At 37.4% G+C, this 57,671-nt stretch carries 58 protein-coding genes (2 of these 58 only partly in view); 23 read left to right on the top strand and 35 right to left on the bottom strand.

Annotation, left to right across the window (positions count from 1 at the left end; genetic code table 11):
- Positions 1-702 carry the final stretch of an aspartate ammonia-lyase gene (locus J663_RS12400; RefSeq protein WP_032013041.1) on the top strand. The gene continues 717 nt to the left of window position 1, outside the view, so 702 of the gene's 1,419 nt are visible here — the last part of the coding sequence; the start codon falls outside the window, past its left edge; the stop codon is at positions 700-702.
- Between the two features lie 55 nt (positions 703-757).
- Here the strand turns inward: J663_RS12400 and J663_RS12395 are convergent, their stop codons facing one another.
- A complete protein-coding gene (locus J663_RS12395; RefSeq protein WP_033850003.1) occupies positions 758-2,968 on the bottom strand; it encodes a TonB-dependent siderophore receptor in 2,211 nt (736 codons plus the stop codon).
- Between the two features lie 514 nt (positions 2,969-3,482).
- Between J663_RS12395 and J663_RS12390 the strand changes: the two genes are divergently transcribed.
- Positions 3,483-4,769 (top strand): MFS transporter, encoded by a 1,287-nt coding sequence (locus J663_RS12390; RefSeq protein ID WP_033850002.1) that lies wholly within the window; start codon positions 3,483-3,485, stop codon positions 4,767-4,769.
- A gap of 183 nt (positions 4,770-4,952) precedes the next feature.
- On the top strand, positions 4,953-6,302 hold the full coding sequence (gene chrA / locus J663_RS12385) for a chromate efflux transporter (protein ID WP_017399575.1): 1,350 nt from the start codon (positions 4,953-4,955) through the stop codon (positions 6,300-6,302).
- 83 nt (positions 6,303-6,385) lie between these two features.
- On the opposite strand, the gene J663_RS12380 is transcribed toward chrA, so the two are convergent.
- A complete protein-coding gene (locus J663_RS12380; RefSeq protein ID WP_033849999.1) occupies positions 6,386-6,994 on the bottom strand; it encodes an FMN-dependent NADH-azoreductase in 609 nt (202 codons plus the stop codon).
- 95 nt (positions 6,995-7,089) lie between these two features.
- Between J663_RS12380 and J663_RS18970 the strand changes: the two genes are divergently transcribed.
- A complete protein-coding gene (locus tag J663_RS18970; protein WP_005069321.1) occupies positions 7,090-7,485 on the top strand; it encodes a winged helix-turn-helix transcriptional regulator in 396 nt (131 codons plus the stop codon).
- Here J663_RS18970 and J663_RS12370 read toward each other — a convergent pair.
- On the bottom strand, positions 7,482-8,336 hold the full coding sequence (locus J663_RS12370) for a helix-turn-helix domain-containing protein (protein ID WP_033849997.1): 855 nt from the start codon (positions 8,334-8,336) through the stop codon (positions 7,482-7,484). The two genes, J663_RS18970 and J663_RS12370, sit on opposite strands and share 4 nt — an antisense overlap.
- A 166-nt stretch (positions 8,337-8,502) precedes the next feature.
- Here J663_RS12370 and J663_RS12365 point away from each other — a divergent pair, with 166 nt between their 5' ends.
- Positions 8,503-9,420, top strand: a complete 918-nt coding sequence (locus tag J663_RS12365; protein ID WP_014206677.1) for a DMT family transporter — start codon at positions 8,503-8,505, stop codon at positions 9,418-9,420.
- Positions 9,421-9,452: 32 nt separating this feature from the next.
- Here the strand turns inward: J663_RS12365 and J663_RS12360 are convergent, their stop codons facing one another.
- The 4 genes from J663_RS12360 to J663_RS12345 all read right to left on the bottom strand — a co-directional run bounded on the left by J663_RS12360 (position 9,453) and on the right by J663_RS12345 (position 13,893).
- On the bottom strand, positions 9,453-10,457 hold the full coding sequence (locus tag J663_RS12360) for a homoserine dehydrogenase (protein WP_033849995.1): 1,005 nt from the start codon (positions 10,455-10,457) through the stop codon (positions 9,453-9,455).
- A gap of 109 nt (positions 10,458-10,566) precedes the next feature.
- On the bottom strand, positions 10,567-11,358 hold the full coding sequence (locus tag J663_RS12355; RefSeq protein ID WP_033849994.1) for a sulfite exporter TauE/SafE family protein: 792 nt from the start codon (positions 11,356-11,358) through the stop codon (positions 10,567-10,569).
- A gap of 174 nt (positions 11,359-11,532) precedes the next feature.
- The gene (locus tag J663_RS12350; protein WP_033849992.1) at positions 11,533-13,188 is read right to left on the bottom strand and encodes a bifunctional protein tyrosine phosphatase family protein/NAD(P)/FAD-dependent oxidoreductase; all 1,656 of its coding nucleotides are present in this window, start codon (positions 13,186-13,188) and stop codon (positions 11,533-11,535) included.
- Between the two features lie 9 nt (positions 13,189-13,197).
- Complete coding sequence (locus J663_RS12345) at positions 13,198-13,893, bottom strand: MBL fold metallo-hydrolase (protein ID WP_033849991.1); 696 nt, start codon at positions 13,891-13,893, stop codon at positions 13,198-13,200.
- Between the two features lie 191 nt (positions 13,894-14,084).
- Between J663_RS12345 and J663_RS12340 the strand changes: the two genes are divergently transcribed.
- Together J663_RS12340 and J663_RS12335 are read left to right on the top strand one after the other, a co-directional pair.
- The gene (locus J663_RS12340) at positions 14,085-15,356 is read left to right on the top strand and encodes a sigma-54 interaction domain-containing protein (protein ID WP_033849990.1); all 1,272 of its coding nucleotides are present in this window, start codon (positions 14,085-14,087) and stop codon (positions 15,354-15,356) included.
- 69 nt (positions 15,357-15,425) lie between these two features.
- Positions 15,426-16,337 carry a bestrophin family protein gene (locus J663_RS12335; protein ID WP_033849987.1) on the top strand — a complete coding sequence of 304 codons (912 nt, stop codon included), beginning with the start codon at positions 15,426-15,428 and terminating at the stop codon, positions 16,335-16,337.
- A gap of 47 nt (positions 16,338-16,384) precedes the next feature.
- On the opposite strand, the gene J663_RS12330 is transcribed toward J663_RS12335, so the two are convergent.
- The 6 genes from J663_RS12330 to J663_RS12305 are packed head-to-tail and all read right to left on the bottom strand — an operon-like array spanning position 16,385 to position 23,234.
- Positions 16,385-17,443: a 2,3-butanediol dehydrogenase gene (locus J663_RS12330; RefSeq protein ID WP_033849986.1), complete on the bottom strand. Its 1,059-nt coding sequence runs from the start codon at positions 17,441-17,443 to the stop codon at positions 16,385-16,387.
- Positions 17,444-17,472: 29 nt separating this feature from the next.
- Complete coding sequence (locus tag J663_RS12325; protein ID WP_033849984.1) at positions 17,473-18,258, bottom strand: acetoin reductase; 786 nt, start codon at positions 18,256-18,258, stop codon at positions 17,473-17,475.
- A 26-nt stretch (positions 18,259-18,284) separates the two neighbouring features.
- Positions 18,285-19,688: a dihydrolipoyl dehydrogenase gene (gene lpdA, locus J663_RS12320; protein ID WP_033849982.1), complete on the bottom strand. Its 1,404-nt coding sequence runs from the start codon at positions 19,686-19,688 to the stop codon at positions 18,285-18,287.
- A 10-nt stretch (positions 19,689-19,698) separates the two neighbouring features.
- Positions 19,699-21,237, bottom strand: a complete 1,539-nt coding sequence (locus tag J663_RS12315; protein ID WP_033849980.1) for a 2-oxo acid dehydrogenase subunit E2 — start codon at positions 21,235-21,237, stop codon at positions 19,699-19,701.
- A 1-nt stretch (position 21,238) separates the two neighbouring features.
- Positions 21,239-22,258 (bottom strand): alpha-ketoacid dehydrogenase subunit beta, encoded by a 1,020-nt coding sequence (locus J663_RS12310; protein WP_001133051.1) that lies wholly within the window; start codon positions 22,256-22,258, stop codon positions 21,239-21,241.
- 13 nt (positions 22,259-22,271) lie between these two features.
- Positions 22,272-23,234, bottom strand: a complete 963-nt coding sequence (locus J663_RS12305) for a thiamine pyrophosphate-dependent dehydrogenase E1 component subunit alpha (protein ID WP_001177517.1) — start codon at positions 23,232-23,234, stop codon at positions 22,272-22,274.
- 362 nt (positions 23,235-23,596) lie between these two features.
- Here J663_RS12305 and lipA point away from each other — a divergent pair, with 362 nt between their 5' ends.
- Positions 23,597-24,583 carry a lipoyl synthase gene (gene lipA, locus J663_RS12300; RefSeq protein ID WP_032057480.1) on the top strand — a complete coding sequence of 329 codons (987 nt, stop codon included), beginning with the start codon at positions 23,597-23,599 and terminating at the stop codon, positions 24,581-24,583.
- A gap of 156 nt (positions 24,584-24,739) precedes the next feature.
- Positions 24,740-25,879: a hypothetical protein gene (locus J663_RS12295; RefSeq protein WP_033849977.1), complete on the top strand. Its 1,140-nt coding sequence runs from the start codon at positions 24,740-24,742 to the stop codon at positions 25,877-25,879.
- Between the two features lie 48 nt (positions 25,880-25,927).
- On the opposite strand, the gene J663_RS12290 is transcribed toward J663_RS12295, so the two are convergent.
- Complete coding sequence (locus J663_RS12290) at positions 25,928-26,680, bottom strand: TenA family transcriptional regulator (protein ID WP_033849975.1); 753 nt, start codon at positions 26,678-26,680, stop codon at positions 25,928-25,930.
- 320 nt (positions 26,681-27,000) lie between these two features.
- On the opposite strand from J663_RS12290, the gene J663_RS12285 reads away from it, so the two are divergent.
- A complete protein-coding gene (locus J663_RS12285) occupies positions 27,001-28,230 on the top strand; it encodes a GGDEF domain-containing protein (RefSeq protein ID WP_033849974.1) in 1,230 nt (409 codons plus the stop codon).
- Between the two features lie 241 nt (positions 28,231-28,471).
- Here the strand turns inward: J663_RS12285 and J663_RS12280 are convergent, their stop codons facing one another.
- From J663_RS12280 to J663_RS12245, 8 genes are all read right to left on the bottom strand, one after another.
- Positions 28,472-29,188 (bottom strand): hypothetical protein, encoded by a 717-nt coding sequence (locus J663_RS12280; protein WP_017401713.1) that lies wholly within the window; start codon positions 29,186-29,188, stop codon positions 28,472-28,474.
- 330 nt (positions 29,189-29,518) lie between these two features.
- A complete protein-coding gene (gene aroC / locus J663_RS12275) occupies positions 29,519-30,610 on the bottom strand; it encodes a chorismate synthase (protein WP_002113712.1) in 1,092 nt (363 codons plus the stop codon).
- 12 nt (positions 30,611-30,622) lie between these two features.
- Positions 30,623-31,630, bottom strand: coding sequence for a 50S ribosomal protein L3 N(5)-glutamine methyltransferase (gene prmB, locus J663_RS12270; protein ID WP_002113580.1), 1,008 nt, complete (start codon positions 31,628-31,630; stop codon positions 30,623-30,625).
- Between the two features lie 236 nt (positions 31,631-31,866).
- On the bottom strand, positions 31,867-33,072 hold the full coding sequence (gene trpB, locus J663_RS12265; RefSeq protein ID WP_033849972.1) for a tryptophan synthase subunit beta: 1,206 nt from the start codon (positions 33,070-33,072) through the stop codon (positions 31,867-31,869).
- A gap of 36 nt (positions 33,073-33,108) precedes the next feature.
- The gene (locus J663_RS12260; RefSeq protein ID WP_002113937.1) at positions 33,109-34,296 is read right to left on the bottom strand and encodes a vWA domain-containing protein; all 1,188 of its coding nucleotides are present in this window, start codon (positions 34,294-34,296) and stop codon (positions 33,109-33,111) included.
- Between the two features lie 15 nt (positions 34,297-34,311).
- A complete protein-coding gene (locus J663_RS12255) occupies positions 34,312-35,163 on the bottom strand; it encodes an AAA family ATPase (RefSeq protein ID WP_002113662.1) in 852 nt (283 codons plus the stop codon).
- 29 nt (positions 35,164-35,192) lie between these two features.
- Positions 35,193-35,579 carry a hypothetical protein gene (locus J663_RS12250; protein ID WP_002113949.1) on the bottom strand — a complete coding sequence of 129 codons (387 nt, stop codon included), beginning with the start codon at positions 35,577-35,579 and terminating at the stop codon, positions 35,193-35,195.
- Positions 35,572-35,877 carry a YcgL domain-containing protein gene (locus J663_RS12245; protein WP_005069366.1) on the bottom strand — a complete coding sequence of 102 codons (306 nt, stop codon included), beginning with the start codon at positions 35,875-35,877 and terminating at the stop codon, positions 35,572-35,574. The genes J663_RS12250 and J663_RS12245 overlap by 8 nt, the downstream gene beginning before the upstream one ends.
- Before the next feature lie 464 nt (positions 35,878-36,341).
- Between J663_RS12245 and J663_RS18965 the strand changes: the two genes are divergently transcribed.
- Positions 36,342-36,506, top strand: a complete 165-nt coding sequence (locus J663_RS18965; RefSeq protein ID WP_002113596.1) for a hypothetical protein — start codon at positions 36,342-36,344, stop codon at positions 36,504-36,506.
- A gap of 71 nt (positions 36,507-36,577) precedes the next feature.
- On the opposite strand, the gene J663_RS12235 is transcribed toward J663_RS18965, so the two are convergent.
- From J663_RS12235 to J663_RS12225, 3 genes are all read right to left on the bottom strand, one after another.
- Complete coding sequence (locus tag J663_RS12235) at positions 36,578-36,913, bottom strand: hypothetical protein (RefSeq protein WP_005076147.1); 336 nt, start codon at positions 36,911-36,913, stop codon at positions 36,578-36,580.
- A 178-nt stretch (positions 36,914-37,091) separates the two neighbouring features.
- The gene (locus tag J663_RS12230; RefSeq protein WP_014206661.1) at positions 37,092-37,358 is read right to left on the bottom strand and encodes a hypothetical protein; all 267 of its coding nucleotides are present in this window, start codon (positions 37,356-37,358) and stop codon (positions 37,092-37,094) included.
- Between the two features lie 97 nt (positions 37,359-37,455).
- Positions 37,456-38,307, bottom strand: a complete 852-nt coding sequence (locus tag J663_RS12225; protein ID WP_033849969.1) for a LysR family transcriptional regulator — start codon at positions 38,305-38,307, stop codon at positions 37,456-37,458.
- Between the two features lie 118 nt (positions 38,308-38,425).
- Here J663_RS12225 and J663_RS12220 point away from each other — a divergent pair, with 118 nt between their 5' ends.
- Positions 38,426-39,100 (top strand): FMN-dependent NADH-azoreductase, encoded by a 675-nt coding sequence (locus J663_RS12220; RefSeq protein WP_081404728.1) that lies wholly within the window; start codon positions 38,426-38,428, stop codon positions 39,098-39,100.
- A gap of 465 nt (positions 39,101-39,565) precedes the next feature.
- On the opposite strand, the gene J663_RS12215 is transcribed toward J663_RS12220, so the two are convergent.
- From J663_RS12215 to J663_RS12195, 5 genes are all read right to left on the bottom strand, one after another.
- The gene (locus J663_RS12215; protein ID WP_033849966.1) at positions 39,566-40,690 is read right to left on the bottom strand and encodes a ribonuclease D; all 1,125 of its coding nucleotides are present in this window, start codon (positions 40,688-40,690) and stop codon (positions 39,566-39,568) included.
- 332 nt (positions 40,691-41,022) lie between these two features.
- Positions 41,023-41,619, bottom strand: a complete 597-nt coding sequence (gene recR, locus J663_RS12210) for a recombination mediator RecR (protein ID WP_002113756.1) — start codon at positions 41,617-41,619, stop codon at positions 41,023-41,025.
- 9 nt (positions 41,620-41,628) lie between these two features.
- Positions 41,629-41,958 (bottom strand): YbaB/EbfC family nucleoid-associated protein, encoded by a 330-nt coding sequence (locus J663_RS12205; RefSeq protein ID WP_002113538.1) that lies wholly within the window; start codon positions 41,956-41,958, stop codon positions 41,629-41,631.
- A 264-nt stretch (positions 41,959-42,222) separates the two neighbouring features.
- The gene (locus tag J663_RS12200; RefSeq protein ID WP_032057492.1) at positions 42,223-42,459 is read right to left on the bottom strand and encodes a hypothetical protein; all 237 of its coding nucleotides are present in this window, start codon (positions 42,457-42,459) and stop codon (positions 42,223-42,225) included.
- Between the two features lie 167 nt (positions 42,460-42,626).
- Complete coding sequence (locus J663_RS12195) at positions 42,627-43,814, bottom strand: O-succinylhomoserine sulfhydrylase (RefSeq protein WP_033849962.1); 1,188 nt, start codon at positions 43,812-43,814, stop codon at positions 42,627-42,629.
- Between the two features lie 136 nt (positions 43,815-43,950).
- Between J663_RS12195 and J663_RS12190 the strand changes: the two genes are divergently transcribed.
- The gene (locus tag J663_RS12190) at positions 43,951-45,036 is read left to right on the top strand and encodes an alpha/beta fold hydrolase (RefSeq protein WP_033849960.1); all 1,086 of its coding nucleotides are present in this window, start codon (positions 43,951-43,953) and stop codon (positions 45,034-45,036) included.
- A 113-nt stretch (positions 45,037-45,149) separates the two neighbouring features.
- On the opposite strand, the gene J663_RS12185 is transcribed toward J663_RS12190, so the two are convergent.
- The gene (locus J663_RS12185) at positions 45,150-45,614 is read right to left on the bottom strand and encodes a hypothetical protein (RefSeq protein ID WP_033849959.1); all 465 of its coding nucleotides are present in this window, start codon (positions 45,612-45,614) and stop codon (positions 45,150-45,152) included.
- 854 nt (positions 45,615-46,468) lie between these two features.
- Between J663_RS12185 and J663_RS12180 the strand changes: the two genes are divergently transcribed.
- The 3 genes from J663_RS12180 to J663_RS12170 all read left to right on the top strand — a co-directional run bounded on the left by J663_RS12180 (position 46,469) and on the right by J663_RS12170 (position 48,532).
- Positions 46,469-46,738, top strand: a complete 270-nt coding sequence (locus tag J663_RS12180) for a YARHG domain-containing protein (protein WP_014206654.1) — start codon at positions 46,469-46,471, stop codon at positions 46,736-46,738.
- A gap of 17 nt (positions 46,739-46,755) precedes the next feature.
- Positions 46,756-47,169, top strand: coding sequence for an HIT family protein (locus J663_RS12175; RefSeq protein WP_033849957.1), 414 nt, complete (start codon positions 46,756-46,758; stop codon positions 47,167-47,169).
- 256 nt (positions 47,170-47,425) lie between these two features.
- On the top strand, positions 47,426-48,532 hold the full coding sequence (locus J663_RS12170; RefSeq protein WP_033849955.1) for a porin: 1,107 nt from the start codon (positions 47,426-47,428) through the stop codon (positions 48,530-48,532).
- A gap of 109 nt (positions 48,533-48,641) precedes the next feature.
- On the opposite strand, the gene J663_RS12165 is transcribed toward J663_RS12170, so the two are convergent.
- On the bottom strand, positions 48,642-49,232 hold the full coding sequence (locus tag J663_RS12165) for a YidB family protein (protein WP_033849954.1): 591 nt from the start codon (positions 49,230-49,232) through the stop codon (positions 48,642-48,644).
- Positions 49,233-49,331: 99 nt separating this feature from the next.
- Positions 49,332-49,793 (bottom strand): DUF6231 family protein, encoded by a 462-nt coding sequence (locus tag J663_RS12160; protein ID WP_017386883.1) that lies wholly within the window; start codon positions 49,791-49,793, stop codon positions 49,332-49,334.
- 39 nt (positions 49,794-49,832) lie between these two features.
- Here J663_RS12160 and J663_RS12155 point away from each other — a divergent pair, with 39 nt between their 5' ends.
- A complete protein-coding gene (locus J663_RS12155) occupies positions 49,833-50,702 on the top strand; it encodes a DUF2797 domain-containing protein (protein ID WP_002049907.1) in 870 nt (289 codons plus the stop codon).
- 36 nt (positions 50,703-50,738) lie between these two features.
- On the opposite strand, the gene lpxB is transcribed toward J663_RS12155, so the two are convergent.
- Positions 50,739-51,914, bottom strand: a complete 1,176-nt coding sequence (lpxB, locus tag J663_RS12150; protein ID WP_033850163.1) for a lipid-A-disaccharide synthase — start codon at positions 51,912-51,914, stop codon at positions 50,739-50,741.
- A gap of 220 nt (positions 51,915-52,134) precedes the next feature.
- Here lpxB and J663_RS12145 point away from each other — a divergent pair, with 220 nt between their 5' ends.
- The 4 genes from J663_RS12145 (at position 52,135) to J663_RS12130 (ending at position 56,427) form a co-directional block, all read left to right on the top strand.
- Positions 52,135-54,234, top strand: a complete 2,100-nt coding sequence (locus tag J663_RS12145) for a TonB-dependent siderophore receptor (protein ID WP_033849952.1) — start codon at positions 52,135-52,137, stop codon at positions 54,232-54,234.
- Positions 54,235-54,300: 66 nt separating this feature from the next.
- On the top strand, positions 54,301-54,600 hold the full coding sequence (locus J663_RS19590; protein WP_033849950.1) for a hypothetical protein: 300 nt from the start codon (positions 54,301-54,303) through the stop codon (positions 54,598-54,600).
- Complete coding sequence (locus tag J663_RS12135) at positions 54,593-56,149, top strand: PepSY-associated TM helix domain-containing protein (protein WP_033849948.1); 1,557 nt, start codon at positions 54,593-54,595, stop codon at positions 56,147-56,149. The genes J663_RS19590 and J663_RS12135 overlap by 8 nt, the downstream gene beginning before the upstream one ends.
- A complete protein-coding gene (locus J663_RS12130) occupies positions 56,146-56,427 on the top strand; it encodes a hypothetical protein (protein WP_033849947.1) in 282 nt (93 codons plus the stop codon). The genes J663_RS12135 and J663_RS12130 overlap by 4 nt, the downstream gene beginning before the upstream one ends.
- Here the strand turns inward: J663_RS12130 and J663_RS18960 are convergent.
- Entirely contained in the window at positions 56,402-56,518 is a 117-nt protein-coding gene (locus tag J663_RS18960) for a hypothetical protein (protein WP_081404726.1), read from the bottom strand. The two genes, J663_RS12130 and J663_RS18960, sit on opposite strands and share 26 nt — an antisense overlap.
- Positions 56,519-56,579: 61 nt before the next feature.
- Between J663_RS18960 and J663_RS12125 the strand changes: the two genes are divergently transcribed.
- Positions 56,580-57,467, top strand: a complete 888-nt coding sequence (locus tag J663_RS12125) for a sulfite exporter TauE/SafE family protein (protein ID WP_033849945.1) — start codon at positions 56,580-56,582, stop codon at positions 57,465-57,467.
- A gap of 96 nt (positions 57,468-57,563) precedes the next feature.
- Positions 57,564-57,671 carry the 5' portion of a 3-deoxy-7-phosphoheptulonate synthase gene (locus J663_RS12120; protein WP_081404725.1) on the top strand. The gene runs 1,002 nt beyond the window's last position, so the window shows 108 of its 1,110 coding nt (coding positions 1-108); its start codon is at positions 57,564-57,566; the stop codon falls past the right edge of the window.

Below are 57,671 nucleotides of genomic sequence, written 5' to 3'. Positions count from 1 at the left end.
ACGGGAATTACTACTGAATATAGTTACCGTGAACTTGCGATTCAAGCGCTTGCAAAAATTTCTGGTAAGAAAATTAAGTCTGCTCCTGATCTAATCGAAGCAACTTCAGATATGGGTGACTTTGTTCTTTTATCTGGTTTATTAAAGCGTACCGCAACTAAACTTTCAAAAATTGCCAATGACTTACGTTTACTTTCAAGTGGTCCACGTACTGGCATTAATGAAATTAATTTAGAAGCTCGCCAACCGGGTAGCTCGATCATGCCGGGTAAGGTAAACCCAGTTATACCTGAAGCGATGAACCTTGCTTGTTTCCAGATCATTGCAAATGACTTGGCTGTAACTTTAGCTGCTGAAGCGGGCCAATTACAGTTAAATGCAATGGAACCACTTATTGCATTCAAACTGTTTGAATCTATGGATTTGCTTGGTAAGGCAATGGCAATGTTCCAAAGTAAGTGTATTGATACAATTACGGCGAACCCTGAGCATTGTAAGGCTTTGGTTGAAAACTCGATTGGTATCGTGACTGCACTTAACCCATATCTAGGTTATGAAACTACAACTCGTATTGCGAAAACTGCAAACGAAACTGGACAAAGCGTATTGGCTTTAGTTCAAAATGAAGGTTTATTATCGGCACAAGTGCTTGATGATATCTTGTCGATTAATAATATGGTTAAACCAAAAATGTCGGCTTAATTCCTGAAAATAAAAAAGGAGCTTTTATAAGCTCCTTTTTTATTTGTTCTATATTTTAAAAACTGAAAGTTGTAGAGAACTGGGCTGTACGTGGATTACCTAAGAATAAATAGTCATCACCCATAAATGCCCCTACATCACGCCAATATTTCTTATTAAACAAGTTATCAATATTGAATCTAAAAGTTGTGTCATGCCCAGCAAAATTTGTTTTATAGGCCGCACCAATATTAAAAATGCTGTAACCGCCTACTTTTGCAGTTCCCTCTTTGTTTGCATATTTACTACTACTGTATTGCATACCACTGAGTAATCTTAACCCTTCAACTGACGGAACTTTATAAGATAACTGTGCAGTTGCACGTACTTTCGGTACATTTTGAGTTTGATGACCTTTGTAGCTGTCATTATCAATATCAACTAGACGAGATTTGGTATAGGTAATACCTGAACTTACATCGAGCGTATCAGTTAAAGCACCTGTTAAACCTAATTCAATACCTTGATTGTGTTGTTCACCTTGTTCCACAAACTCTAACTTCCCTTCAGAGTTTGCAGTCGTATATTGATTATCTTGCTTTAAATCAAAAATAGCTGCTGTTAATAAGAAATTGCGTATTTGTTGCTTGACACCAAGTTCATATTGTTCAGAATTTCTAGGTGATAAGACTTGATAAGCATTCGCTTCTGCATACCATGGAGCTTCGCCACCATCGGATAAACCTTTGGCATATGAAGCATAAAGATTAGTCGTGGAAGTTGGACTATACATGAGTGCTAATTGTGGCAAGAATTTGTTTAAATCCGTATTACGGCTTTGCTGCCCATCTGAATTATAAGCTTGCTCATCAAGGTGAATAAGTTTCCCACCGAGTAGAGTTGACCATTGATCATTAAATTGAACTCGGTCAGATATAGTAAATGCAGTCTGATCACTTTCTAGAGCTTTATAGTAATTTCTTAAGTCAATCTGAGCTGGTTCATAATCCTTTGTTTCTTCATAGATATTACCTAATCCGATAGGGTCAAGCTCCATTGAGTTAGAGTTGTAGCGCTTCAATGTTTTATAAGTATGTTGTATTTCAAAAGCGATTTGATGCTGAATGATGCTAGTGCTGAATTGACCATTTAACCCAGCAGAAAACTGGTTGGTAATACGTGTATCATCTGGACTACGGAAATCGTAAATACCGTAATTGCCATCTTTATCAAAAGTATTATTTTGACAAACTCCGTTATTACTATAACAAGCCCATGGAAAAGCGCTGTAATCATCGATCACAACACGGCTTTGTGATGCACTTAAGCTACCATTCCATTGATCATTAAATGCATATTGATATTTCAAACGTGCATTTACACTGTTATTTACAACAGGTTTACTCCAAGACTGATAACCCAATAAACGGTCTTGATCTACATTTGTTGGTACTTCTTGTCCATCAAGCAGTTGATAACCGGGTACTGAACGTTGACTTTGATGCTGAGCTTCAATATCAAACAATAATTTAGAACGCTCATTAATTTTCCAGTCTAAAGCTACTGAAGCAAACTCACGTTTACCATTTGCATGGTCAACATTTGGATGAATACTTTCATGCGCTAAATTGATTCGATAGCCAAAACTATCATTAATAAAGCCGCCAACATCTGTTGCCAGTGTATAGCCGCCTTCTGAATTTGCATCGACCGTAATGTTTTTAACATCGGCTGGTCTTTTGGTGACATAGTTAACCACACCACCTGGTGTCGACATTCCACTTTGAATTGCAGAAATGCCTTTTAAGATTTCAACTTGTTCTTTATTTTCTAAAGCCACGTTTTGTTCGCCACGTATAGTATGGCCATTAATGAGATAACTTGAGCCTAAATCAAGCGCAAAACCACGTGCTACAAAATTTGGATAGTAGCCAATTGCAGCATAGCCATCCCCTAAAGAAGAATCGTTTTTAATGACATCGGTTAGTGTTTTTGCGTGTTGGTCTGCCATACGCTCAGAGGTAATGGTTGTAATAGATGCAGGAACTTTCTTTACATCACCAGTTTGAAAACCAGATAAATTAACTTTTTTAGAAGTATATAGTGCATCATTATTTTGTGTAGCGTTCACAGTAATGGTTGGGAGCTGCGAAACTTCCGCTTCATTTGCATAGACAACAGATGTTATGAGTGCAATAGATGAAGCCAATGCTGTTTTAGAGCATGTCATGAAGTGAAGATTTATCGAACGTCTTTCCATTGAATAACTCCCTGCCATACCGTGCATAATTCTAAAGCGCTAGAAATGAGTGCGGAGTCTATTTTTAGCCACGCAAGAATACAGCTACATATATTGAGAAACAATACATTCTGTTCTTTTTCGATTAAGTGTATTTGATACAACTTTTATGAACTTATCATTATATAAATTTCATTTATTTTATTAGGAATTGACGCTATAACTTTTTAAGTATTACCAAATATTCAAAATAAACTTAAGCTCGAAATGAAACTTAAAAGGAGAAATAAAATAGAAAAGTACCGTTGTAAATTAGCTCACTGATTTTAAATAGAATTAATTATTAAGTTAAATGAAAGGAAGTGTTCGATCATTGGTAAAAATCTCTTTAAATCGAACAAAAGGACGTAATCTTACTAGAAACGAATTTTAAAATTAGAAAAAATGAATGGTTAGGAATTTAAGGAAGTGCTCAGGATTGAGTGATATTTAAAGTTTCATTCTATTTTATCCAGCGTATCTAAAAATTCCTCATTTTTGTCTGCAAAATGATGGAAGAAATATGACATACACTCAGGAAGAAAAACGTAGCAGAATACGTGGGATTGTAGGCGCAGCCTCTGGTAATTTAGTTGAATGGTTCGACTTTTATATCTATGCAGTATTTGCTGCCTACTTTACTCAAGCACTAACAGCACCTGATATGGATAGTACGACTAAATCTATCTATGTGTGGGGCGTATTCGCTGCAAGCTTTTTTATGCGTCCTATTGGTAGTTGGGTATTTGGACGAATTGCAGACCGGCATGGTCGAAAAAAGTCGATGGTCATCTCAATTTGTCTGATGGCTTTGAGTTCTTTTCTATTTGCAGCCCTACCTACTTATGACCAAGTTGGCTTATTTGCCCCTTTCCTTTTACTGGTAGTGCGCTTACTTCAAGGCTTATCGGTTGGTGGTGAATATGGTGCAGTAGCAACATATATGAGTGAATTAGGCTTAAAAGGTCAACGTGGTTTTTACTCGTCTTTCCAATATGTCACCCTCTCTGGTGGTCAATTACTTGCCAGCTTACTGGGCGTTATTTTGTTGACGTTCTTAAGTGAACAACAATTACATGATGGTGGATGGCGTATTCCGTTTGTTATTGGTGGTATTGCAGCAATTTTTTCTTTGCTTGCACGTAGTCGCTTAGAAGAAACACTTTCTCATCAAGACAGCGAACGAAAAGAATCTGGTAGCTTAAGAGAACTCTTTAAGAAACATTGGAAAACCTTTTTATTGGTGGTTGGATACACTTCTGCTGGTTCATTAACGTTTTATGTAGAGACTGTTTATTCAAAAACCTATTTAACCAATTTAGGAATGGATGGAAAAACCGTTGGTTATATCATGACCTTCGCCCTATTTGTCTATATGTGTGCTCAACCTGTATTTGGTGCAATTTCCGACCGTATTGGGCGACGCTCTTCAATGCTGGCCTTTAGCTTATTGTCTGCGATTTTTATTTATCCCGTCATGGTGATCGGGATGCGTGCCTATATAGATTCTCCGATCATCATTACCTTGCTACTCATCTTTATGATGATGTTACTCAGCTTCTATACTTCTATTAGTGGCTTGGTAAAAGCTGAAATGTTCCCACCTCATGTGCGAGCTTTAGGTGTAGGTTTCTCTTATGCAGTAGGTAATGCGATGTTTGGTGGTTCTGCACCTTCAGTTGCCTTACAGTTTAAAGCTGCCGGAATTGAAAATACCTTCTTTATATATGTCATTGTCATGCTGATTATCTGTTTCTTATGTAGCCTTGCGCTTCCGAAAAAACCAGATTATTTAGAACATGATCATTAAAAAGTAAAAGATAGATATTCTTCTAGAGATTTTTTAGAAGAATATCTTTTTAAAATAATAAGAAAGTCATTTTTGTTCTGTATGCTATAGCTGCCTAGCACATCTAACTTATTCAATTAACTAAAAGTTACTAGTTTTTGATGTTCTTGATCCGTATGAATCAATTTTTTGATGGGATAAAAAATGGAAAACGAAAAATCCCCTTTACCTGAAAGTATTATTCAAGTCACCTTCTGGCAAGCCTTTTTATTTTGGCTCAAGCTCGGCTTTATTAGCTTTGGGGGACCAGCTGGACAAATTGCTGTGATGCATCAGGAACTCGTTGAGCAAAAGCGCTGGATATCTGAAAAAAGATTTTTGCATGCCCTGAACTACTGCATGTTATTACCTGGTCCTGAAGCACAGCAATTAGCAACCTACATTGGTTGGCTCATGCATAGAACTGCTGGAGGATTAGTTGCAGGTATTCTATTTGTATTACCCTCCTTATTTATTTTAATTGGACTGTCTTGGGTTTACATAAAATTTGGAGATGTTCCCGTTATTGCAGGTATTTTCTACGGAATCAAGCCTGCCGTTACCGCAATTGTTTTCCATGCAACGTACCGTATAGGTAGCCGTTCGCTTAAAAATAAGTTTTTATGGATCGTCGCGATTGCGGCGTTCTTTGCCATCTTTGTCTTAAAGCTTCCTTTCCCGCTTATCGTTTTATCAGCTGGTATTGCTGGCTATTTAGCGAGTAAAAAGTACCCAGAACTATTTTCCTCCGCGGCTGGACATAAAGCCAGTCAAAAAGATTATGGTCCGGCATTTATTGATGATGAGACCCCAACACCAAAGCACGCTAAATTCCATTGGTTGCGGTTAGCTAAACTTATTCTTGTAGCAATCGCTTTATGGCTATTGCCAATTTTAGCTTTAGGCGCATATTTTGGATGGCATCATTCTTATACTCAAATGGCATGGTTCTTCACCAAAGCTGCTTTACTTACGTTTGGGGGGGCCTATGCAGTTTTACCTTATGTTTATCAAGGGGCTGTAAATCATTTTGGATGGCTTTCACCTACACAAATGATTGATGGTTTAGCTTTAGGTGAAACTACACCGGGTCCATTGATTATGGTAGTGGCCTTTGTTGGTTTTTTAGGAGGCGTCAATCATTCACTACTTGGCTCTGAGCATCTATTTTTTGCTGGAGCACTTGGTGCAGTCATTGTGACTTGGTTTACCTTTCTCTTTTCATTTGTATTTATTTTTGCGGGTGCGCCTATTATTGAATCTACACATAATGAAATTAAATTTACTGCGCCACTCACTGCAATTACCGCGGCTGTGGTCGGTGTAATTTTAAATCTCGCACTATTTTTTAGTTATCATGTGTTATGGCCACAAGGCTTTTCAGGGCATTTTGACATTGTTGCAGCCTTCATTACTGTGGCTGCATTTATTGCTTTATTCCGCTTTAACGTGAACGTGTTATATGTGATTTTTGCATCAGCGCTGGTTGGACTAGCTGTCACTTTTTTTAGTTAACTATTGATTTAAATATTTTTTAAATTCAGAAAATCTTATCAACAAGGCCGAACAGTTTCTTTTCTGTTCGGCTGTTTATATTTTTAACCCGCTAATTGTGCGATTTGTGCTGCTGCATTATCTAAGGCAGCTTGACGTGCTTCTGGGCCGAAAGCGATCCCTTCCGCGCGCACAAAAGTAATATCAGTCACACCTATAAAATTGAAAAACGCTTTGATATAAGTTTCTTGATAGTCTAAAGCTTCGGCTGGTGAACCTTCTGAGTACACACCGCCACGCGAAGAAGCAATAATGACACGTTTACCTTCTACTAAACCTTGAGGGCCGTTTTCCGTATAACGGAATGTTTTTCCAGCAACAGATAGTCGGTCAAGCCACGCTTTTAACTGTGATGGAAAGCTAAAGTTGTACATTGGCGCGCCAATTACAACGATATCTGACGATAAGAACTCATCCAAATATTGGGTGTTTCGTGCAACACGTTGCTGCGCTGTTTCATTATTAGGTTCAACACCTTGCCATGCTAAAAATTCAGCATCAGACAAATGGGGAATTGGTTCTAAAGAAAAATCGTGATGAATAATTTCTGCATCTGGATAAGCTGCGCTGAGCTTTCCAATAACAGATGAGGTGAGTTGGCGGCTAACAGACTGCTCACCTAAAATACTTGTGTCAATTTGAAGTAGTTTCATCGCTTATACCTACAGTATAAAATTGTTACTTGAACTAATTATGTTACTACTATTATGCTTATGCACAAGAAGGCACATTTAGGGAACCAAGTAATATGACTGTAACCATACCTCACGATATCCAGAGTTCAGATTGTCAAAGAGTCAGTCAAGTGTTGGCTAGAGTTGGAGAGAAATGGAGTATACTCATTGTAATGACACTTGCATCACGTTCTCATCGCTTTTCTGAAATTAAAAGAAGTATCAATGGAATATCACAGCGTATGCTTACCTTATGTTTGCGTGGTTTAGAACGAGATGGGTTGGTTAAACGTACGGTTTATCCTGTAGTCCCACCTCATGTTGAATATGAATTAACTCCACTGGGCCATTCACTTACAGAACCTGTAATTGCTTTAGGCCAATGGGCTCAGCAGCATATTGCGGATATTGATGCGGCAAGAGCTGCGTTTGATGCAGCTCAAGATAAACCAATTACATTAGACACTTAACGTAACTGCGAAGGGCTCATACCATAAAACTGTTTAAAGCGATGACTTAAATGGCTTGCTGAACTAAAACCACATACTAAGGCAATATCTTGTAAAGAAAGCTGAGATGACTGAATTAGCCCCTTGGCCTTGGTTAAGCGTCTTTGCATGACATATTGGTGAGGCGCCATATTCATGGACTGTTTAAACATATGAGCAAAATGGTATTCGCTTAAATTCACAACATTTGCCAAATCAGACAAAGTCAGTGCTTGGTCTAGATGCCCTTCAATCCAGTCTTGAATATATTTGAGTTTATGAGGAGCGAGCCCACCTTTAATGACAGGTTGCTGCCATTGAACATTGCTATATCTTCGAATTAAATGGTTCAGTAATAAACTGGCAGTTGTACTCATTTGTAAATGGTTTGCTGAATCTTTCCAATCACAATCTAGTAAGAAAAACTGATAAAGGGCTCGAATCTTTTCGTCATCATTAAAAACAACTTCGTTTAGTTCAATTTGATTAGGTTCTTTGTCCCATATTTTTTCAGCAACATCACGCAAATGTTGGTCGGTATAATATAGGTGAACGAATTTAAGCCCACCACGTATATCCCAAGTCGACTCCTGATGCTCAGGCAATAAGCAAAAACGCCCCGGCCCACCGCCGTTTTTCCAGCCTGCAGGGGTTTTTTGATAGCTTTCATAGCCATCTTGAATATATAGACTTAGAGTATGGTGATCGCTACAGACACTTACACGATCTTGCTGATTAGACCAAAATGCAAGTTGCATATTCTCATCAAGCACCACAGTTTCGTGAAGCTTGGCTTTAGATTGCTGTAGCTGTTCTAAAGTTTGATAGGCCATGCAAAATTAAAACGAATATCATTGAGCTTAAGTTAACCATATTCAGCAAAATTCAGCTAGTTTAGATCTATAAAAAGCGCAAGATCTTGCATGTATAACACAAGAATATATACGTGAAAAATTAAGCATTCCTAGATACTTAAGTTTGGTAATCGAGGATGAAGTTATGAATATTTTACTCTATGTTGCGGTGGTGTTGATTTGGGGAACAACATGGATTGGAATTGCCGTTCAAAGCCATTATGCAACACCAGTTGTCGCAATTTTATGGCGTTTTGCTATTTCAGCCTTATTACTGTGGGTTGTTTTACTATTTTCAGGAAAATTACAGCGAATTGCTTTAAAAGATCACTTGTTTTGTATGCTGCAAGGACTTTGTGTTTTCGGCCTAAACTTTATTTGTTTTTATACTGCAGTTAAATATGTAAACAGCGGTTTAGAGTCTGTCATTTTTTCGATGGCTGTTTTCTTTAATGCCATTAATGCGCTTATCTTTTTTAAGCAAAAACCATCGCCAAACTTTGCACCAGCTGCACTTTTGGGCCTAAGTGGTATTGTTTTACTGTTTTGGCATGACCTGATTAATAGTCAGTTTAATGCACAGTTATTGATGGGTATTGGGCTATGTGCAGTAGGCACTTACGGTTTTTCTTTAGGGAACATGATTAGTGTTAGACACCAAAAATGTGGCCTAAACATTTTTTCAACAAATTGTTATGCCATGACTTATGGGGCATTGGTGATGTTAAGTCTAGCTTTATTTACTGGCCAAGATTTAATGCCTCCAATGAATTTCCCATTTTTAAGCTCGGTACTTTACTTGGCTGTATTTGGTACGGTTATTGGGTTCTCGGCTTATTTTTCTTTGGTTGGGCGAATTGGTGCAGCCAAAGCAGCCTATAGCACGTTGCTCTTTCCTTTAGTTGCTCTAACAGTTTCTACTTTCTTTGAAGGATATGTATGGACTTTAAATGCGGTATTTGGAATTTTACTCATCTTACTTGGTAACTACTTAATGTTTAGTAAGTTAGAAATTGGAAAAAAGTTATTTAACAGTCAAAAAAATTGTGAGAAGCAGGCATAAAAGCCTGCTTTTTTTATAAATCATAATTAATTTTAGCAGCCCGTTTTTAGCATCAACTCGAAATCTTTTAAAGCTGCAGCTGCCGTAGCTAAAGGTGCAGAAGCCCCTCCACTGACAACAAATTCCCCCATTTCTTGCGTTAACGCCCGAATGCATTTATTTGAACCTTGCAGATGAGCAAAAGGATGATTTGCTGAAACTAAACGTAATTCAACACCGGTTTGAATTTGCTGATTCTTAATATGAATAAAACCGACCAGACGAGGAATTACATTTTCTTTTTTCCAATCACGAATATGTTCAGCCGTAATATGACTGATTCCTTGTCTTGGAATATCTTGAATTTTTACATCAGCTCCCAAAACAGTATTGGCTAGTATCGTAATTTTGGCAGCAGTATCCCATCCATCTACATCGAAAGAGCTGTCAAGTTCTGCAATACCTTTTGCTTGAGCTTTTTCAAGAGATTCTGCAAACGCACATTCATGTTGCAACATATCATTCAAAATAAAATTCGTGGTGCCTGTAAACACACCTTCTATTTCTAAAATTTGGCAGCCAGCTAAGTTATATTCAAACAAATCAACAGTTGGTAAGGCAGCAGCTGTCGCACCGCTAAAAAATAGTTTTTTATTGTGCTGATGTGCCAAGTTAACTAATTTTTTACCATCTACGACTAAAGCACCTTTAGATACCGCAATCGCATTCATGCTATGTGTTAAAGCATAATCTAAATAAAATAGGCCTTTTCCACCTGTCACATAGTCACTTGGCCCTGTCTCAATAATGACATCTGCTTGAACCTGTTCTAAAAACTTTTGCTCAGTTAGACCTACTTGATATTTTGTTTTATCTAGCCACTTTGAAGCTTGTAAACCTTCTTGATCAATTAAACCTGATGATGAGTTGCAGACACCCACTAAACGGGCATCAATTTGATATTTTTGTTTATAGTAGTTCGATCGATTTAAAAGAAGCTCTGCAATTTGTTGCCCAATCCGTCCAAAACCACAAATTGCTACGTTAACTCGCTTCATATCGCTTTCTCAAAAATTTATATCGTTTAAATCAAATTTCCAAAGAGAATTTTAACATCTCGTCTTTGGAAAATTGCTAACTACAGAGATAGTTAAAATACTATATTACTTAGATATTTGTTAGATTAACTATCTTAATGACCATATAAATTGCGACAGCAAAAACCATTAAAGCAAAGACTTTTTGCACAATTGCAGACGGAATAAAACGAATAGCTCTGCGCCCTAATAACATACCAACTGCACATGCGAGCGCAAACGCACTAGTAATGCCTACTGGATAGTGAAAACCCTCTGCAATATGCATCACAATACTCATTCCACTGATGAGAAAAATAATCATAAGTGAGGTTGCTACAATGCTATGCATATCCAAATTTGTGACTTTTCTAAGCGCTGGCACAATTACAAAGCCGCCACCCACACCAAGCATCCCAGTTAAAAGCCCCGCAATAATTCCAATGCCCGCAAGTACACCACCAGTTTTAAAATTCCAGATAAAGCGTCCTGTACTTGGATTGACCTGACACGGCGGGGTATGAAAATCTGAAACTCGGTTACTGATAAGTCGATAGCCCACTGTAAACATGACCAAGCTAAACATTAACATGAGCCACATAGGTGAAATCGTGTTAGCTATTAAAATGCCGATATGTGCCATAGGAGCACCAATTAAGGCAATCCAGATCGCAGCACGATAACGAACAATCTTTTTAAATAAGCCTTCAATGGTTCCAATGAGTGTAGATAGCGCAACCGCCAATAACCCAATCGGCGCAGCTTGAGCCACGCTCCAGCCTTGACTGGTCATAAGCGCGGGTACAGCAAGAATACCCCCACCTGCACCAGTAAGACCAAGTAAAAAGCCAATCACGATGCCTTCAACGACAAGTAATAACATATCAAAAGCCTAAAATTGCATATACATCATTTGCAGTAGACTGCTGGTTAATGAGTGAGTAGATCTCGTTTTCTTGCGAAGCTTTAGTCGCTTCTCAGGGCAAAGCGTTGCTTTACTTATCCCCTTAACTCGAGCATAGCTCTCGCCTTGCGCTCGTACAAAGCGTTGCTTTGCTTAACCTCGCTCAGGTTTGACCATCCACTCGCGGCCTTTAAGCATGCCTTGCCAATAAATCGGTGGTAAAATCTGTTCTTTAAGTAGCCAAGCCAAACGAGATGGCTTTTGCCCATCAATTATCCATTTCGGAAAACTTGGAAGTAATTTGCCGCCGTAGCCAAACTCAGCCAGAACGATTTTTCCACGCTCTACGGTGAGTGGACATGAGCCATAGCCGTTGTATTCACATAAATTTTGCTCACCGTTCAGTTGTGCGAGAACATTTACTGCAACGATCGGAGCTTGTGCTCGTGCCGCAGCAGCAGTTTTGGCATTAGGTGCATTCATTACATCGCCTAAAGCAAAAATATTGGCATGTTGTGTATGTTGTAGGGTTTGAGGATTCACGCTCACCCAGCCTGCTTCATCAGTGAGTGTGCTGGCACGAATAAAGTCTGGGGCTTGTTGCGGTGGAACAACATGCAACATATCGAAATCAGTCTCGACCAATGCTGTATTTTCATTGTTCACTACCTTAAACCATGCTTTTTTTGCAGGCCCATCTACTTTGACAAGTTGATGGTTAAAATGCAGTTCAGAGCCATATTTTTCGACGTATTGCATTAGTGCAGGCACATATTCTTTCACACCAAATAAAACACCGCCTGAGTTATAAAAATGAATAGAGATATCTTTAAGTTTGCCTTGCTTTAACCAATAGTCGGCTGAAAGGTACATTGCTTTTTGAGGAGCACCGGCACATTTAATCGGCATAGGTGGCTGGGTAAAGATTGCCTTTCCACCGTTTAGCCGTTGCACCAATTCCCATGTATACGGCGCTAAATCATAACGATAGTTAGACGTCACCCCATTTTTTCCTAAGGTTTCGACTAAACCTTCAATGCCATGCCAATTCAGTTTTAAACCGGGACAGACGACCAAAGCTTTATATTGAATGGGTTGGCATCCTTCCAAAATGACCTGATTATGCTCAGGGTCAAATCCAGCAACGGCGGCTTTCATCCATTTTACTTTTGAAGGAATCACACTTGCCATTGAGCGTGCGGTTACTTGTGGTTTAAAAATACCACCACCGACCATAGTCCAACCCGGTTGATAATAATGGGTATCTGCCGGATCAATAATGACAATATCTAAATGAGGTTCCCGAGACAGTAAGCTTGATGCAACAGAAACTCCAGCTGCTCCAGCGCCCACAATCACAACGCTATAAGAAGGAATTGTCGCTGGTTCATGATCACGTTTTAAAATACGTGGCACCAAGCCTTTCAAATTAAACCCAAGCTTATTACCAGCTTCTACTAACAGCGCTGTATCTTTTGGCTCAACTTCGGCCAAAGCCCACAAACTGATTGCACGCATACCAGAGCGACAATATGCTAAAACGGGCTTCTGAGCATTCTGATAAAGCTGCTTAAACTCGGTAACTTGTTGATCGGTAATTTTGCCACTGGTCACAGGCTGATAGATTACGTTTAGGCTATGCCGCTGAGCTGCTTCTTCAATTTCAATCACATTGGGTTGATCTGCACCTTCTCCATCTGGTCGGTTACATATCAGAGTTTTTATTCCTTGGACTGCAATTTTTGCAATATCGTTGGCAGTAATCTGGTCAGCAACATAAAAATCTTGATTAACTCGTTTAAGTTCCATATTGCCACCTTATAATTGTGAAATTGAGCCGCAAGCCTGATTGGCAGGAAGTGCTTTATCGATTTGTTTTGGATATGGCAGATTTAAGTTATTCATTAATTCAATAAAATCTTCTCGTGAGCGATTCTGACCTAAACGTGAATTATTTAAGCGTTCATAACCAATCGTTGAAGACAGGCGACCTTTGTAATCGTGCCCCGGATACACAGTAGTGTCGTCAGGTAGACTGAAAAGTTGTTTATGAATACTGTCATAAAGTGTGCCTGCATTACCTTGCTGGAAATCGGTTCGACCACAGCCGTCAATTAATAATGCATCACCAGTGAAAACCATGTTTTCAACCAAGTAACTCGTACAAGCATTGGTATGACCTGGTGTGTAACGCGCCTCAATACTGAGGTTGCCAACTTTAAGCATGCAACCATCAGTAATTAAAATGTCTCCGCAACTTACTTCTGAGTTTCGATGTAAAACCGATTTGCAATGGAAACGTTCGCGAAGTAAATCTGCAGCGGTAATATGGTCTGCATGAACATGAGTATCTAAGGTATAGATGAGTGTAAATTGATGCTGCTCTAATTCTTTTGCATAAATCTCTATATCTGATGCAACTGGGTCAATTAAAACAGCCCCTCGTGTTTCTTCACACCCAAGCATATATGTATAAGTCGAACTTTCTTTTTCAAAAAACTGCTTAAAGAACATGATTTATACCCTAATAGTTTATTTCTTTCCTATATTTTGCAAATAAGATGCCAATTATTTGAAATTAAATAATAAATATAAAAATCAAATATTTAAAACAATAAGTTGAATTAAATTTAGAAAACAAACTCAACTTGATGTTCCTTTGAAACTCAAGTATGTTTCAATGAAACGATTGTGAAACACATGAAATGGCAAAGTTAAATTTTGAGTCAGAACAAGATTTTTTTATTTTATTTGAGCAATTAAAAGCTTTATTCCCAAATGCGAGTCTGTTTTTAGCAGAAACAACGACTCAAGCAATTCACTATAAATTTAATACAGACGATATTTCTTTAGAGAGTATGGCAGCGCTTACTCAAGATCATCATAATCAATATCTCGAAATCAATACTCCAAAAATGAGAAAGCGATTCATCTATCAGGAAAATGATATTTACATCGCAGAGCATCGCATTATCGGGAAATTGCATATTCTACAGCCCGTTAGCATAGAGAATGATATTGCTGATCAAGTAGAGCTAACAGAACAATTGCAAGACTTGGCTAAAGTTTTCAATAGTTTTTCACCAGAAATGACTCGTATGTTTTCAATTATTCAAAGAGTGGCAATTACTGAGTTTCCAGTGCTCGTCCGCGGCGAATCTGGTAGTGGTAAAGAACTTGTGGCAAAAGCAATTCATGATTATAGCCAACGTAAAAATAAGATTTTTGTAGCGATTAACTGTGCAGCTCTTAATGCCAATATTCTAGAGAGTGAACTTTTTGGACATGTGAAAGGTGCTTTTACGGGAGCAATTCGTGACCATAAAGGCGTTTTTGAACGTGCCGCAGGTGGAACACTGTTTCTGGATGAAATTGCCGAGATTCCTTTAGAGCTTCAAGCTAAATTATTAGGGGTGTTAGAAACAGGTAAATTTACTCCTGTAGGTGGTAAAAAACCAATTCAAGCCAATGTCCGTATTATCACTGCAACGCATAAGGCGCTACGCGAAGAGGCTAAGGCTGGGCGTTTCCGTCATGATTTACTCTACCGTTTGCGTGTGATTCCAATTTTTATACCACCACTCAGAGAACGAAAAGTCGATATTCCACTCATTGTCGATCAGATTTTAAAAGAGAGCTCCACTCAACTCGATACAATGCCTCGACATGTCAATCAAAAAGCCATGCAAGTTTTATTGAATTATGACTGGCCAGGAAATGTTCGTGAGCTTAAAAACACTCTGCTTTATGCTTTAACCATGGCAAATGGTAAAGATGAAATTGAAGTCGAAGACTTACCAAATGAACTCTTAAATGCAGATGATTACGTTAAATTCCCCGAGACAAATGCAGAGCTTAGTCCAGAAAATGTGCAAGCCGCTTTAGAAAAATATAACCATAACCTGAATATGGTCGCGAATATTTTTGGAATTAGCCGCACTACTCTTTGGCGATACAGACAAAAGCATAAGCTTTAGCTAGGTATTTAGTTCGTCTAAGGCGTATCATATTGCATTTGGTTAGGTTCGTTAGTTCAAAGGCTTTATATGATTGTCCGTGATAAAAGCAATGTATTTAAATTATTATTTGCTTGGAAAGGAACAATTTTGCCGAAGGTTTTGCCTGCACTGAGTTTTGTGGTACTTATTTCAGCATGTGTGGTCTGGCTCTCTTATTATCATTGGATTCAAATCCCTACCGTACCTGCGATCGGATTTACCATCTTTGGTGTGATTCTTTCGATTTGTACAGGTTTTAGAAATAACGCGTGTTATGACCGGTGGTGGGAAGGTCGCAAGCTCTGGGGTGCACTAATTGCCAATGCTAGACATATTGTTAGAGATAGCCATGTTTTATCTAATGAACAACGTGAACATTTAATTCATCAGGTCTTAATTTTTAGTAATTTATTGCGTGATCGTTTACGTCAACAAACAGTCGAACCCACCAAATTTCTTGAGCATGCCTATTTAAATAACTCTTCACTTAATTATTTAAATGAGCATATTAATGCACCTCAGTTTGTACTTGAAAATATTCAAAAAGATTTAGTCAAAGCTCTAAAAGACGACGACATTAGTGACATTATCTATGGCACTCTGACACGCCATATTGTTGAGCTAGGTAATATTCAAGCGGGTTGTGACCGAATTGCTGGCACACCTTTGCCCTATTCATATTCAGTACTTTTACATCGCGCTGTTTACTGTTTCTGTTTCATCTTACCTTTTAGCCTTGAAGCAGCTTTAGGTATTTGGACACCGCTTATTGTCGGCTTAATCGCTTATATGTTTTTAGGACTAGATGCATTAAGCGCTCAAATTGAAGAACCTTTCGGTTTGCAAGAAAATGATTTACCGCTCGACTCTATTGTGCGTTTGATTGAACGTGAGTCTCTAAGTTCTTTAGGACAGCCATTACCCCCTATTATTGAAGCTCAAAACAACAACTTACTTTAATAAAAAAGAGCGAATCATCGCTCTTTTTTATAGGCTTAAGTGTCTATTTATGGATGTACAATAATCTTAACGGCTGATTCATTGTTATGAATTAAGGTTTCAAAACCTTTTGAAATCAAATCATCAAGTTGAATGCGCTGGGTAATAAAAGGTTCCAGATTTATTTTACCTTCTTCGACCAGTTTAATGGTTTCTTGATGGTCATTTACGTAGGCAATAGTGCCTCTTACATCAAGCTCTTTCATTACTACACTATGCACATTAATTGATGCTGGATGGCTCCAAATCGAAACAATAACAATCACACCTGTTGGTTTGACTGCCGCGACCAAAGTATCTAACACCTTGTTAACGCTACTACATTCAAACGCGACATCAACACCATCGCCATTAGTGATTTTTATGACCTCAGAAACAACATCAACTTCTGACGGGTCTAAAATATAATCTGCAACACCCGACTCTTTGGCTTTTTCTTTACGTTTTGCACTTAGCTCAGTAATGATGACCTTAAGCCCTTTCGCTTTTAAAATTGCCGAAAGCAATAAACCAATTGGGCCGGCTCCGCCAACCAGTGCAATGTCACCAGCCTTTGCACCACTGCGCACATAGGCATGATGACCTACCGATAACGGTTCAATTAAGGCCGCCTGATCCAGTGGAATTTTATTGGAAATTGGATGCACCCAACGGCGTTTAACCGCAATTTTCTCCGATAAGCCACCGCCACGACCGCCTAAACCAATGAAGTTCATATTTTTGGAAAGATGATAATTATCGCCCGGTCCGGTCGGTACATCATCGGCCACAATATAAGGCTCTACGACTACATGCTGACCAATTTCAATATCATCAACACCTTCACCAACTGCATAGACTACACCTGAAAATTCATGTCCCATGGTAATCGGCGCAGATTCACCTGAAATAGGATGTGGATGTCCACACGGTGGAATAAAAATTGGCCCTTCCATAAACTCATGCAAATCTGTACCACAGATTCCACACCAAGCTACCTTAATGCCTACAGTGCCGGGAGTCACTTCTGGTTCAGGGATATCTTCAATACGAATATCGCCTCTGTCATAAAAACGCGCTGCTTTCATTATTATCTCCCTCAAATCAGGATGTTGTTTTAGCGATAGACAATTCCACCGTCCGTTAAAATGGATTGACCCGTAATATAGTCCGAATCTTCACTTGCCAGAAAAGCAACTAATGCAGCTACATCGTCTGGCGTTTGCGCTCTACCTAAGGCAATGCCTTCTACATATTTTTTATAAGTTTCACCAATTGCTGCACCGGTAATTTCAGCAAAACGTTTATCGATTTCAACCCACATATCAGTTCCGACAATTCCGGGGCAATATCCATTTACTGTAATACCGTGACTAGCATATTCTTTTGCCGCGGCTTGGGTAAGTGCTCGTACCGCAAATTTGGTTGCCGAGTAAATACCTAGTAAAGCAAACCCATCATGGCCTGCAATTGAGCAAGCATTAATGATTTTACCTTTATGTTGGCGTTGCTTAAATTTTGCAGCAGCAGCCTGTATGCCCCACAGCACTCCACCAATATTAATATCAACAATTTTTTCAAATTCATCAGGTGTGATATCCGCAATCGCTTGAACTTGGGCAATTCCAGCGTTATTAATCATGACATCAAACCGACCAAGTGTCTGCTCAGCATGATTTATAGCTGCATACACTTGCTCGCGGTCACTGACATCGGCAATAAATGTGCTTACATTTACACCTAAAGCCTGAATTTCCTGCTGCACATCGTTCAGTCGATCTTGTTTCATATCCACTAATGCAATATGTGCCCCTTCTTGCGCCAAGCGCAGGGCAATCCCACGGCCAATGCCTTGAGCTGCCCCAGTCACTAAAACGACTTTATTTTTTAATCCCTTAACCATGTTCAACTCCTGTAAATGTAGAATTTCTACATATGAATCGCTCGTTGCATTGAGGCCAAAATGGACTCATGCATGGCTTCTGATAAGGTTGGATGTGGGAAAATCACCTGAGCTAAACTTTCATCAGTTGCTTCTAGATATTTGGCAATCGCAAAGCCTTGGATATGTTCAGTCACTTCATGGCCTACCATATGTGCACCAAGTAATTCACCCGTTTCTGCATGTACCACCGTTTTAACGAAACCTGACGCATCTCCAATTGCTAAAGCTTTACCATTTGCAGTTAAAGAAAACTTACCAATACGTATAGGTAGATTCTTAGCTTTTGCTGCATTTTCTGTTAGACCAATACTCGCCACTTGTGGATGTGTAAAAATACAACCCGGTATCTGGCTACGATCGAGTGAATGGTCGTTTGTTACACCAGCGATTTTCTCGACACATATCATGGCTTCATGGCTTGCTTTATGGGCAAGACACGGTGCACCAGCCACATCACCAATTGCATAAAGCCCCGCTACGTTGGTTTTACAATAGTCATCAATTGCCACAAAACCTTGTGGGTTGAGTTCTACACCTAAACGTTCCAGTCCTAGCCCGGTGGTATTCGGCTGTACACCAATTGCCGAAAGCACGCGGTCAAAAACAAGCGTTTGAATATCATTTGCCGTTTCAACCACACAGTGAACTTGACCATTTTCAATTTGAATACTTTGAACGACAGCATCGGTTAAGACTTTCATTCCTTTTTGTTCAAACTGTTTTCTGACAAATTGAGCAACTTCCACATCTTCAGTTGGTAAAATCTGCTTGGCTAAATCAATTAATGTCACCTGACAACCCAAGTCTTGATAAAGGCTAGCAAACTCACTGCCAATTGCACCTGAGCCTACAACCAATAAGCTTTTTGGTAACTTTTCTGGAACCAGTGCTTCTTTATAGCTCCAGACGTACGTTCCATCGACAGGAAGTTGAGGAACATGTCGAGCTTTAGCTCCAGTTGCCAAAATAATATGTGGCGCACTCAAAGCCTGACTGTTACCTTGAGCATCGGTCACTTCAATTTTTTCTTTAGCTGTAAGTTGAGCGCGACCATTAAAAAAAGTCACCTGATTCTTTTTCAGCAAGTAATCAATACCTTGTACCAGCTGAGCTGACACTTGTCTGCTATGTTGCACAAGCTTTTGAATATCAAAATCGAGTTGAGATACCTGAAAACCAAACTGTCCTGCATGTTTAAACTGGGTTGCGAGCTCTGCACCTGCAAGCAAAGCTTTAGTTGGAATACAGCCCCAGTTTAGGCAAATTCCGCCTAAATGTTGCTCTTCTACAATTGCGGTTTTTAACCCGAGCTGGGCTGCACGAATTGCAGCCACATACCCACCCGGTCCCGCGCCAATCACAATTAAATCAAATTGAGCTTCTGACATGCGGGTTCTCCTACACCAAAATTAAAGCAGGGTTTTCAACAAACTGCTTAAAGCTGGCCAAGAATTTCGCCCCAACTGCGCCATCAATGACTCTGTGATCACATGACAATGTCGCTGTGACAATCTCACGAACCACTACATTGCCATTTTCAACAACAGCACGTGATTCAGAAGCACCTAATGCCATAATTGCACCTTGCGGTGGATTAATAATGGCGTCGAACTGCTTAATGCCTAACATTCCTAAATTTGAAATGCTAAAGCTCCCCCCCTGAAACTCGTCAGGTTGTAACTTGCCAGTCTTAGCACGGGTTGCCAAATCACGCATGTCATCGGAAATTTGTGCCAAAGATTTTTGATTCGCAGCTTTCACAATGGGTGTAATTAAACCGTTTGGAATCGCGACGGCCACCGAAATATCCGCTTGAGAGAACTGTAAAATTGATTGAGTAGCCTCATCAAATTGAACGTTTACCTCAGGTACTTTAATCAGTGCCGCTGCAGCTGCTTTAATTAGCATGTCATTAATTGAAAGTTTCACTTGTGGAACAGTCTCATTAATCTGCTTACGTAGTTTTTGCAAAGCCTCTACGTTGAGATCGACCACCAAGCGGAAATGCGGTGCATTACGTTTTGCAGTCTGTAACCGTGAAGCAATCGCTTTACGCATCCCATTCATCGCCACAGTCGTAATTGTCGATTGTGGTTGAGCAACAGCACATTGAGTAGATTGTTCATTTACCGACGTTGGGTTATTACGATAGTAAACTGCCTCAACATCTTCTTTACAGACACGGCCACGAGTACCTGAAACACGGCAGTCATTTAGGTTAATGCCCCATTGCTTTGCTAAGCGCCGTGCTACAGGTGTCGCTAAAACCTGGCTATCATTGGCCGTAGATTTAACTACTTTAGCTTGAGTTTGCTGCTTAATATCAGGCCACTGACCACCAGCACCCTGCACAGCTTTCTGGATGTCTTGAACACTAATACGTCCTTCACGACCAGAACCTGTGACTTTTTCCAAGTTTACATTGTGCTTTTCTGCAAGCTTTAACGCATGCGGTGTTGTAAACAACTCATCAGATGCTTGATAGCCTTGTAATGACTCGGGTACAGCGTAGTCACCTTTAGCAGTCTTTACTGGAACTGGAGCACTTGCAGCTACAGAATGTGGTTGTTCTGCTTTTTCAGCAACAGGTGCAGATGTTTCTGCTTTACTTTGCTCCGAAGGTGTTTCAGGGGCTTTAGCTGCTGAACCACCTAGTGATGCAATAAACTGCTCAATTTCTGCATCAGAAACTTGGCTTTCAGCACATACAGCAATAAGACCACCAACAGGTAAAGTATCACCATCTTTCGCTAAAATTTTACGGAGAGTTCCCGCAAAAGGCGCTTCTAATACATTGACGATTTTTGTGGTTTCAATTTCACAAATTTCATCGCCTTTATTAAAGCTATCGCCTTCTTTAATCAACCATTGGGCAATCGTGCCTTCTTCCATGGATAATCCCCATTTCGGGATCTCCAGCGTTTTAATTTCGCTCATCCTAAGCCTCCAATGTTTTTCGCACAGCTTGCTCAATACGCTCTACACTTGGAATCCATTCTTTTTCTAAAACTGGAGAGAATGGAACAGGCGTATGTGGTGGCGTTACGAGTTCAACAGGTGCTTTCAAATAGTGGAAACCTTTTTGGGCAATCAGTGCAGCAACATCATGACCAAAACCACAGCGTGCTGCTGATTCATCCACAATAACCACACGCCCAGTCGATGCAACAGACTCTAAAATCCCTTCTTCATCCAGAGGTGAAATTGTACGAGGGTCTACCACTTCAACCGAAATACCATCTTTTGCCAATTTGTCTGCCACTTCATTAGCACGATGTACCATCAAGCCTAAAGCAATAATGGTCACGTCTGTCCCTTCACGGGTGTAATTTGCTACACCAAAAGGAATGGTATAGGCATCATCTGGAACTTCGCCTTTAATGTCATAAAGCATTTTATGCTCACAGAACACTACAGGGTCGTCATCACGAATGGCCTGAATTAATAGCCCTTTCACATCATATGGGCTAGATGGCACTACAACTTTTAAGCCCGGAACCGCAGCAAATACGTTATATGGTGACTGAGAATGCTGGGCTGCCGCAGAAAAACCAGCGCCAATCATGCCACGTACAACCATTGGTGCTTTTGCTTTTCCGCCAAACATATAACGGAATTTAGCGGCTTGGTTATAGAGCATGTCATGGCACACGCCATAGAAATCCATAAACATTAAATCAGCAACAGGACGTAAACCTGTTGCAGCCGCACCGGCGGCCATACCGATAATTGCAGACTCGGTAATTGGTGTATCAATCACACGTTCTGAACCAAACTCCGTCCATAAACCTTTGGTTACACCAAGTACCCCACCGAAGCCTTCAAGCTCGTTCTCTTCGGTATTTTTACCGCCGTGCCCACCACGAACATCTTCACCAACAACAAATACGGTTGGATCACGGCGCATTTCTGATTCAATGGCTTCTTTAATTGCATTACGAAAACTTTTATTTGGCATCTTTACTATTCCTTTAGTAAGAGACATAGACGTCAGTAAGGAGTTGTTCTGGTTTTGGATAAGCCGCAGCACGAGCTTTAGCAACGGCATCATCAACATTTGCCTTAGAAGCTGCATCAATCTCGTCTAGTTTGGCTTCATCAATTTTGCCTTTGACTTTTTCGCGGAAAATTTTCAAAGGATCTTTATTTTCTTTGATGAACTCTACTTCTTCTTTAGAACGAATCAAGCCAGGGTCACCTTCGAAGTGGCCATAAAAACGGTTTGTAATGGTTTCAATCACACTTGGACCTTCACCACGACGTGCACGTTCAATAGCAGTTTGAGCGGCTTCATAAACGGCAAAGAAGTCTGTACCATCAACTTTAACTGCAGGTAAACCAAAACCTGCGGCACGACCAGCAATGTCTTTGCTTCCTACTGCGTAATCATGCCCTGTTCCTTCACCAAAGCCGTTATTTTCGAAAACGAAAATTACTGGAAGTTTAAGTACAACAGCCATATTCATCGCTTCAAAAGTAAGACCTTGGTTTGAACCACCATCGCCTGTAAAAGACAGTCCGACCCCACCAGTCTTTAAGGTTTTCGCTGTCAACGCCGCACCAATTGCTAAAGGAGGTCCACCACCCACAATCCCATTGGCACCGAGCATACCTTTATCTAAATCGGCAATATGCATAGAACCGCCTTTTCCACGGCATAGCCCGTCATCTTTACCGAAAATTTCCAGCATCATGGCGTGAATGTCACAGCCTTTTGCAATACAGTGTCCATGTCCACGATGTGTTGAAGTGATATAGTCTTTGTCGGTTAAATTTTCGCAAATCCCGACTGCTACAGCTTCTTCACCACTGTATAAGTGAATAAAGCCAGGAATATCACCATTGGTATTTTCTTCGTGAAGTCGATCCTCAAATTCACGAATATCGCGCATGCGTTTATATGCTGCGAGTAATTGCTCTTCCGTTAATTGCATATCCTTTTCCTTTATTATCTTGATTATTAAAAATCAACCAAGTTTCAGCGAGAGTTATATATTTCGCTATAAATAATAAAGCTCAATTTAATTTAATATGCTATTAGACTAAAAAGTTTTAAATGGTTTTTATGGTTATTATTTTTTATTTTTCAAAAACTTGCATAGCAAAAATAAAATTAAAAAATTTTAATACATTTCATTGGCTTGCGAAACAAAACTTTAACCAACCTTTATTAATTTATAATATTAGCTGTGTACTATGCTCATTAATAAACTCCATATCCTTTATTTAAATTATAAGGATTTTTATTATATAGAGTCTAGTTAAATATTATTTAATATAAAATGGAATTTCATATATGGACTTAAAAAGGCAAATAGAAACTGGTATTAAATTAAGAGGAGCGGATAAAGTTGCTCGCATTCCAATTAAAATTTTACCTACAGAAGAGTTACCGACTAAACCTGACTGGATTAGAGCAAAAATAACCGATTTTGAAGAAATTAAACGCATAAAAAATTTGCTGCGCCAACAGAAATTACACAGTGTTTGCGAAGAAGCGGCGTGTCCAAATTTACCGGAATGTTTTGGTGGAGGTACGGCAACATTTATGATTATGGGCGATATCTGCACTCGTCGCTGCCCATTTTGTGATGTCGCTCATGGTCGTCCAAAACCGCTGGATGAAGATGAACCTAAGCATCTGGCAGAAACAGTCGCAAATCTAAACTTAAAGTATGTCGTGATTACCTCTGTAGACCGCGATGATCTACATGATGGCGGCGCTGCACATTTTGTAAAGTGTATTGAAGAAATTAGAAAACGTTGTCCAGAAACATTGATTGAGATTTTAGTACCAGATTTTCGCGGTCGTTTAGAGACAGCGCTTTCAACTTTGAGCTTATCTCCTCCAGATGTGTTTAATCATAATATTGAGACGGTTCCTCGTTTATATAAAGCGATGCGCCCCGGTTCAGATTATCAACATTCGCTTGAGTTACTTAAACGCTTTAAAGCATATTGTCCCGATATCAAAACCAAGTCTGGCCTGATGGTTGGATTAGGAGAAATAGAGGCTGAAGTGCTTGCCCTACTCAACGATTTAAAAGACTATCAAGTCGATCTTGTCACGATTGGTCAATATCTTCAGCCTTCAAAATCACATGCGCCTATTCATCGGTTTGTAAATTTACAAGAATTTGAACGATATACCCGACACGGTAAGCGATTAGGTTTTAAAAATATTTGGAGTGCACCTATGGTTCGTTCTAGCTATTTTGCTGATCGACAATATTTCGGAGAAGAAGTGCCAAAGCCTTTCAGCCGACAAGATGTCTTATCTTAATGATTAGGCAATTAACAAAACTTATCCAATAGGATAATGGTCAAGACTTATAAAATTATTTAAGGTAAGGAGATAACTAGGAAATAGTCACAATAAGAAAGTTATAACTGTTGAGCGGCTACGGATACGCCATTTCAATGATAAAGGAATTTCGATATGGATATGTCAGAACAATTATCATCGCCTTTAATAGACACTAGTCCGTCCTTATTTCGGTCGGAATCCTCATCTCATTCTAAACAATTAGGAAAAAAACCATCACTTGACCTTGAAGCAGCACCTTTGTTTGATCTGGGTGAGGAATGGGAACACTCATTATTTGGTCGTTCGATTCACGAGTGCCATCGCAACTTAATGCATATTGCCGAAGATGCCGATATGGCCATTGGTGTAACTGATCCTCATGGTACTCTACTTTGGACATGGAGTAGTCATCCTATGCGCTCATCGGCAGAGCAAGTACACTTTGTCGAAGGTGGCCAGTGGTCTATTCAGGCTGTAGGCCAAAATGCCATTGGTTTAGCATTAAATACACATTCTGCAAGCTGTGTTTACTCTCATGAAAACCAAATGAATAGTGTCAGAGACTGGGTCTGTTATGCTGCCCCAATAACTGATGCAAATACAGGTCAGTTTTATGGAATTATGAATTTATCGACCAAATATCAAAAACATAATTCACTGGGAGTTTTAGCAGTAGAGCGTTGTGCTGACATTGTTAAACAAGCAATTCAACTTCATCAGAAAAATATCCTATATATTAAAGCCTTCGGTACTCCTAAAGTTCAATATAACCAACACAGCCTTACATTGACTCAACGTCAAATTGAGATTCTGTGTATTCTAACCCTTTGTCCCGAAGGGATTAATCTTGAAGAACTTCACTATGCTTTATATGGTGATCGGCCTGTAAGTACCACTACTTTAAAAGCAGAACTTTCTCAACTCAGAAACTTAATACCCGACGTTATCGAGTCACGACCATATAGACTTAACTGCGAAATTCAATGTGATTTTTTAATGGCCGAACAAGCCTTAAACCTTGGTTTTACATCAACTACGCTTACACTCTATAGAGGAAGTTTCTTAGCTAAATCAGAAAGTCCTTTTTTATGCGCATGGAGAGATTGTTTTGACGCTCGTTTGAGTCATGTGATTTATCAAATTGAAGATATTGATCAATTATTGCGAGTAGTCAGTCGTGTACCAGACCGTGTAGATGCTGTTGAACGTTTACTTGAATTATTACCCGAAGAAACACCTTATCGAACTAAACTCTTAAAGTTGCTCGAATAAAATGAAAGGGAGAATATCCATACGATATTCTCCCTTTTTAAGGCTAGATCAAGCAGTAGCTTGAAGCTGTACCCTATAGCAGTCGTCCAAAGCTAATTCGTAATACCGCAGTCCTTCTTCAGCAGCATGAAATGCTTTTTGCTGCCAGTCAGGACGATCATTGCATAAGCGCTTAATCAGCTCCATAGCTTCATAAGGATGAAGATCATCATAATGTGCATGCGCGCGTAACCAAGCTAAAGAACGCTTATCAATCGTGACTTCAGGATGATCTGTATAAGTATGAATCCCTTTATACACCTGAATAGACCAATCTCCAGTTGCCCATTCAATCGCCAAATTTGTTGCAGCCAGACATTCTGCCAAATTGCCTCGATGACTCATATTCCATAGAAAATGGTTTACAGCATTCATAGCAGCGGGTGGTCGTACATGATCAAGTTCTTCAACTGTTAAGCCAAAACCTCCAGCCCAATCGCGATACCATTTTAAGTGTCGCTCTTCTACCTTAATATTTTGAATTAACCAATCTCGCGCTTCAGTAACTCCCGGTTCAGAAAATCCAGTCGCTTTCCCCAATGCTCCAGCCATATATGACGGGAAATGGGCGACTAATGGATAGAAATTAAGTAGAGCATAACGGAAACTATCTAGGCTCAATCCCCCATTGGCCATTTCCGTAAAAAACGGATGTTTACTCACCCGTTCTTTAGCTGGTAACAGGTCGTCCCAGAACCGTTGTGACCATCCATTATGCGGCGTAATTTCTAAATTCATTCCATATTGATTTAGAGCAGTCATTGCTAATTTTCCTATTTATATGACAGCAATCATCTGTATTTCACGCTATAAGTCTATCCGAAAATGATAAAGATACAATCGTTAATCGACCATTTGTAACTTTTTTCGATGGATTGGAGAACTTTAGATAATTATTAGGCTAATCATTGAAATGTCGTGATTTTTATCACATTTAACATAGATAAAAATCATTACTTTTTTAAAAAATCTGTATTATTATTTTGAATAAACCACACATTATATAATCAATATTTTTAGATGGAACTTTACTTAAAATAAGTCTCATTTTATGACAACTTCCAATATAGAGAGCATTAATTATGAAGTTGCAGGGTTCCAATATATTGGGACAGGAACAAATAGATTTATTAACCACACGAGGATTAAACTTTGTATGGTTTCCAAAGCAGCTTGAAACGATTTATCGTTTTCAATACCAAAACGGTGCTGCCTATGAGTTCCGCTATAGAGCGCCTATTATTTTAATATTATATATATTTTTAAGCTTTGGTATATATCAAGTTTTACCAAGTGAACAAGTTTTATCCTGGTTTAGCTATTATTCTTGGGTTGGTGTAATTGTTCTTATCGCTTGGATTTTATCATTTATTAAAAAATTAAATCAGTATTTTGATTATTATGTAGGAGTTGGCTCGGCTTTAGCGGTAGCAATTACTTTTATTTTAATTAACGTTATTGAGAATGGACAAGATAATGTTCTTTTTCATGCTGCCATGATGTATGCAATCGTTATTATTTATGGTGCTGTTGGTATGCGCTTTTATACCGCCATATTTGCTGGATGGATGGGAGGACTGGTTGGAATTTTAGTAAGCAACTACTTAAATGGTGTGATCGACTGGACGTTCTTAAACCGAACTTACACTTTTAGTAGTTTTTTGGGAATGACCCTCGCCTATGCAACGGACCGTCAACATCGAGAAAACTATTTACAGAACTGTATGATTGAGCTGAACCGCATTGAGCTCATGCAACAAGCGCAGCAGTTATCCTTACTTTCGCAGCAAGATGCACTTACTGGTTTAGCCAATCGACGTTATCTAGATGAAACCTTGGATAATGAATGGCGCCGTGCATTACGACACGAAACCCCACTCACTATTATGATGGTCGATATCGATTATTTTAAAGCATACAATGACACGCTAGGACATCTCAAAGGTGATGAATGTTTAAAAGAAATCGCAATTGCTATTTCTTCTATTGCTGCTCGTAGTGGAGATTTAGTTGCTCGTTATGGTGGTGAAGAGTTTTTACTACTATTTCCAATGACAAATTCTCAGCAAGCTTTAATACAAGTCGAACGTTTAATGAAAGCGATTAATAAAATTGCGATTAAACACCCATGTAGTGATGTTTCACCACATGTCACTATTAGTGTAGGAGTCGCAACCACAATTCCACGTCTAAACGATTCTATTTCTGCTTTTGTGGCACGAGCTGATCATGCATTATATAAAGCAAAAACCAATGGACGTAATCAATATAAGATTGCTGTAAATGAAGAACAAATTGTAGATTTGACTTAAAATGGAAAATAACTATTGAGGATAACTTTTAACTAGTGATTACATTATTTGCTTTTGATATTAATCTTTTGAATTAAAATAATGAAAGAATTCTCTATTTAGCTTTTCCATCCGTGGTAAAGCTAAAATGTAATCTAGATTTAATATGTACTAAATATTTTCTTTAGTTCTTAATATTAAATTAAGAATGGTTTAGTTAAGATTAAAACATACCTACTCTAATCTAAAAAATTCCAGTTCATCAGAATTCTCCTTTTAACTTCTTCCAAAGTTTATTTATAAAATAGAGTAATAAGTTTTGCTCCATCCTTGGAGGTGTTGTCTGAACAACTTCATTTGAAAACGGTAATATCGAGACAATATTCTCATGTATCGTTTCATAGTTCGGATAAGCCTCTTTTTTAATAATCTCTATAATTTTTTGTATTTCATCTACAGATAAGTTCAAGAATTTTTTAATTTCTTGGACTGTCTTTGATTCAATAGATAATAAAGCACAAACTCTAGTAACATTAACAATCTGCTCTGCATGAATATTTTTAAAGTTTGGATAACAAACAAGTTTGTATAGAATTTTTGTCTCAAACGGATCTGTAGCAGTTATATTTTCTATTCGTTCTCGATAAGATTTTTTAAAATATTCATTATTTTCAATTTCTAATAAAATTTTTAAAAGCTCCTGATACCTTAAGGGTCTCTTTAATCCATATTGATAACCTTTTAAAAGCTCAGGGTTATTACTTAATACAATTTTAATTTTTTTAGGAATAAGAATGTTTGTATAGCCACTGTCTAAATCAATAATATATATATCTGGATTATCATCACTATATATCCAATTTTCAGATAGCTGAGAGGATAAAGATAAGTCATGAATAACTTTTATCATTGCCTCTAAGTTTTTAGGCAATAGTTTATCCTTTGACATACAGCCAATTCTATATGTACATTGATTCATTGATATTTCCCCAATTTCAATGATGACTTTGAAAATTATTTGTTTAAAGTAATAAAATTTAAATATATAATAAACTTATATAAAACCAATTTAAATGAAATTAGTTTTAAGATATAAATATCTTGCGCAAGTATAAAAATTAATAAGACTTTAATTTTTTACTTAAGCAGATAAATATATTCAGAAATAAATCGCGGGTATTATATTTATATAGAGATTATAAGACAAGGAAATAATTTAAAATTTAATAGAGCCCAATGTGATAAAAAATTAAAGCCCCCAAGTTTAAGTTAAATATGGGGGCTTAATTTACTACAGTCAGAATTATGACTATGGTTCAATTGGTGCAAACGGTGGAACAACATCTGCATTTTGTGCACGATGGCGTAGGAAGTGATCCATTAGGACAATAGCCAACATTGCTTCTGCAATTGGAGTTGCTCGTACACCTACACATGGGTCATGACGGCCTTTAGTCAATACATCAGTATCTTCACGGCTTAAATTAATCGTTTTACCTGGTGTTGTAATACTTGCAGTTGGTTTTAATGCAATGGCAACTCGAATGGTCTGACCACTCGAAATACCGCCTAAAATACCGCCTGCATGGTTCGCTAAGAAGCCATTACTCGTCAACTCATCACGTGTTTCATGACCAAATTGCCCAGCAACTGCGAAACCATCCCCGATTTCAACACCTTTAACCGCATTAATGCTCATCATGGCATGAGCAATGTCAGCATCTAGGCGATCAAAAACAGGTTCCCCCCAGCCTACAGGAACTTTTTCAGCTAAAATTTCTAGCTTAGCCCCGCAGCTTGTACCTTGTTCACGTAAAGACGTAACCAATGCTTCAAAACGAGGAACAGCATCTACATCACCACAGAAAAATGGATTATTTGGAACTTCATTCCAATCCAGTTTTTCAGCAACTTCATTACCAATTTGTGTAACATGACCGCGAATCAATACACCAAATTTTTCTGCTAAATATTTTTTAGCAATAGCACCCGCTGCAACACGCATAGCAGTTTCACGTGCACTCGAACGACCGCCACCACGGTAATCACGGAAACCATACTTTTGTGTATAGGTGTAGTCCGCATGACCCGGTCTAAAAGTCTGAGCAATATTGCCGTAATCTTTCGATTTTTGGTCAGTATTACGAATGAGTAAACCAATTGGCGTACCAGTAGTTTTACCCTCAAACACACCAGAAATAATTTCAACCTGATCAGGTTCTTTGCGCTGAGTCGCAAATTTTGATGTACCCGGCTTACGGCGATCCAGATCTTTTTGTAGATCTTCTTCGGTTAACTCAAGACCAGGTGGCACACCATCAACAATTGCCATCAAACCAACGCCATGAGACTCGCCACATGTCGTTACGCGAAAGAGTTGTCCAATACTGTTCCCTGCCATATGTACAACTCCTTATGCTTGTTGCTGTTCAAATAGTTTTCTATAACGACGACATTGTTCTGCGGTTAAAGCAAAAATGCCAGAACCACCTTTTTGGAAAGTAAGCCAGTTGAAATCAATCGTATTGAAGTTTTGGCGCATAGCCCATTCAGAATTACCCACTTCAATGACAATTAAACCATCTTCAGTTAAATAATCTGCTGCTTGAGCAAGCATTTTACGCACGAGGTCTAAACCATCTTGGCCTGCTGCCAATGCAAGCTCAGGTTCGTGTAAAAACTCTTCCGGTAAGTCAGCCATGTCTTCAGCATCAACATACGGAGGATTACTTACAATTAAATCGTACTGGTTTTCAGCTGGAATCTTGGCAAATAAATCAGATTCAAGTAACGCAACTTGATATTGCTTATTGTGGTGTTCAACATTAATCGATGCTACTTCTAAGGCTTCTTTAGAGATGTCCGTTGCATCTACTTCCGCATCTGGGTATGCATAAGCCAAAGCTACAGCAATACAACCAGAACCTGTACACATATCTAAAATACGCTGTGGAGTTTTAGGTTTTGCATTTTCTGGCAGGTTGTTAAGTGCTTCACGCATTTGACCATTTTCATCTAAGCAATATGGTGCAAAACGTTGTTCAATTAATTCTGCAATTGGTGAACGCGGAATAAGTACACGCTCATCCACATAAAATGGCTTATTAAAGAAGTAAGCTAAATTTAATAAATAAGAAGTCGGAATACGGTCATTAATACGACGCTCTAACAAACTTAAGAATTCTGCTTTTTCACTTGGCAAAAGCTTAGCATCTAAAATCTCTGAGTCTGCTGACCATTCAAGAGATAAGGTTTGTAAAACTAATGCAGAACTTTCTGCAAAATAATCTTCAGTACCTTGTCCTAAATGTGCATCATGTTGACGTAATGCTGATACCCCAAAGCGAATAAAATCTCGAATTGTAGATAAATTTTCAGCAGCTTCCTGTAAATGTTCAGGGCTAATCGTCGGTCGCTCCACTTAGGCGTCTCCAAAGGCAAATTTTGCAAAGTGACTATTCTACTGAGTGAGACAAAGCAACGCAACGCTTTGCCTTGTGAAGCAGTGTTTTACACACCTATCTCTAACAATCACAGCTTAAAATCAGAATACTTTGTTTTAATTAAGAAATAATGAACTTTTAACAAAGGATAGATTTCGTCTATGAAATAAAAAAGCGGTCTTTAAAGTTTGACCGCTTTTTGTGTTTAGTTGGTTTAAAGCTTAAGTTTTTCTGCCACATAATCCGAATCTTTGTCTCCACGACCAGAAAGATTAACCACAATCATGGTTTCTTTCGACAGCTTTGGTGCTTCTCGTATTGCCCATGCGACAGCGTGTGAGCTTTCAAGCGCAGGAACAATTCCTTCTACACGAGATAAGGTCATAAAAGCATCCAAACATTCTTGGTCAGTTGCAGTGCTATATTCCACACGGCCTAAATCTTTTAAGAAACTATGCTGTGGCCCAACACCAGGATAGTCCAATCCTGAAGCAATAGAATGCACGGGTAACGGTTCACCAGCTTCATTTTCAAGCACGTAACACGCCATACCATGAATTTGACTTGGTTTACCTAAGGTTAAAGTTGCCGAATGCATGTGAGTTTCTAAACCATGTCCTGCTGGTTCAACCCCAACCAATTTCACATCCGAATCATTTAAAAATGCCGTAAAAGCACCGATTGCATTTGAACCGCCACCAACACATGCGACAACATAATCTGGGTTTTTACCAAAACGATAATGCGTCTGCTCTTTAATTTCATTACCAATAATCGATTGAAAATCTCGAACCATTTTTGGAAATGGATGTGGTCCAACCACAGAACCAATTGCATAAATAAAGTTTTTAGGGTCTTTTAAATATTCTTCAAACGCGCTATCTACAGCATCTTTTAAGGTTGCTGTACCACGTGTTACTGAAACTAAATGAGCACCCAAAATTTTCATTTTGACCACATTAGGGTGTTCTTTTTCAATATCGACTTGTCCCATGTGAATTTCACATGGAATACCAACTAAAGCACAAGCCGTTGCTAAAGCAACGCCATGCTGTCCCGCACCTGTTTCAGCAATAACTTTCTTTTTGCCCATATATTTGGCAAGTAGAGCCTCACCTAAACAGTGATTAATTTTATGGGCACCCGTGTGATTTAAGTCTTCACGTTTTAAATAAATTTGTGCACCGCCTAACTGCTCAGAAAGACGTTTTGCGTAAAATAAAGGACTTGGACGACCTACATAATTTGAAAAGAGGTCCGATAATTCATTTTGAAATTCTGGTGTATGTCGAATTTCTTCATAAGCAACATTAATTTCATCCATTGCTTCTTTTAAATGCGGAGGAATAAATTGGCCTCCATATTCACCAAAAAATCCCTGTTCATTTGGCAAAGCAATACCATTAATTTGATGTTGCATATCATCCCTCTTTTTAAATTATTAAAGTTATCAAGTTTATCGAGAAAGGTAACGCGTCAGATCCTCAATACCTTTTAGGGTCATTGGATACATATGGTTTTCAAAAATCTCTTTAATCCAACCAATGGTTTGAGTGTAATGCCAATACCCTTCAGTTTCAGGGTTTAACCATGCTGTTTTATCAAAATGTTGACGTAGGCGACGTAACCAAACCTCACCTGTTTCATCATTCATATATTCAACCGAGCCACCTACCGATTTCAACTCATACGGTGCCATACTGGCATCGCCCACTACAATTACACGATAGTCGCGTCCATAGGTGTGAAATAGATCCCATGTATTCATACGGGTGGCTGTTCTGCGGTAGTTATCTTTCCAGACATAGTCATAGAGACAATTATGGAAATAGAAGTATTCGAGTGTCTTAAACTCACTTTTAGCAGCACTAAAGAGTTTTTCACACTGGGCAATGTGCGCATCCATCGAACCACCCACATCAAACAACATGAGTACTTTTATTCGATTACGACGCTCTGGCACCATCTGAACATCCAAGATACCTTGTTTAGCTGTTTCTCGAATAGTTCCATCAACGTCTAACTCTTCAGCTGCGCCTTGGCGAGCAAATTTGCGTAGACGTCGTAACGCAATTTGCATCTGACGAGTTCCAAGAACTTGGTCATCATCTAGATTTTGGTATTTCCGCTGTTCCCAGACTTTAACCGCCGAACGTTTACGCCCCGGCCCACCAATTCTGACGCCTTCTGGATGGTCACCAAAAGCTCCAAAAGGTGAAGTTCCACCTGTGCCAACCATACGGTTACCACCTTGGTGTTTCTTATGCTGTTCGCGTAAACGCTCTTCTAGCATTTTCATCAGTTCTTCTAAAGAACCTGCTTTTTGAAGTTCAGCTCTTTGCTCTGGTGTTAAATGCTTTTCGAGAAGTTCTAAATCGAACCAGTCTTTTGGTAATTTATGAACTTGCTTAAGCAACTCATCGATATCAAAAGTTTCAATGCCATCAAAGTAATCTTTCATGGCACGGTCAAACTTATCAAAAAAGCGCTCATCTTTAACTAAAATAGTTTTAGCAAGCTGATAGAACTCTTCTTGGTCGGCAAAAACCAAACCCTCACTCACCGCACGGTTTAGATCAATGAGTTCACGAGTGGTAACTGGAACACCATATTTACGTAAGGTGTAAAATAACCGCACAAACATGGGTTACTCCCTCCCTTAACGTCGAGACATGAAAGCCAAGCGTTCGAGAAGTTGTACATCTTGCTCGTTTTTGATGAGAGCACCATATAAAGGTGGAATAGCTTTAGAGGTATCTCGATTACGTAATACATCTTCAGGCATATCATCTGCCATGAGCAAGCTTAACCAATCAATTAACTCAGAGGTTGATGGTGGTTTCTTCAAATTAGGAATTTCACGTAGTTTAAAGAAAACCTGTAAAGCTTCGTTTACTAGTGTTGCAGAGATATTTGGGAAATGAACCGCAATGATTTCTCGCATTGTGGCTTCATCTGGAAACTCAATATAGTGGAAGAAGCAACGACGCAAGAATGCATCTGGTAATTCTTTTTCATTATTTGAAGTAATAATTACAATTGGGCGTTGCGTTGCCGTAATTGTTTCATTCGTTTCATAAACATAAAAAGACATTTTATCGAGTTCATGCAACAAGTCATTTGGAAACTCGATATCGGCCTTATCAATTTCATCAATTAATAATACGCAACGCTCTTCACTGGTGAAAGCTTCCCACAATTTACCGGGTTTAATATAGTTCTTAATATCGTAAACTCGGTCATCACCTAACTGGCTATCTCTTAAACGAGAAACTGCATCATATTCATACAACCCTTGCTGTGCTTTAGTTGTAGATTTGATATGCCAAGTAATCAGTTTTAAACCTAAACTTTGTGCTACTTGTTCAGCAAGTAAAGTTTTACCCGTGCCCGGTTCACCCTTAATCAGTAAAGGCTTTTGCAAAGCACGAGCTGCTTTTACAGCAAGCTTAAGACTATCAGTCGCGATATATTGATCTGTACCGGTAAAATGTTGGGTATCAGCAGACATGTAAAGACCTTATTTTTCTATTTCAATGGTTAGATGGAACGCATGCTTTTGTTTGTTGAATATTTTGACCAACAATATCCAATTACCAAACCTAGACCAACTACAAACAGAATTAAAGATAAATTTGACCAAATCAACGGACTATCTTTAGTTAAAACACCAAAAAGGAGTCCAAAAATAGCAGGTGCTACAGATGCATTCGGTCCTTCAGACACTGTTGGTGTAACTAAAATAGCAAATACAATCAGCCAGCTAATTGCACCAAAGGTGGTAGGAAGACGGCGCATTAATCGCCACCAACACCACAAAGCAATAATAGCGCCTATTCCATAAGCTGTTAAAGCAATAACACCTTCAGGAATAACATCCAAAAAAGAGAATAATTGATTCATTATTCCAGTTTGATCTTCACGCACCACGTAAGCCCTCTGGTTCAACTGCATTCGGGTTAATTAACCCTTCTGGCGGCATCTGAATAAAGAAACCTTTTGTTTGTAATGAGTCTAAAACATGTAAAACATTAACACGCGCCAATTTACGTGTTGGAGCCAACTCTAAATGCATGACAAACGTTGCACGACCAAACGCTTGTAAAACAGCTTCAGGAACATTTTCAAACGGATCAGCTTGTTCCGTATTGTCAGGATAGTTTGGACGAGCAATATACATGTACATTTCATCTTTTTTGCTCGATCTATAAATATCACAGTGCATTTCAAATCAACTCTTGAACTAAGGACAGCATACATGAAAAAAAACGACACACACACGCAGGTTTGTTTACGCATCAGTCGTTTTTTTAATTCTTGAGAAATATTAACCTACAACATTGATTAAGGTCGATAATAACTTTGTTCCAAACAGGAGTTATATTTTACAAAAATAATATAAGTTTTTGATTTTAAATATTAAAACACAAAATCTATTTTATTAAAATAAAAGCAGTTCTTGGATTTTAAAAAAGTATTCATCATCAAAGATTTGATAATAGTGTTCTTGCAAGATTTATACTTAAGCTATCAAAAATAATAAATTTCTTTTTCACCTATTTAAGAATACACACTTGAGTAAAACTTTTAACTACTTCACTACACATCACCAGATGTTACTTAACTCGTTTAATAGCGAGATATGTTTCAATAATAAGTATCTTGTTCATAGATATGGAGGACGAAATTATGCCTCGCGGTGATAAAACTGCTTATACAGCAAAGCAAAAACGTCAGGCCAAACATATTGTTGAGAGTGAAGTAGATAGAGGCCATTCTCAAGAAGAAGCCGAACGAATTGCATGGTCTACCGTCAACAAACAAGATGGTGGCGGTAAGAAAAAGTCCCATTAATATATAAAAATAAATACTTCTTTACCCAAACTAAAGAAGTATTTTTTATTTAAAGACGTGTTAATTTTTTTCTAAAAGACGCGAGTGCTTTTTATATAGTCATCGCTTACTTGGTTTAAGGCACTCAAAATAGCGCTATCATCTTGACTTAATAGAGCCTCATTAAGACTTTCCATATAAGCGATGAGTTGGGTTTTAGAAGTATGGGCAAATTCGGTCGTTACAGCTTCATCTTCATATAAGATTACATAACTACGTGCGAAACCGTAGATTAGGTAAACTGCTGCTTTTTCTTTTGTATCTTGAGATTCTTTAAGAGACTGCTCACATGCATTTTTTAAGTCTTTAAATGCATCTGTACCAGTAGATTGATTTTTGAAAGATAAAAGTATTGTTTGGAAGTTCATATCCATATTCCACTTAAAAAGTAAAGCTACAGAACAAGATAGAACCTGTCAAATAAAATCCTGATTAATATAAATTTAATTGTAAATAAATTTATATTTAACTTCATTTAAATCATGGAAAAACATACAGTAAAAAACCACTCTTTTTTAAGAGTGGTTTAGTTAAAACAATCATTCATTAGAAGCTTATTTCAATTGTAATCGTAGTACCGGAGTGCTCAATATCAGTTGAGACATTAAAACCTCTGCTTCTAAGTTCCTCTTCAACCAGTGTAAGATGATCAGGACTTATAGCATCCACAGGAAACCAGAAAGTTGCTTTTCGTTTCCCCTCCTTAGATTCAGACTCAGTACCAGTTAAAATTTTTTCCAATATGACGTCTTGATTTATTTTAAAGTTTTTAGCATTTTGACGAGCTTGTTCAGCATTAAAGTTGTTAAGCATATTTATCTCTCTAATTATTAATTTATCTAATTTTATATCATAAAAAGGCTATATAAGTTTTAGTGTTGTGTAGTTAAAACCAATCAGAGATATAGGTTTATTGATTGAATAAACTTTCTACCCATTCGATAAATTTTCTGGCATTTCTATTTTTAAGATCTTCCTTATTTGGAATGTAGTAACACAACTTTGATTGAACAGCTTTAGTTTTAAACTCCTGTAAAAGATTCGCCTTAACAAACCTTTGGGAAAGTGTAGTAGAACAAAATACTAATCCTTTGGCAGATAAAGCCTCATGTATCCCAAAAATTTCCTGATCAAATTTCTTAATTATCACCTTCTTTGGGTTCCATTCATTTTTCTCAAGCCAAGCCTCTAGTGGTGGGCTTGGTAACGTCTTATTTTTCCATTCTGTCGTAAATAAAGTTATTGGTTCACTAGAGCATTTAAGCAGATCAAGTTTGGATGAACCAAATACATTAAAAGACTCATATTTAACGATATCTTGAGACGGGACAAAAGATACGTCACCATAACGAATAGGTAATGTATATAAGTGATTATCTAAAGTTTCACCTGTAGAAAACTCAACAGAGATATCGGGGTACAATTGATAAAATTCATTTATTGAAGGAATTAGCAGCATTGCAGCTAGTGAAGAAGTACTAGCAACTCTTACTATGTTTCCATTTACTGTTATTTCATCTAGTGCATCTTTAATTTTACGAAATCCTTCAGAAATTGCTCCAGCAAGTCTTTGCCCTGTCGTTGTAAGGGTTATTTTCCTTACCTGTCGATGAAATAAATCAACATTTAATCTGCTTTCTAGATTCGCAACATGATGTGAAATTGCAGTCGGTGTAAGCGAGAGTTCTTCAGCAGCCAACTTAAAACTACCCAATCGAGCGGCTGATTCAAATGCTTTAAGTGCTTGCAAAGAAACTTGCATGTCTCCTCCCCATTTACAATTATAGATGAACTAAAATCATCTATAATCGTAATTTTCTCGTTTGTCTACTTATGTTTTAAAACTCAAAATAAATTAAATCCTAACCTTTTTGGAATTAATGATGAGTAAAATATTACATATAGATGCTAGTGTCAGAGCTGCGATTAACGCTAATCCAAATCATAATTCTATTTCAAAAAATATTGCCAGTCGTTTGATCAACTCTTGGAAACAACAATTGCCTATAGATGAGTATATCTATCGTGACGTAGGAATGAATCCACCACCCTTTATTAATCAAGACTGGATTGATGCTGTATTCACACCTGACAATAAAAGGACCGAAGCTCAACGTGATGTTTTATCTATATCAGATCAATTAATAGCAGAAGTTTCGAGCTCAGATATTCTTGTAATTTCTTCACCTATGTACAATTACGGCATGCCTGCTCAACTGAAAGCATGGTTTGATCAAATTATTCGTATCAATAAAACCTTTGATTTTGACCTAGCTCGTGGAGACTTTCCCTTACAACCTCTTTTAACTGGAAAAATTTTAATTATTATCACTTCCAGTGGTGAATTTGGGTTTGAGAAAGATGGGATTCGGCATGATATGAGTCATCTTGTACCCCACATTCGTACACTGAGCAAATATTTAGGCGTAGAAAAAATTTATGAAATTGCTTCTGAGTATCAAGAGTTTGGAGATCATAGGCATATAGAATCATTGGAAAATGCTTTTCGAAAAGCGGAAGAAGTTGTTTCTAAACTTGCTAATTCATTTAGATAATATCTGTAGATTTTAATACTCATTTTTAAATTTCATAAAATTAAGTTACTTTAACTAGGCTATATCATTAAAAATAAAAAAGCCTACCCAATTGGGTAGGCTTTTCATTTCTGCACCGAAACAAACTTATAGTTATATATTATATAAATTGAAATTGTTTTTCTTAAATCCAAGAATATACAGACCTGTATGTTTAATCAATTGAATTTTTCTCATTATATAAGTTAATTTAATTCATTATTGAAATTTCAAATTATATTTCCTTTATTACATTATTTTATGAATTTTATCAGGCTAAATAATTATTTAGATAAACTACAGAAAAATCTATTTTTTGTATACTTAGATATTATAATTAGCTCATTTTAAATAATAATTAATTAAAAATTTAACATAATGATTATGCTTTAGTTAAAAAGGCTCATCATATGATGAGCCTTTAAATTTCTAATTATTTATTGCATTTTAAATAGATAAACTTTGTTTTTCTTCTTGAAACAAGTGGATTAATGGTTGCGTTAATAACTCATAACGCCATCCTAACAGATAGTCCGGTAAATCCTGTTCATCCCCTTGACATAGAACATGTTGATGAATGGCGTTTAACCATTTTTTTCTCAACAGCACTTCTTTAGGAATGGAGGTCTCATTTATTGCATGAGCAAGTACCATATCCATTTTATTTAAAGTTTCTTTAGACGTAACCTTAAATGGTTTTGCAATCTTTGATGGCCATTTGCTTTCGACTGGCAAATCTTTAAGAAGTTCTAAAATCGTTTTGCCGTACTCGCGAACCACATTTGGACGAATATCTTTCACTTGCGACAGTTGAAAGCTATTGCGTGGGTTCTTTTCAACCATATCAATCATAGTTGAGTTTCTAAGAATAAAACTACGTGGCTGATTCGTTGCTTTCACAATGTATTCACGCCATTCGCTTAAATTTTGTAGCTGCATTAGCTGACGACGTGAGTGACGATAATTTCCCACATCGGTATATAGTAATTCGTTAGGGGTTTCTCTAATGATTTCTTTAGTTAGACTACTACAGTCCTCAAGAACATAATTATAAAGCCCTTTCTGCTTAAGCTGCTCTTGAATATGATGAGCTAACTTCATTAGATACAAAACATCGTTAGCAGCATAACAAAGTTGTTGAGGCGATAAAGGTCTAGCTAACCAATCAGATCTGGTTTGATCTTTTTCAATATCAATATCAAGACAAAGTTTTAAAGCACCTTGATAACTCACTTGCAGGCCATGACCTAAAAAAGAAAGCCCCACTTGAGTATCAAACACATTAAGCAAATCTTCTTGATCAGCATAATGATAGATTAAATCAATATCTTCTCCACATGCATGAAAAATATTTTGCTGCGCGAGAAAAATCTTTTTCCAAAACTGACTTAGATCTAATGAAACACCATCCAACAGATAGACATCACCATTTACATTGACTTGGCATACTCCAAGTTTAGGCCAGAGTGTGTCAACCTTAATAAATTCTGTATCAAGTCCATATATTGAACATTGATCCATTTTTTGAAGAACATCAACCAATTCGGTTTGCTGTTGGATAAACTGAAACATGCTTTCTCAAGTATTGCAAAGAGTGCTTTAAACTCTGGTATATATAACATAGAAGCAGAAAAATGCCACTTAAACCTTTATGAATACTCTATTTTTGAACAATTTTTCGAAAATAGATAATTTTTTGATCTTTTATTTGTACTTTTTAAATTTATCTCCAAATGTTCTTTATTTAAAATTTATAAGATCTTTTTCATGCTTATATTCATATCTTGTTTAAACTATCTTTAATAATAAAAGACAGAATAATATTTATGTTTAATAACTGAATTCAATTAATAAATTTAATCAAATTAATAGCGCATTCATTAATGAAATAAGCATCGGAATGCTTATTTCATTCTCATGCGGTTATGCACTGCCTGACTTAAAGTATGGCTATCTACGTATTCGAGTTCACCACCCTGAGGTACACCTTGAGCAATACGCGTCATTTGTATTGGTAAATGTTTAGTCGCCTCTACCAAATAATGGGCTGTCGCTTGTCCTTCTACAGTCGCATTGGTTGCCAAAATGACTTCTTCAATAGTACCTTGGCTTAGACGCTGAATGAGATAAGGAATACCAATTTCTTCCGGACCAATACCATCTAATGGAGAAAGATGGCCACCTAAAACATGGTATTTTCCACGAAAGCTACCGCTTTGCTCAATCGCCATCACATCCGCTGGTGATTCAACCACACACAATAACTGATCATCTCTGTCAGTTGAGGCGCAAATATCACAAATTTCATGTTCAGTCAGAGAATGGCACACACTACATTCATGTATATAACTTGAAGCCTCATGTAAAGCATGCGCTAATGCAAATGCCCCTTCTCGGTTTTTCATCAAAAGATGTAAAGCCATACGTTGAGCCGACTTCGGACCAACGCTTGGCAATATACGTAAAGCTTGAACGAGTTGTTCAAATCTATCGCTAAACACTGAATTTCCTTAGAACATGCCCGCTAAGCCAGGTGGTAAACCCATACCAGAATTTGCTTTTTGCATTTTTTCTTCAGAAATCACTTCTGCTTGACGCACAGCATCATTTACAGCAGCAGCAATTAAGTCTTCAATCATGTCTGGTTCATCTTGAAGTAATTCTGGATTAATTTCGATACGTTTTACGATATAACGGCCAGTCATTGTAACTTTAACTAAACCACCGCCCGCTTCAGCGTGTACTTCAGTTTGAGCAAGCTCTTCTTTAGCCTTTTTTATATTTGATTCCATATCTTTTTGCATGCGCTGCGCTTGCTGCATAAGCATATTGATATTCATAAACCTAACTCCGTATCTCTATCAAATATTTCAAGTATTATTGATAGTCACATAACACTGCAAAACTTAAACTCTTTCTATTCCCCTATAGATCATCAAGATCATTGAGGTTAGTACGTTTAAATCAAAATTAATCCGTAATTCTGACACAATAAATCAATGTTTTCTATTGGTATCTATGAAACTATTTTCTATGGTCAATCCACTATAAAGCTTTTATATAAAAAACTTTTGTTGAATTGAAAAAAGTAAAATTTAGAAAAGTTACTGTGCAGCCTGTAGACTTTTATTGTTTGTTTTATATTCACTTAAGGGAACATTTTTGAAAGAAGTATTGGCTTTTTCTATTGAAAGATCAGCATCTTGAACAGATTTGTTTGCATCATTAATTAATAATACAGTTTCACTGATCTGTGTTGGTTCATCTTTTTGGGCAAATACTCTATATCCAACCAGACCAATTGCCCCTATTGCAACTAAAATAATTATTGGTTTAAGCATGACTAAAGACTCTCTTTGTTATTTTTATTAAATTTAGAACTTTTATACGTTGAAATTTTAGACTGATTTATAACAAAACGTAGACTTTTTATTGCTATTGTTGTTTATAAGTAACAAAAAAGCCACATTAAAATCTATGTGGCTTTTCCATAACAAACATAACTTAATTAGATTAAATCTAACCCACGCGAGATATCGCCAATAATATCATTAATATCTTCTAGACCCACAGAAACACGAATTAGACCTTCTTGAATACCAGCTGCTTCTTTTGCTTCAACAGAAAGTTTGCCATGAGTTGTGGTTGCTGGATGGGTAATCGTCGATTTCACATCACCTAGATTACCTGTAATCGAGATAAACTTAGTATTATCAATAACCTTCCACGCACCTTCACGCTCGCCTTTAACAACGAACGATACAATACCGCCAAAGCCATTTTGCTGTTTAGCAGCAAGTTCATGACCGTCATGAGCTGGTAAACCAGCGTAGTAAACCTTCTCTACCTTTTCATGAGTAGATAACCATTCTGCAAGAATTTGAGCACTCTCACAGTGTGCTTTCATACGTAAACGTAAAGTTTCTAGACCTTTTAAGAAAACCCATGCATTAAATGGGCTCATTGATGGTCCAAGCGTACGAACAACACCAAAAACTTCTTCTAACAACTGATGATTGCCAACAACAGCACCGCCTAATGCACGGCCTTGCCCATCTAGGTATTTAGTCGCAGAGTAAATCACAAGATCCGCACCAAACTTGAGTGGTTGCTGCAAAACAGGTGTACAGAAACTGTTATCAACCGCAAGTAATGCGCCATTCGCATGGGCGATATCTGCTAGTGCTTGTATATCTGCAATCTCAGCTAGAGGGTTAGACGGTGACTCAACAAAGAAAAGTTTGGTTTCAGGACGTACAGCATTTTTCCATTCGTCTAAATCACATAAATCAACAAATGTAATGTCTACACCAAACTTGGCAATATATTTTTCAAACAAAGCAACAACTGAACCAAAAACTGCTCTTGAGCAAATAACATGATCACCCGCTTTTAGGTATGCCATAGCAACTGACAAAATCGCGCCCATTCCAGAGCTTGTAGCCACGGCACGTTCAGCACCATCTAAAGCTGCTAAACGTTTTTCGAACATCGATACAGTCGGATTAGTAAACCGAGAATAGATATTTCCTTGAACCTGACCAGAAAATTTTGCTGCAGCTTCAGCCGCATTTTCATATACAAATGATGAAGTCAAAAAAATCGGTTCGCCATGTTCGCCTTCAAAACTACGAGTATGTCCGGTACGAATGGCTAAAGTATCAAGTTGGTATTCTAAATCATCAGACTGGTTCATTAAATGTTCGCCTTTACTGGTCATGTACTAAAAAACTATCATCATTTTGAGTGTCTAGGGTATTTAAGGTCAAGGTAAACCTTAAAATTATCGCTTAGACTTTATTCAACTTTAGTAAATAGTTGGTAAAAGCAAGATGAAACGCTTAAAGTCCCTTGTCTCTGAACAAAGTCAAATCAAGCACCTCTCTACCCGACTATTTCGCCCTCAAACATTAGTATTGTCACAAAGCACTCCGTTTGAAGTGATTGGTGAATTCAATCAAACCCGTATTCGTTATTACGCCGCTAACCAAAAACAATTTAAAGAACCTTTGGTATTTGTTGCACCACTCGCTATTAATATGGCGATATATGATTTATACCCTTATCGTTCTCTTATTAAATACTTCCAAAATGCTGGTTTTGATGTCTATTTGGTAGATTGGGGCCGTTTAAAGTTTAAGGACAGACATCTTAACTTTTTATCATTTATTGAAGATTTCATTCCTAAAGCCATACAACTTGTCAGAACACACTCCAGAAGTGAACAAATCTCGCTTCACGGATGGAGTATGGCAGGGATATTCGTCACTTTATATACAGCGCATAATCATCCAAATTATGTTAAAAATCTTATTGTTCTTGGTAGTCCAATAGACAGTTATGCTTCTGGTTATATTGGAAAACTCTACCGAGCCATAAACAACGCGATTGGTCGCAATAAAAAAATTCAAGAACGTATTTACTCTGGACTACCAAAACGTTTGATTCATAGCCCAGGAATTTTAAATTCTTTAGGTTTCAAAATTCTCGACCCTAAAGGCTGGCTCGATGGTCATATTCAATTACTTAAAAATCTTAATGATCTTCAGTTCGTACAAGAACATGCCACACTAAGTAGCTTTTTAAATAATATGATTGATTACCCGGGGGGAATTAATCAGGACATGTTGTTCAATGTTTGGCTACAAAATCCATTGAAGCGCGGCTTTATTGAGTTAAAAGATAAAAAAATTGAATTAAAAAATATCGACTGCTCTCTCTTAGTGGGCGCGGGTCGTAGTGATCAACTGGTTACCGCTGATGCAGCTCAACCATTAAGCCAGTTAACCAGTAGCCAAGATGTTACGTTTACTCTCATCCCTGGCGGACATTTAGGCCTCATGTCGAGTCAGGCAAGTGCATTAGAGTTCTGGCCACAACTAGCAAAATGGCTCACCGAACGATCAACGCAAATTTAAGAATAAGGTCATGATTCAATCTATTGCTTTTATTCGCTTGGGTGGAATAAACCCTCGTATAACAGTACATTTACCAATAATATTATTGTTTTAATAGAAAATTATTATTTTCATTATGAAGGCACTTTATTAACTTTTTTATAATCGGATGATTTAAAGTAATTTACAATCATCTGTGCACTTTTTTCAGAAGAGGCCTTGGCCTGCTCCAGTTTTGTTACATAAGGATTCGTCACTATACAGCTCGGTAGTAAACTATTTGTAAGCGGTGGAAACTTTTCCCTACCACCTAGAGTAATTTTTTCGATAAAACTTGCCAACCACATAATGTACTCACTTTTATTCTTATAAGTTGGCATTAAGCTGATATCGAGTTTAACTGTACATTCCTTTGCAGGCTTATTTAAACATTCTTCAAAATCAATAAAATTATATTTTAGTTTATATGAAGTGTCTTTTATCTCTAGTCGAATAATACTAACTAAGCTATTCAAATGCTCGATCATATCCTCTGAGAAAAGCTTTTGCTCTTCAAATTTTTTATAAACTCTTTCAGCAATTAGTAAAAATTGTGGCATCACCTATTCCTTTAATATTTAGTCTTAACGAATGACTAGATCCTTTAAGGAAGTATGATGGATATACTATTACTATATGTAAGGGTCTGATGCTATAAAGTAACGACTAGAGCAATTGTGAAAGTGATCCATCTATTTGATCACAAAAATACAATATCGTGTATGATAATTATCATTATAAACCGTTTATTTTTCATGATTTGAAATAACTTTAATAAAAAAAGCCTATTTCATTTGGAGAAATAGGCTATAAAAACAAAAAACTATCAAACGCAGCAATTATGGGCCATATAATAAGACTTTAAATATGTAAAATCAATACATCTTTCAGTTGAATTGTAAGCTAAAATAAAAGTCGAGAAAATTTTATCTTTGTTTTAATAAAAGAAGCCCATTTCCGTCTAAAATAAATGGGCCTAGTGAATTCTACCAAATCCTAAAATACAAAACGTGATAACTATCACGCTTTATTTTTTGATCATGTCATTAATATCTTTCTTTTCCATTGACCAAAATTCAAACTAAAACTGTCTTTTCAGTAAAAGATGAGTCGTGAATATGGCTTTTCTACGCCATTTTTAATTTTTTATTTAACAGATGCAAGACCTCTGTTACATTCATTACGAGCAATTACAAGGTGTTAGATCGTAGTTAAATTATCGAAAGATATATAAAAATTTAGTTAAGTTTTTGTTTTTATTGTTTATTTTTAAAACATTGATATATAAAGATTTTATTCATTTTTTGCCCAAAATTCAAACCAAAATGACACTTGAGTAATTAATAGTCATTGAAATATTGGTAAGAAACCTTATATTGAGTACAGGTTCATACCTTTAACTGAGGAAAAGCTCATGAATAAATTTATGGTTGCAGTTTTTACTGGCATGGTGAGCATTGCTAGTTTTGGCGTACAAGCTGCAACACCTGAGCAAGAATGTCAAAAATTGCAAGATGATTACAATTTGATTTATGCGTCAAAAGGCTTTTGTTTTAAAGATCCTGATGCTAAAGAAAAATATGGTAATGAAAACTGTCATACGACAAAACCAAAGTTTTCTGACAAAGAGCAACAACGTCTTGACGCTATTAAAGAACGTCAAAAAGAATTGAAATGTAAATAATTTTAAAGGAATAATACATGGCATATGATGATCAAAATATCTTCGCAAAAATTTTACGTGGAGAACTTCCAGCGATAAAAGTCTATGAAGATGATCAAGTTCTAGCTTTTATGGATATTATGCCTCAAGCCGATGGTCATACATTAGTTATTCCAAAAATACCTGCTGTAACACTGCTGGACTTACCTGCTGAAGCAGCAGCCTATACTATACAAATTGTTCAGAAGATTGCTAAAGCAATGGAAAAAGCGCTCAATTTGGAAGGTATTGTATTGATGCAACTTTCTGGAGCAGCAGCAGGCCAAACTGTTCCACATGTTCATTTTCACCTAATTCCAACAAATGTGCATCATCTTGGACGCCATGCTGTTGAGTTAGGGGATCAAGAAAAAATTAAAGAATTAGCTGAAAAAATTAAAGCAGCTCTTTGATTTTTAGATGGTTAAAGCGGAGTTTAGGCTCCGCTTTTTTTCGTCTAAAAACTATAAAAAAATGAAAACAACTAATTTATTTCTAAATTTTAAACGTCATAAAACTGTCATTTATTCTTCACTTCTCTGTCACAAAATTTGCCGATACTGCTTAGCAAGTTGGTGAGCTTTTGTAACTTTTTGTACATAAGTCAACTACAAAATAAATAGTTAGCTAGGCATACGCCATTTTTAAATACCTTTTGGAGAAATCTCAATGAAGAAATTGCTACTCGCTGCCGCAGTTGCAACTTTGAGCATAAACGCGGTGCAAGCAGCGCCAACTTTGTATGGCAAACTAAATGTTTCTATTAACCAAGTTGATAATAAAAATTTCGATGGTAAAAGTGACGTTACCGAAGTTAACTCAAACTCTTCTCGTATTGGGGTAAAAGGCGAAGAGAAATTAACTGACAAGTTATCAGCTGTTTATTTAGCTGAATGGGCAATTTCTACTGATGGTTCAGGTTCTGATACTGACCTTAGTGCTCGTAACCGTTTTATCGGTTTAAAAACTGAAGGTGTTGGTACATTAAAAGTAGGTAAGTATGATTCTTACTTCAAAACAGCTGCTGGTGGTAACCAAGACATCTTTAATGACGATACACGTTTAGATATTACTAATATCATGTACGGTGAAAACCGTTTAGACAACGTGATTGGTTTTGAATTAGACCCTAAATTGTTAGCTGGTTTAACATTCAATATTATGGCTCAAACTGGTGAAAGCACCTCTGATAGCAAACAAGGTGAAACTGGTAAAGACAGCAAAAATGATAGCTTTGACTCTGTCTCAACTTCGCTTGGTTACGAAAACAAAGATATCGGTTTAGCAATTGCTGCTGCTGGTGACTTTGGTATTAAAGGTAAATATGCAGCTTACGGTCTAAAAGATGTCTATACAGATGCTTACCGTGTAACTGGTTCTTATGACATTGCAAAATCTGGTTTTGTAGTAGGTGCTTTATGGCAACACGCTGAACCTACTGATGACTTGACTGCATATGGCCAATCATATAAATCAGATGGTTCAATCGATAAAGCTGGTAAAGCTTACCGTGGTTTAGAAGAAGAAGCATATGCAGTAACAGCTGCTTATAAAATTCCTAATACTAAACTTAAAGTGAAAGCAGAATATGCTTCAGCTGAAACACAAGTAAGTGGTCAATCAGATCGTAAAATCGACTTGTACGGTTTAGGTCTTGATTACCAAATCAACAAACAAGCTCGCTTCTACGGTATCGTTGCTCAACAAAAACGCGACTGGATTAAAGAAGACGACAAACAAACTGTTGTAGGTACTGGTATCGAATATAACTTCTAATCAGTTATGTTTGATTCAGATCTAAAATAAAAGGGCTTATGCCCTTTTATTTTATTGTGCCAACAAAAAAGCCGATATAAAAGTTATCGGCTTTTTTAAGATTTATATCTTATTTTAAAAAACCACTTACAAGATTCATGACATTTTGAATATCTTGGTTTGCTTCTTGATGATCGGTACTGTCACCTTGAGGTGTTAAAGAGTCAATGACCTGAGGTAAGACCGATGCGATTGCACCATAAACTTGTTCTTTGGGCGCTTGAGCTTGCTCGGCAACTTGTTCAATGTCAGCTGGGTTAAATAGACTCTGTAACTGTTGGGTCGGAACTTCGCTATTACTTTGATTTGGATCAACCCAACTTTGAACCTGACTTCCTAAACCAGCCCCTTTTAACTTTTCTAATGCAGCTTGTAAACCACCTTGTTGCTGTACCCAACCTAAAATTAGAGGCACAACTGCAATTAATAAACTTTGTACGCCGCCACCTGCTTGAGGTGTATTGTTATTGCCAGTCACTTGCCCTAGTACAGAACCTAATACTCCTCCAAGGCCACCTTGAGCGCCAGAAGAAGTATTGCCCCCCATTTGTCCTAGTACTGAACCTAAAATTCCACCTAAACCGCCTTGACTTGATGCTTGCTGATTCCCACCTAAAGCCTGCTTAGCCAAAACTTCTACAATGTTGCTTAAATTAGTCATGTGTAACTCTTATGTATGGTTTATACATGAGCATACGCGGATTCTTGATAAGACAGCAAAAGCCAAATTGTTAAATTTTGAAAGAGATTTAGGGCTCTTTTACCAGCGGAATTTATTCCAGTTTTCCGGGTTCGCCCAGAACTTTGAATTAAACCAGTCTGGAACATGTTTATAAGTCAAAATATTAAATTGCCATAAAGCAAAATCACTATCATGTGAAGTTTTATCAATAAGTTGAGTAAAACCTAAAGAACGTAATAATTGCTCATCACTGCGTTTGCTCACGACAACAATGCGTTTTGCTAATAAATCTCTTAGCTTTACTAATAATTGTGATTTTTGCACATCGCTGATGTTCTGCATTTCATCACTATCAAACAATACAAAACCCAAGTCATAACGCTGAGTAAAAGGCAGACTTAAAAGCTCAGTTACGGTAAAATAGTGCCATTGAATTGCGTTATTCTGGTCAATTTTCTGGCCAATACAAAGTGCAGTATGAATAGGCTGTTCATTTGATAAATCGTCTAGCATAGAAGTGATGACATTTTGTTCAGCCATAACTGCAACCCTTAATTGAAAGATGTGAGTTTAAACTTTATGGAACTACAAGGCATTTGCCATAAAATGCATGCAGGCCTAAAAGATGCTAGTGTAACTGATCAACAGACAACCAAGGCAAATGTTGAATACAAATTTGTATTAGACCGTTCAGAAATTGATCTTCCTTTTAATTTAGGACAAGAACTAGAAATCGAATGGACAGGTAATATTTATTGCACCTCTTGTGGCGCTAAAACACCGAAATCTTATTCTCAAGGTCACTGCTTTAAATGTTTTAAAACTAAAGCGGAATGTGACTTGTGTATTATGAAACCTGAAACATGTCACTATCATTTAGGTACATGTCGTGAAGATGACTTTGCCCATAGTGTTTGTTTCCAACCTCATATTGTATATTTGGCAAATTCTAGTGCTTTAAAAGTGGGGATTACTCGTGTTAGCCATATGCCAGGTCGTTGGTTAGATCAAGGTGCAACCCAAGCCTTACCTATTTTAAAAGTTGGATCACGCCGTTTATCTGGTCAGCTTGAAACCATGTTTGGTTCTTTAATTGCTGATAAAACAGATTGGCGAAAACTCCTCAAGGGTGAAGCTGAACCTTTAAATATGGTTGAACAACGTGATCAATTAATCGAAGAGTTCGCCCCTAAAATTCAAACTATTCGTGAAGAATTTAGTCAAAACCTTGAATTTAATGAAACTGTTGAACTACTAGAAAATGAATTGCCACGTGAGTTTGTTTATCCGGTTGAACAATATCCTGAAAAAATTAAGTCTCTAAATCTAGATAAAACACCAAAAATTCGCGGTGTATTACAAGGTATTAAAGGGCAATATTTAATTTTTGATATTGGTGTTATCAATATTCGTAAATATACTGGTTACGAGCTGATTGTACGTGCCTGAGTAGATTTAAAAAGCCCCTAAAAATGGGGCTTTTTTTTACTTTTCAAGTACTTTTAGGATTGCTTGAACTGGATCTTCTGTATTTCCAGAAATAAGTTGTTTATGCATGGTTAAATGTTGCATCACTTGAATTTGAGCTGTCTCAACATTCATTAGTTTTTCTATTTCAGCTGCTAAATTTTCAGGTGTGGCATCAGCTTGAATTAGCTCTTCAATTACTTTTTTACCCGCAATAATATTAGGCAAAGAATAATAAGGAATTTTCACCAAGAATTTAGCAATTAAATAAGTTAACCAATGCAATTTATAGAATGTGACCATTGGTCGATGCATCAGCATGGCTTCTAATGTCGCCGTTCCTGATGCTAAAGCAATAACGTCACTCGCGTTCATGACCATACGACCAATTTTCGATTCACTATCTGTATTTTCTAAAATATGAATTTTTGCTTTTAATTGAGGCGCTAATTGTTCAACACCCTGCTCAATCTGTTGTTTTCGTGCATCGTTAATTGCGGGAATTAAAAATTGAATGTCAGGATATTTGGTATGCAAAATATTAGCAGCACCCAACAGCATAGGAAGGAGTCGCTCTACTTCACCTTTTCGACTACCTGGTAACAAAGCAATATGCTTCTGATTTTCATTAAGACCTAATTGCTGTTTAGCAATTTGATTTGGATTTTCAAGTGGCAATTGTTTAGCTAATGGATGGCCTACAAATGCTGCCGGAACTTCATATCGTTCATAGAAAACTTTTTCAAAAGGAAATAAGCAAAGTACTAAATCTATGCTCTGCTTAATGCCATGAACACGCCCTTGGCGCCACGCCCAAACAGATGGACTGACATATTGAACTGTTTTTATTGGAAGATTCTTTTCTTTAATACTTTTAGAAAGTCTGAGGTTAAAGTCTGGTGCATCAATACCAATAAAAATATCAACCGGATGTTGAGTCCATTGGTTAATTAAACCATCCCGCACGGCGAATAATTTTTTTAAGTCTTTTAATACCTCAACAATCCCCATCACAGACAGAGTTTCCATTGGGTAATAACTATTAAAACCTTCAGCAATCATTTGAGGACCACCGATTCCCTCAAATTCGGCATCGATTCCTTGTTCTCGAAAACTACGCATAAGTTTCACACCAAGCGTATCTCCAGAAACTTCCCCAACTACAATGCCTATTTTAAGTTTTCGGTTTGCCAAGGTCATTTACCCAATAATTTGAAATAATGCATTCTAGCATAGAGGTTTATCAATCTTGAACTTGATCTATATGTACTTACCAAGAGCGGCCACAGCACAAGCTATCTAAAATTACACTCACTAACCACCTTTTAATCTAAATTAACAATGTAATTTGAATTGTAGCCTACATTTACAAACAATAAAATAAATGAGAATTATTTACATTATCTTTAATCTTATGAATATCCCACCTCGACCATTTAAGCTTACCGTAATCGCCTGCGCGATTTGTTATGCAAACCTCACCTATGCCCAAGATGCGCAGGTACAAGCTTTACAGACAATTCAAGTTAAAGCATCAAATGCTGAGCAGCCTTCTGAACAAACCAAAGCATATAATGTTAAGAACTCGAGTAGCGCAACCAAGCTTAATATTGAGGCTAAAGAAACTCCTCAAACCATTAACGTCGTTACTCGTCAGCAAATAGAAGATTTTGGTCTTACTAGTACCCGAGATATTTTAAGTAATACACCTGGTGTAACTGTAACCGGATTGGAAACAAACCGCACAACTTATACTGCCCGTGGTTTTGATATTTCAAATATTCTGGTTGATGGAATCGGTATCCCTCAAGTTGATAGCTATAACTATAACAATAGTGATGCAGATAGTTATTTCTATGATCGTGTTGAAATTGTCAAAGGTGCTGATGCCCTGACAAATGCTCTAGGTGATCCTGGCGCTACAATTAATTATATTCGTAAACGTCCCACTAAAGAATTTCAAGCAAATGCTGGGGTGAGCTATGGTTCATGGGATACACAACGTTATGAAGCGGATATCTCTGGTTCTCTTACACAAGATGGACGAGTACGAGGGCGTCTTGTAGGTTATGAGAAAGTAGGAGATTCTTATCTAGACCGCTATTCAGAAGAAAAAAATGGATTTCAAGGAATTCTAGAAGCTGACGTTACAGACACCACAAATGTTTCAGCAGGATATTCGAAAACTCGTCAATATGCTAATGGTTCTCAATGGGGTGCTCTACCCTTGGTTAACTCCAAAGGTGAACCATTAAGTTATTCTCGTAACTATAATTATGCACCGTCATGGACATACTACGATTGGGAAATAGATAATTATTTTGCCAATATTGAACAAAAATTATGGGGAGACTGGAAGTTAAGATTAGGCTATAACCTTAAGAAATCAGATGTTAAAGATAAAATGCTTTATCTCAATGGATTTCCTTCTGCTACTGACAATACATCTGGTATTTCACTATTACCAGAGATTTATAATCAGAAATTTAAAGAAACGACTGCGAATGCAGATATTCAAGGTACTTTTAATTTATTAGGGCAGCAACACGAAGCAAATATTGGTTATAACTGGTCAAAATATAGTGCTCAAAGTGTTTATTCGTATGGCAGTAGTTTAGGTGTTATTACCACTGACTTACCAAGCTGGACACCTGATGAACCGACTTGGGGAGACTTTACCTATGCTGACCCAGAAGAAAGAACCATGAAGTCCGTTTACGGTGCGACTCGTCTTCATTTAGGTGAGGATCTGAAATTTATCTTAGGTGCCAACTACACCGAAATCGACACTTTAGAATATAAAAAGAATAAAGTTTCTCCATATGCAGGTATTACATATAACTTTACTCCCGAATACACAGGTTATATGAGTTACACCTCTATTTTTAGACCACAAACTGTTATCGATCTTTCTACTAAACAAACAGCTGTACCAGTAGAGGGTGAAAGTTATGAATTAGGTGTAAAAAGCGCGTGGCTAGATGGAGCTTTAACAGGAAATATCGCAATCTTTAGAACAGATGAAGATAATTTTGCACTAAACCCATTATGGGATCCGCTTTATAACAAATACTCATCTCCAATCGGAACGATTAGATCGCAAGGTGTTGAGGTTGGATTAACTGGAAAATTAACGGATAACTTAGATTTGGTTTTTGGTTTTTCAACATTTAGTCTAAAAAATATGGAAACAGGTGAAAGAGGTAGACCTAATATCCCAACTCAAACGCTTAACGTTTTGGCATCTTATACTGTTCCACAGATTCCAAAGTTAAAAGTTGGTGCAAGCATTAAGTGGCAAGATGATATATATGACACCTCTTACTCAACTGTAAAACAGGATGCATATGCATTGCTTAACGTTATGGCCAGTTATGATTTAAACGAACATGTACTGTTCCAAGTAAATGGTAACAACCTGACAAATGAAAAATATTTGACAGGTTTATCTGGTGGCCAAGGTTACTATGGCGCTCCAGCCAACTATACAGTTGCTGTAAAGTTTAAATATTAATATCGTAGCCAATCCCAATTTAGGGATTGGCTTTACTTATTATTCTTTGTGTATGTGCCAGTAAAGATGTCCAAAACTGTAAATCTCCCAGTGTCATATCGTATAAAAATTTTCTATCGATTCTTGCTAGTTTTCGGTATGGGTTTTGCCTGTATGAAGTATTTAAGTCTTGGACTCACTGGAATTTTCCTTTTGAATCTGGACAAAGCTGAGGCTATCTATCTCTCAGCATTTATAGCGATTTTATTTTACGTAGCCTTTGTGATTGTTGGGTTCTGCATTCAATCATTATTGCGACTGACCATTCTATCAATCGCGCTATTAGCCCTTTTCTTTATTGTGACACGGACGGTAGGTTATGCATAAAGGTATACGTCAATCTATGGCATGGCTACACTCATGGACTGGCTTAATTTTTGGATGGCTTGTGTTTGCCATTTTCTTAATGGGTAGTTTGTCCTACTACCGCCATGAAATTAATTTATGGATGCAACCGGCGCTTGCGCAATATGAAGTAAAGCAAGATATTGCTATTAAAACAGCCTATCAATATTTACAAGAAAAAGCTCCAGACGCCAAATCTTGGTATTTAACTGTTGCAACACCAGAAAGTCCGGTCAACACCATGTATTGGGAAAAAGCTGACGGTAGTTATGGCAATGCCACACTTGATGCTAACACGGGAAAAGAGCTTCAACTTTCGGCGACCTTAGGCGGCGATTTTTTTTACCGCTTCCATTACCAACTTTTTGGAATTCCAATAATAGTTGGGCGATTAGTCGTATGTCTTGCCGCATTTATTATGTTGATTGCTTTGGTTTCAGGCATTATTACTCATAAAAAAATATTCACTGACTTTTTTACTTTGCGTACATTTAAGTCTCAGCGTTCGTGGTTAGACTTTCACAATATTTCTTCGGTCGTTGCACTGCCCTTCTTTTTAACCATTACATTTACAGGCTTAGCTATTTTCTTTTATTTATATCTGCCTTGGGGAATGCAAAAGCTTTACCCTGAAAACCCTTATCAATATTTTACCGAAATCCGCACAAAGACTGTGCTTGAGAATCAATTGATTCAACCTGCTCAAAACTTAGCTATTGAGAAGCTGCTGAGCCAGGTTCAACAAAGTTGGGGCAAACAACCTTTATCAACAATGAGTGTAAAAAATCCAAATACGAACCAAGCTCAAATTACATTTATTCAAAAAGAAGACCGCACTATTACTCGAAATCAGCCTCAAATCACATTAAATGCTTCAACTGGCAAAGTCTTAGAAGACACACGTAATAATAGTCCTATTGCAACGTTAAATGCGGGTGTATATGGCCTGCATATGGCAACATTTGCCCAGCCTTTACTTCGCTTAGGATTCTTTTTCTCTGGCATTCTTGGCTGTGTAATGATTGCCTCTGGTTTGTTACTTTGGAGTCTTAAACGCCAAATTCAAAATAAAAATAGTCAGTTTCATTTCGGACACTATTTAGTTGACCGTTTAAATGTTGCAGCGTTTGTTGGCTTACCTTGTGCAACTGTCGCCTATTTAAGCGCCAATCGATTGTTTACAATCACTTCAAGCACAATCAATTATGAAATTTATAGTTTTTTCTTCGTTTGGCTAATCAGCTTAATCATTGCATTAATCACTAAAAAACAGCATTTGTGGCGAACTCAACTTAGCGTTTTTATTATGCTATGTATTGCACTTCCAATCTTAAATCTAATTTATTTACTTAAACATGATTATGTGCAAAACATCAGTGATTATTGGATCTTTGCACGTGTAGATGTATTTTTGTGGCTATTTACAGCTTTAGCCATTTTTATATTTTGCAAAATTCAACCTATCCAGCATAAAGCTGTCGCAAAAATTCAAAAAAAGCTGAATAAACTAAATACTGAGGTGAGCTCATGATTCTTATAGCGTTCATCTTAATTTTATTAGGTATGTACTTGTTATTTATGGCGAGCGAAAAATATCGATCGCCGAAATCAACAGGTCATTTCAAATCGTTAGCTCAAAAGTATTACCGGCACTTCAAAATAGCCGCATTTATATTATTTGGTTTGTGTGCATTTATTCTTATTCAACAATATAAATTTTCAATTGGTTTTGTCAGTTGGTGGATCTTTGCAACGCCATTAACTTTTCTTCTTATACTTTTAATTAATCCACTAAAGTCATCAAAATAATCATTTTCTTTAAAAAATGATGAAAAATAGTACAAGCTAAGCAAAATTTTCGTTGCTTAGCTGTTTTTTGCATAAGTAAATCATTATTCATGACAACTGTTTATCTCTAAAAGGAATAAGATATCTGCGTTTCGTGATAAGTGGCGATAAAGATGTCTGGTGCTTTTGAATTTATCTTAGCGGGTATGTTAGTTGGTTTCTGTGTAGGGATTACAGGAGTTGGTGGTGGATCATTAATGACACCAATTTTAATTGGTCTTTTTAGAATTGAACCACATATCGCGATTGGTACCGATTTACTTTATGCTGCAATCTCAAAATTTTGTGGATCAATGGTTCACGCTAGAAAACTCAATATTGTCTGGCCAATTGTTTTATGGTTGGCTGTAGGTAGTATTCCTGCATCTTTCGGTACCGCATGGGTACTTGAGCATTATTTAAGTCAGTCAACACACTATAAAGCTGTATTAACTATGGTACTAGGCTTTATGTTGACCTTAACTGGTGTTTCCATCATTTTCCGTACTCGTATTGAGAAATTCTTTAATAAATTCAGAAATAAAGAAGTCGCTCAAACTGAAAATGAACAGTTGGCAATCCATAAAAAACGTAGCTTTATCGTGATTATGGGCATCATTTTAGGTGTATTCGTAACCCTTTCATCTGTTGGTGCGGGTGCATTCGGGATCATGGCACTTGTGATTATGTTCCCGAACTTGCCTATGATCCGAATTATTGGGTCGGATGTTGTACATGCAGTATTACTTACCTTAGTAGCTGGCCTTGGGCACATGAGTGCTGGTAACGTCGACTTTACCCTTCTGATGTGGTTATTGGTGGGTTCAATTCCAGCAATTATTATTGGAACATTAATTAGCTCTCGTATGCCTGAACGTTTAATCCGAAAAATTCTAGGGATTACCCTATTTGCCCTCGGTGTTAACTTTATGGTTCATCCAGTCAAAGCAAAACCGAAAGCACCTGTGGTACAACAACAAGCAGTAGTTGCCGAAAAAACAGGCAATTCGACTGAAAGATAGTAAAATCAATAGGATTTTTCCAATCTGAAATACCGTGAGATGTAGTATTTTCATAATTATTTCATGGTATATTCAGTACACAAAACAACCTTTAGTATGATCGAACCAGTGACAGCAATGACTACACATTCAAATTCCGTTTCAAAGCCAGATATCGACGACGTTAATATTAAAAGCATTCAAACTCTTGTAACACCAGCTGAG

Source organism: Acinetobacter sp. 826659 (assembly GCF_000588515.1).
GTDB classification, from domain to species: domain Bacteria; phylum Pseudomonadota; class Gammaproteobacteria; order Pseudomonadales; family Moraxellaceae; genus Acinetobacter; species Acinetobacter pittii.
The sequence above is the reverse complement of the archived record's forward strand: the minus strand, read 5'-3'. Positions and strand labels throughout refer to the sequence as shown.

Excerpts from the sequence above, each read along its gene's own strand:
- J663_RS19590 (WP_033849950.1), top strand. The coding sequence starts at position 54,301 with ATGTCCAAAACTGTAAATCTCCCAGTGTCATATCGTATAAAAATTTTC.
- J663_RS12360 (WP_033849995.1), bottom strand. The coding sequence starts at position 10,457 with ATGAAGCGAGTTAACGTAGCAATTTGTGGTTTTGGACGGATTGGGCAA.
- J663_RS12245 (WP_005069366.1), bottom strand. The coding sequence starts at position 35,877 with ATGCACTGTGATATTTATAGATCGAGCAAAAAAGATGAAATGTACATG.
- J663_RS18960 (WP_081404726.1), bottom strand. The coding sequence starts at position 56,518 with ATGAATAATGATTTACTTATGCAAAAAACAGCTAAGCAACGAAAATTT.
- J663_RS12355 (WP_033849994.1), bottom strand. The coding sequence starts at position 11,358 with ATGTTATTACTTGTCGTTGAAGGCATCGTGATTGGCTTTTTACTTGGT.
- J663_RS12160 (WP_017386883.1), bottom strand. The coding sequence starts at position 49,793 with ATGGCTGAACAAAATGTCATCACTTCTATGCTAGACGATTTATCAAAT.
- J663_RS12180 (WP_014206654.1), top strand. The coding sequence starts at position 46,469 with ATGAATAAATTTATGGTTGCAGTTTTTACTGGCATGGTGAGCATTGCT.
- J663_RS12345 (WP_033849991.1), bottom strand. The coding sequence starts at position 13,893 with ATGTTCTTTAAGCAGTTTTTTGAAAAAGAAAGTTCGACTTATACATAT.
- J663_RS12290 (WP_033849975.1), bottom strand. The coding sequence starts at position 26,680 with ATGACTGCTCTAAATCAATATGGAATGAATTTAGAAATTACGCCGCAT.
- J663_RS12170 (WP_033849955.1), top strand. The coding sequence starts at position 47,426 with ATGAAGAAATTGCTACTCGCTGCCGCAGTTGCAACTTTGAGCATAAAC.
- J663_RS12255 (WP_002113662.1), bottom strand. The coding sequence starts at position 35,163 with ATGTCTGCTGATACCCAACATTTTACCGGTACAGATCAATATATCGCG.
- J663_RS12350 (WP_033849992.1), bottom strand. The coding sequence starts at position 13,188 with ATGGAACTTAAACGAGTTAATCAAGATTTTTATGTTGCTGACCAGATT.
- J663_RS12305 (WP_001177517.1), bottom strand. The coding sequence starts at position 23,234 with ATGCAATTAACGGAAGAGCAATTACTCGCAGCATATAAACGCATGCGC.
- J663_RS12295 (WP_033849977.1), top strand. The coding sequence starts at position 24,740 with ATGGATATGTCAGAACAATTATCATCGCCTTTAATAGACACTAGTCCG.
- J663_RS12225 (WP_033849969.1), bottom strand. The coding sequence starts at position 38,307 with ATGCAAGTTTCTTTGCAAGCACTTAAAGCATTTGAATCAGCCGCTCGA.
- J663_RS12195 (WP_033849962.1), bottom strand. The coding sequence starts at position 43,814 with ATGAACCAGTCTGATGATTTAGAATACCAACTTGATACTTTAGCCATT.
- J663_RS12325 (WP_033849984.1), bottom strand. The coding sequence starts at position 18,258 with ATGGTTAAGGGATTAAAAAATAAAGTCGTTTTAGTGACTGGGGCAGCT.
- lipA (WP_032057480.1), top strand. The coding sequence starts at position 23,597 with ATGGACTTAAAAAGGCAAATAGAAACTGGTATTAAATTAAGAGGAGCG.
- J663_RS12315 (WP_033849980.1), bottom strand. The coding sequence starts at position 21,237 with ATGAGCGAAATTAAAACGCTGGAGATCCCGAAATGGGGATTATCCATG.
- J663_RS12190 (WP_033849960.1), top strand. The coding sequence starts at position 43,951 with ATGAAACGCTTAAAGTCCCTTGTCTCTGAACAAAGTCAAATCAAGCAC.
- chrA (WP_017399575.1), top strand. The coding sequence starts at position 4,953 with ATGGAAAACGAAAAATCCCCTTTACCTGAAAGTATTATTCAAGTCACC.
- J663_RS12130 (WP_033849947.1), top strand. The coding sequence starts at position 56,146 with ATGATTCTTATAGCGTTCATCTTAATTTTATTAGGTATGTACTTGTTA.
- J663_RS12235 (WP_005076147.1), bottom strand. The coding sequence starts at position 36,913 with ATGAACTTCCAAACAATACTTTTATCTTTCAAAAATCAATCTACTGGT.
- J663_RS12200 (WP_032057492.1), bottom strand. The coding sequence starts at position 42,459 with ATGCTTAAACCAATAATTATTTTAGTTGCAATAGGGGCAATTGGTCTG.
- J663_RS12230 (WP_014206661.1), bottom strand. The coding sequence starts at position 37,358 with ATGCTTAACAACTTTAATGCTGAACAAGCTCGTCAAAATGCTAAAAAC.
- J663_RS12125 (WP_033849945.1), top strand. The coding sequence starts at position 56,580 with ATGTCTGGTGCTTTTGAATTTATCTTAGCGGGTATGTTAGTTGGTTTC.
- lpdA (WP_033849982.1), bottom strand. The coding sequence starts at position 19,688 with ATGTCAGAAGCTCAATTTGATTTAATTGTGATTGGCGCGGGACCGGGT.
- J663_RS12370 (WP_033849997.1), bottom strand. The coding sequence starts at position 8,336 with ATGGCCTATCAAACTTTAGAACAGCTACAGCAATCTAAAGCCAAGCTT.
- J663_RS12260 (WP_002113937.1), bottom strand. The coding sequence starts at position 34,296 with ATGTTTGTGCGGTTATTTTACACCTTACGTAAATATGGTGTTCCAGTT.
- J663_RS12365 (WP_014206677.1), top strand. The coding sequence starts at position 8,503 with ATGAATATTTTACTCTATGTTGCGGTGGTGTTGATTTGGGGAACAACA.
- J663_RS12165 (WP_033849954.1), bottom strand. The coding sequence starts at position 49,232 with ATGACTAATTTAAGCAACATTGTAGAAGTTTTGGCTAAGCAGGCTTTA.
- J663_RS12155 (WP_002049907.1), top strand. The coding sequence starts at position 49,833 with ATGGAACTACAAGGCATTTGCCATAAAATGCATGCAGGCCTAAAAGAT.
- J663_RS12285 (WP_033849974.1), top strand. The coding sequence starts at position 27,001 with ATGAAGTTGCAGGGTTCCAATATATTGGGACAGGAACAAATAGATTTA.
- J663_RS12205 (WP_002113538.1), bottom strand. The coding sequence starts at position 41,958 with ATGAATATCAATATGCTTATGCAGCAAGCGCAGCGCATGCAAAAAGAT.
- J663_RS12135 (WP_033849948.1), top strand. The coding sequence starts at position 54,593 with ATGCATAAAGGTATACGTCAATCTATGGCATGGCTACACTCATGGACT.
- J663_RS12395 (WP_033850003.1), bottom strand. The coding sequence starts at position 2,968 with ATGCACGGTATGGCAGGGAGTTATTCAATGGAAAGACGTTCGATAAAT.
- J663_RS12145 (WP_033849952.1), top strand. The coding sequence starts at position 52,135 with ATGAATATCCCACCTCGACCATTTAAGCTTACCGTAATCGCCTGCGCG.
- J663_RS12175 (WP_033849957.1), top strand. The coding sequence starts at position 46,756 with ATGGCATATGATGATCAAAATATCTTCGCAAAAATTTTACGTGGAGAA.
- aroC (WP_002113712.1), bottom strand. The coding sequence starts at position 30,610 with ATGGCAGGGAACAGTATTGGACAACTCTTTCGCGTAACGACATGTGGC.
- J663_RS12390 (WP_033850002.1), top strand. The coding sequence starts at position 3,483 with ATGACATACACTCAGGAAGAAAAACGTAGCAGAATACGTGGGATTGTA.
- J663_RS12280 (WP_017401713.1), bottom strand. The coding sequence starts at position 29,188 with ATGAATCAATGTACATATAGAATTGGCTGTATGTCAAAGGATAAACTA.
- J663_RS12330 (WP_033849986.1), bottom strand. The coding sequence starts at position 17,443 with ATGAAAGCAGCGCGTTTTTATGACAGAGGCGATATTCGTATTGAAGAT.
- J663_RS18965 (WP_002113596.1), top strand. The coding sequence starts at position 36,342 with ATGCCTCGCGGTGATAAAACTGCTTATACAGCAAAGCAAAAACGTCAG.
- trpB (WP_033849972.1), bottom strand. The coding sequence starts at position 33,072 with ATGCAACATCAAATTAATGGTATTGCTTTGCCAAATGAACAGGGATTT.
- J663_RS12215 (WP_033849966.1), bottom strand. The coding sequence starts at position 40,690 with ATGTTTCAGTTTATCCAACAGCAAACCGAATTGGTTGATGTTCTTCAA.
- J663_RS12220 (WP_081404728.1), top strand. The coding sequence starts at position 38,426 with ATGATGAGTAAAATATTACATATAGATGCTAGTGTCAGAGCTGCGATT.
- J663_RS18970 (WP_005069321.1), top strand. The coding sequence starts at position 7,090 with ATGACTGTAACCATACCTCACGATATCCAGAGTTCAGATTGTCAAAGA.
- J663_RS12335 (WP_033849987.1), top strand. The coding sequence starts at position 15,426 with ATGATTGTCCGTGATAAAAGCAATGTATTTAAATTATTATTTGCTTGG.
- J663_RS12340 (WP_033849990.1), top strand. The coding sequence starts at position 14,085 with ATGGCAAAGTTAAATTTTGAGTCAGAACAAGATTTTTTTATTTTATTT.
- J663_RS12185 (WP_033849959.1), bottom strand. The coding sequence starts at position 45,614 with ATGCCACAATTTTTACTAATTGCTGAAAGAGTTTATAAAAAATTTGAA.
- J663_RS12310 (WP_001133051.1), bottom strand. The coding sequence starts at position 22,258 with ATGCCAAATAAAAGTTTTCGTAATGCAATTAAAGAAGCCATTGAATCA.
- J663_RS12380 (WP_033849999.1), bottom strand. The coding sequence starts at position 6,994 with ATGAAACTACTTCAAATTGACACAAGTATTTTAGGTGAGCAGTCTGTT.